Here is a 57,671-nt window from a genome sequence, read left to right as displayed (position 1 = left end):
TTAAACGGGGAACCGAGGAAAACTTAGCAGCATTCATAAATGACTAAATTGCTAATTGCTAATTGCTAATTGCTAATTGCTAATTGGTAATTTTAGATTGTAGATTGAAGTTAAATCTGCAATCTGCAATCTGAAATTACCAATTACTACTAATATTCAACCAGCGTCACGATCGGCACATCGGGAAGTTGTTGGCGTCCGCCCAAATCTCGTAGTTCGATGATAAAGCCAAAACCAACTAGATCGCAGCCAACTTGCTGGACTAGCTTCGCCGTTGCAGCTGCGGTTCCACCCGTGGCAATCAAATCGTCTACAATTAAAACCCGACTGCCTGGGTGCAACGCATCTTGGTGCATTTCCAGCCGATCCGTACCGTACTCCAATTCATACTCAACCGTGTGAACTGCCCCTGGCAACTTGCCCGGTTTGCGGATGGGAATAAAGCCCGCTCCTAGTTGATAGGCGATAGGCGTGCCGAAAATGAAGCCACGGGATTCCATTCCCAGCACGTAATCTACCGTCTGTACTGTTTCCTTGCACTTTTGGGTCAAACTGTCAATCGCGTAACGCAGGCCATCGGGGTTGCTTAAAAGCGTCGTAATATCGCGAAACATAATTCCCGGTTTGGGAAAATCTGGAATATCGCGAATCAGGGATTTTAAATCCATAGGTAATGGTTATTTGAGGTAGTGGTTGGCATTTGAGGACAATTCAAGGACGCCCAGATGGGGAGACGCGGGGACGGAGAGACGAGGATTGAAACCCCGCCTGAACGTGCAACCGGGGAATCTTCGATCGGCGTCGGGGTTTAGGACTCTTGGAACGGAAGGTTCCAGACACGGAGCACCAGACACTTCTTTCGCTTTGCGTCTTTGCGTCTTTGCGTCTTTGCCTCCCCTTGTCATCTTTCAGCGGCATCCCAGAGAGGGGCGCTTTTTGACTAGACTTGGAAAGTAGCCCCACAGATAATTTAGCTAAAGCGGGCGTACAACCAAATAGATGCAAAAGAAATCGTACACTGGAGAGTTACACAGTTTGAAAGGGTTCGTTAATATACAGAACTCGCGAGAGATCGCCAATTTCGCTAAAATCCTGCTGGAAGCTGAGTTGCTAGGTGAGAAATTGGGCGCAATATGTGAATACTAAACGTCAGATACCCTATTATTGCCATCAATTCTAAATTAGTTTTGCCAAAGTTGAGTTTACCCACCCACAAATGCAAGCTGGAATGAAAGTCACCGCAAGCGCGATGCATACAGATAGTTTACCTGCCCAGGTTGTCCCGCTGATACTAAGCAACCTGCCCGATCCGCCGACGATTGACCCGCAGGATTGTCCCCGTCGCGCCAGGCTGCAAATTGATCTGATTCTACTGGCAATTGAAGCTTTGGATCTGGGCGGATCGGAAGCCATCTTGACCACAGCCAAGGATCTGGATCTGCAAGGGATGATTAAAAATCGTGTAGTACTGTGGCGAATGCGTTCTAGCAACCCGCTGCGACGATACACCCAGCGCCGTCTCCTGAGCTTGGTAGAAGCGAAAGCCTTGGTAGTGGTTGGCTGCTATCTAGCACGACGCATGACGGTTTTGATCAGACAACTGCTGCTAGCTTACCAACAACTCAGTGAGAAGCAATTGTCACCAGAACACCATTTTCGCTTATCCGAGTACCTAGAGCGCTTCCGCAAGCATTTCCGCAGCCGCATGAACCCCCGTCGCTCTGCGGTTGTCGCTTACAATTCCGACGAAAAACTGAACGAACTCGCTATTTCGCTGTTGGCAAAATTGCTATTCTGTACCGGAACCTCCGGGATGCAGCGATTTTGGAGTAGTTTGTTTGACGGAGAAGTGGAATAAGTCAAAGGTCAAGGGTCATGTCTCTTGAACAAAATCGCAATGACCAATTAGCAATTAGCAATTAGCAATTAGCAAAGAAAAATGACTATTCAACGCCAGTACAGTCTGCCCAATTGCACGCTGTTTTTGGAGGGGTTGAGCGATGCAACCACGGGAAACGGGCAATTACAGATGCGCCCGGTGATGTCGATTTTGGTGAATGCAGAGTGTCATTTGGCAGGGGGAAAACCAAGCATTAGCGGCGGACGGGAATTTTTTGAAAGCTTGGTTAAAGCAGTCAGTCGCTACGCCCAAGCATTTTTAAGTGGCGTACCCCATCCGGATGAGGACGGACAAGCTTTGCCATTGGTACAGATACAACAAATTGACCGCCATTTGCATCGCTTGATCTTGCAGGATCCGGAATATGTAGCCGTATCCAACGGTGCAACAACTAACTCGAAAGCAACGAAATCTTACCAGATCGATTTGACGACGGTGCAGCTGTTCGATTTAGTCGAGGCGGTGGATCAGTTTTTTGCCGATACTCAAACCTTGCCGGATATATCGGTACCGTTAGTACCCGTCTCCCGGCGATATGCTAAACCTGACGAACCGATAGCTAAAAAAGCCGCCCCAGCTGCGTTGGGAGTGTCTAGTTTAGCATTGGCTGCGATCGCATTCTTCTTAGTACCCGTCCCCGAAGTCCAAAAACCCCAAGACCCCCGCCCTCGATCGGACGCCAACTCCCTCTCTACTACTCCTAACCCAACCGAACCAGCAACTACGGGGGAACCGCCATTAACCCCAACCCCAACAACTGGGGCGCTCCTATCTCCATCCCCAACACCCTTAGAAACCCCCCTGGCGACTCCTCTAGCTTCCCCATCGCCTACAGAAACCCCAGGGGCTACCCCCCTAGTCTCCCCATCGCCCACCGACTCGCTGACCACTGGAGCGCTGATTTCCCCCACACCCACCGCAACACCAGGAACAACTCTCGTCTCCCCCACTCCGACTGAAACGCCAGGGACTACCCTAGTCTCGCCTACACCTACCGACTCGCCGACAACTGGAGCGCTGCTATCCCCCACACCCACCGCAACACCAGGAACAACTCTCATCTCCCCCACACCAGGGGAAACCCCAGGAGCGACTTTAGTCTCCCCCACACCAGGGGAAACCCCAGGAGCGACTTTAGCCTCCCCCATACCAGGGGAAACCCCAGGAGCGACTTTAGCCTCCCCCATACCAGGGGAAACCCCAGGAGCGACTTTAGCCTCCCCCATACCAGGGGAAACCCCAGGAGCGACTTTAGCCTCCCCTACACCGACAAACTCTCCTTTAGCGACCCAGGGAGCAGAAATAACCGATGCTAGCATGCTGCGCCAGTTAAATACGACCCTCTACAACAGCATTCAGCAAAAGGTGGAAGGACGATTAAGGTTTCCAGACAAACTAGAATACCGGGTGGGCGTGCGTGCAGACGGGACGGTAGTAGAATATGAAGCCCGCAACCAAGCTGCGATTGATTATGCTGACCAAACTCCCCTCCCCAAACTCCAGTCTTCTACTACCCCAGTAGCACCCGCTACTGGTAGCAGCGAACCGATTGCTTACTACAGGGTTGTGTTTACCCGCAGAGGCGTCCTACAAGTCAGTCCCTGGCGGGGAATTCCGTAAAAGTCCAGATTACTAACGCAAGTTGCTAGTTATAAGTTGTGAAATTGGTAATTGGTAATTGGTAATTGGATTCATTGGCAGTCTACTCTTGCTAGTTACCCATTACCTATTACCACCGCCCTTGGATGTAATATCGTTTCCGGTTGCATCTAAATGATTAAAATTGGTTGTAGGGAACGGCAGAAAGCCTTCTCGTTAAGGGCAAAGCCTATTGATGTTCCCTACCACAAACGGTATTTTTGCAAAAAGTCTAATGATTCAGATACAACCGGAATCCATATAATATCATGTCCTCTTGCAACGGTTGTGTAACTGCTAATAGCTAATCGCTAATGGCTAAATAAAAAAGAAACAGTCAATAATTACTGAGCAGCTCTGGAGGCAATTGACAAGCGAGCAATTAGCAAGCGAGCAATTAGCAATTAGCTATCCATACACTACCGATGCAAGAGGACATGATATAACTAGCAACTTGAGTTACTAGACCTCTTGCAAAAGTCGCCTTCATCGGATTTAAAGGCAGGCGGGACGCCCACCCCACCAGAATTTTTTTGGTTTTGTGGGTTGGGCATCTTGCGCCCCAAATATTTTTGCCAAAGCGTTTTGTGGGTTGGGCATCTTGCCTGACCCAAATCTTTTTGCCAAAGGTTCACTGACACAAATCAGCGATAATGTCCATGCGAAAATTCTCAACTAAATTGGTTAGATTCTGATAAATATCTGCGGATTCTACGGCAATTTCACCAATTAGTTCGAGACAGCGTTGATCGTCAAGGGAAGATGCAGCTACCTGTAATTCTGTTCTCCAGTCGATTGGCATTGTGGCTAAAGATGATCCCAAGGCTTTTAAAGTTTCTGGATTCAATATATTATCCGAGTTGCTGTTATTTTCTTCTTGGGTTTCTGACTGGGCATAAACATAACGTACCTTGAGATATTGAGCAATTTTGTCCAGGAGTTCTTCTGTGCGGAAAGGTTTCTGCACCCAGTCATCGCAACCGCAGGTTAAAATTGCTTGTTTATCGTCAAAAACACCCGCTGTTAAAGCGATGATGGTTATTCTTTTTCCTTTGGGTGTTGCTTTGATTTGCTTGGTTGCCTCATAGCCATTCATTACCGGCATCCGCATATCCATTAAAATTAAATCCGGATGCCAATTTGACCACAAACTAATTCCTTCTTGACCGTTTTCTGCTTCGCCTACTTCAAAACCGACTGCTGACAGCAATTGCACCAAAAATAAACGATTTTCTAAAATGTCTTCAACGACTAAAATGCGATAATTGGGTTGATTGGGTGCTAAGCAAACAATTTTTTGCTCCGAGGTTGGCGCTGGAATTGCAGATGCTGTGGGGAGCATAAGCGGAAGTGTTACTTTAAAAATACTTCCTTTACCTACTATACTTTTAACTGCTATTTCACCGCCCATTAATTTAGCCAATTGGTAACTGATGGCTAATCCTAATCCGGTGCCTTGTTGAGATTTTCTTCCGGATGAAGTTTGGGCAAATTTTCCAAATAATTGGTTGATTTCTGACGGGGCAATACCGGGACCTGTGTCTTCAATTTCAAATATTATGTATTCTGAATTAGGACTGTAATTTGAATCTATATTCTCCATATCTCTCCTACTCCCCTGCACTCTTACACGTAGTGTCACGCTACCTTGCGAAGTAAATTTGAAGGCATTGCCTAATAAATTAATTAAAATTTGACTTAATTTTCCCTCGTCTGTCTGGATGTATTGGGGTAGGTCTGTACCCAGAGCTAAAACCATTTCCAATTGTTTCGCATTGGCTCGAATTTGGAACATTTCTTGCAGGCTTTTTAGCAGTTTTTCCAAATCTGCGCAGGTCAGATTAAGGTCGGTTTTGCCTGCTTCAATTTTGGCTAATTCTAGCACTTCGTTAATTAAATTCAGCAGGTGGTTGCCGCTGCGGTTGATGATAGCGAGTTGCTCTTTTTGTGGAGGTGGCAGCGGTTGGCTGCTCAGAAGTTGACTAAAGCCTAAAATTGCGTTGAGGGGGGTTCGCAACTCGTGGCTCATGTTAGCGAGAAAGGCACTTTTGGCGCGGTTGGCAGCTTCGGCATCTTGTCTTGCTTGCTCTAATGCTGTGTTTTTTCCCAACAGTTCGGCGGTGCGATCGCGTACTTTTTGTTCTAAAATTTGAGCGTAATCTTCTAATGCTTGGTGCGATTCTTTTAACGCTTGGTGCGAAGCTTTCAGTTTTGTCCACAACAGATGAACGCGACTGACAACACCAGCGCTGACTAAGGCTAAAAATGGTGCAGCAGCAGTTACCCACCAACCGGATAAAAACAACAAGTAAGCGCTACCCACCAAACTAACACCCGCAACGGGAAGCGCCACCACAACCCAACTCTCAGAACCTATCCTCCATGCTAATGCCGCTCCTATGCTTGACCAGAAAAATATCCACACCCAATTCAAATGTTCTGGAATTCCCCGCAGAATTTGCCTGCCTTCTATTGCTGCACTAACGAGTTGACTGGCAAGGTCGGCATGGACTTGAACGCCAGACCAAACTGTGTCAGAGTTGGTGCTGTAGGGGGTTAAAAAGCGATCGCGCGTACTTTCCGCTACCGAACCAATCAGTACGATTCTCCCCCGCATTAAATTCGCCGGAATTTTGTTTGCCAAAACATCTGTTACAGAAATGGTGGGGGTTTTCTGGCGCAGGCGGTGGAAATTCGCCAAAATTTGATAACCGCCGCTATCGGCATCCACATAACCGCCTTCATTTTCTTGCAGCGGCGTCAGTTTGGCTTTGCCTAATTTAAAGCTGCCGTACTGACTTCTTTCCAGGTAAATATTTTCCGCTTCTAAATAAGCTAATGCCAGCTTAGCTCCTAAAGTTGAATAAATTTTTCCCTCGCTGAGGATAGATAATAAATGGCGGCGAATTTTACCATCAGCATCCAGCACCAAGTCGCTGGCAGCAACTTGGTTTTTCTGTGGCAGAACGGGTGGCGGCGGCACAACTGGACCATTCCCATCGCCGATGACTTTTTGAATGCCAATTAAATTGGGTGTGGTAGCAAATATGTTCAGTAATTCTTGATGTCCGGGTTCGACTTTAAGGTTGCGATAAATATCTAACCCAATAACTCGCGGTTGTTGCTGTTTCAGGTTTTGGATGACTTTTGCTAACTTCGCATCTGACATAGGCCAGCTGCCCAAACGCGAGATATCTGGCTCATCAATGGTGACAATAATTACACTGGAAGAGCCTTTTTCTAGGGGACGCCAGCGAAACCATTGGTCTAAAATCGTAGATTCAAGCAACTGCAATGCACCAGACCCTTGCAGCGCCAGAACCGCTCCCGCTACACCGATAGCGGTTATGCCGATACCGCGATGGGGAAGAATGGGATTTGTGAGCTTTTTCCACATAGATGGTTTTTCGCTGCCGCCGTAAGTCTTGCCAGCTGAAGTTTTGTACTTTTCCTATTGTGCGTCGCCAATGTAAAAATTCTGTGAATATGCTTTAATTTTTCTGTTGGGTTAATTGTCAGCAGCTTTTGGGTTAGGTCGCGATTGCATTTTCCACATCAGCTGAAAAGTCAGTATATTGAGAGCTTGCACCAGTCTCATAACCCGCCAGGAAATCAATTTCAAACGCTTACTGTTAATTCCTCTAAAGATGGCTTTCCCTATTAGCCATAAAATTTTTTCTTTGGCGGTTTAATGAGCAAGTGCAAGAGCTTGAGCTACTACAACCTGGTTACTGGTAACTGGTAACTGGTTAGTGCGATCGCCTCTAATCCCACCGATTTTAATACTTCTGCCCAAGAAGCAGCGAGCGCTAAATTCCCAGGTTCTGCCTGTCCCAGTTCCACCAAGGTATTAACCGCATCGTACCAAAATCCCCGTTTGGCATAGAAGGATACGCGATCTAAGCCTCGCAATTTCGCTAATTCTTGCTTTAAACTATCGTTGAGTTCGGTGCGTTCGATCCAACCCCCTACTACCATGTCTTCGGTTCGTTCGTTAGGATTGCAAATCAGGGCAACTGTCCAATAGTAGGGTTTATCCTTGACCAAAGATGGCGCATTTTCTGGTAACTCAATCCTAATTAATCCAGTGCGATTAGCAACGGGAAAGTTCATTTGATAAACGCCGTTCATCTGCTCGTCAAATAAGCTGAATTCCATCGTTTGGGCAGTAGTTTGCGGTACGTAAACCAGGAACTTGGGACGCGAGCTTTGGGTTAAACCTAAGTGACTACCTGGACTCAGAGCGGTTAAAGTAGCGGAGCTGACCGTTCTCTTGGACGGGTCGCAAGCGCTGCTAACAGGACGCGACCCCCCACCCGCCGTACCCCTACGGGGTATGCCCTTCCCTGGTGGCGGTTCAAAACTGGTTGCCCGATTTTGTGACCGCACGCTAGGGGTGAAATTAGGTGCTACCAGGACCCAAAGCGTCAAGAGTGCAGGAATTAGCCTTAGGGTAGATTTACTGGAGGTCATATTCGCTTACCTTTGTATTAAGCATCGATTAAAACCCAGGGTGAAATAAAAAAACTATTATTGTTGGGGAATTCGGCTGCAAAGCCATATCTGCTGTTTACACTCCCAAGTTTAATGGGTTGTATCCGTTAAAATCTTCGCTATGCCCATTGCCTGCTATTTGTCAATAAATTTTGCTGGTTACCAAGAATTATTGCACTTTTTCTGGTTCTGAGCAATTGTTCCAGTTTGCTTTTATCCCGATTTGTAGGTCAAAATTTGGCGATCGCACAGAAACACTCCCCTAAAGCCAATTACCAATCAAAATAAAGGAAGCCCAGAAGTACGGATGGTTAAATTCGGGTTGTTTGAGCATGTGGAGTTGCGCCTGTCTTACCGCTTCGGCTTTGGTCACTCCTGGCTTGAGCAATTCTTGGTAGAACTGTACCATAAACTCTGCCGTGGATTCGTCGCTCACCATCCACAGAGATGCTAAAGTACTGCGAGCGCCGGATCGCACTGCTACCCCTGCTAATCCCAGCGCAGCCCGGTTATCGCCTTTGGCAGTTTGACAAGCACTCAGCACCAGTAACTCAATCGCCGGTGAGTCGGTTAATTCTCGGTTAATCAGCAATGTACTTAACTCTTTAACGTCAATTCTTCCATCCCAAGTGAGGATAAAAGTTTCTTCTGCTTTGGAGCTAAACTGACCGTGAGTTGCTAGGTGCATCACCGAAAATGGCAGGGTTTTGATTCTGGTTTCCAAAGCGTTGGTGGTGAACTGTCGATCGAGGAGAATCGTAGCGGGAACAGTTGCACCAATCTCGGTTACTTCTGCTTTCACTCCTGGTAAGGGCGAAAATTCCCCATTACCTTCTGTCAATCCTCCGAGTAATGCTTTGAGGTGACTTCGGGCGATCGGACGGGGATTGAGTAATAGTAAACCGGGCGCGATCGCTACTTTATATTGTTCGATTAGATACCTCTCCCCATCGTGCAACGCCGCCATTGGTATATTCCGCAAAGATCCATCGAGAACAAACACCAAAGTTTGCATATTGTTTTTAGTTAAATCTGCTACCGCTGGTTTGATTAACCAACCGTAAATTTCCTGAGCCAGACTCAACCGTTCTTGGGGGAAAGCAGTGCGTCGCATCGATTGGCGCATTCGGTTGATGACGATTTCTACTTGCTGTTTTTCCAGTTTTGTGGTATAATGCCGCAAAGGTTGACCGGAAAGCGAGAGGATGACTTCGATGCGATCGCTTAAAATAATCGGATAAATAACAGCAGCCGTGGGATCGATTTGGTCAATTTGTCGGGGTTGAACGTCCAAACAAGCTTCTCGAAAGAAATTAGCAAGTTCGGCTAATTGCAGCGCTTCAATAGTTTCCCTTGCTTGCTGAAGTTGCGGTTGAATGGGATTATTTTGCAGTAATAAATCCACCAATTCCCGATAAACAGGTTCGACACTTTCCCGGAAAGAAAACTGTACTTCTTGGTTAATTGCCGCTAAATCTTGACGTAGCGATTGGAGAGTATTTACTGCGTCAGTATAACTTAAAATAGATTGGCTTTTATCTCCCGTCACCTTCAGCAGTCTCCCAGTTTGCCACTGCCACAAATAAGCAATTTCACCGGCGCGAATTTGCTGGGCTAAGATTAATGCTTGCTGGGTCAAATTTTTAGCCGCATCCCACTGTTGCGTTTGTTCGTAGAGTGCGCCTAAGCGCCCCAAAGCATAAGATTCGGCGCGAGGATTGCCTAAACTTTTAGCTTCATTGGCAGCATTCGCCAGAATTTTAGCAGCAGCATAAACTTCGTTAGGAGAGAGTTTAACCAAACATTCTGCTAAGTTTATTTGAGCGTAAATCTTAGTTTGGCTAGGTGGTAATTTGGCGAGTTGGTTTTGAATTTTGCGAAAAAGTGAAAGTCCATCAGCTAATTGCTTTAATTTGACCAGCAATTCCAGTTGATAAATTTCCGCTTGTAATTGAACCGGGCTATTTTCCCCGCTAGCTTGTTGGTAAAATTGCAGTGCGACTTGGGGTTGTTCTCTAGCTTGGGCAAGATTCCCTAAACTGAATAAAGCAATTTGAATATCGGGGAGAGATTGCAGTTTTTGAGCAATCGCTAAACTCCCTTCCAGAGTTTTTTGGGCGGCGGTAAAATCTCCTAAAACTCGCAGAATATTACCGATATTTAAAAGTGCAGTAACTTGGAGTTGCGAGTCTGGTTGGTTGTTAAGGGATGTTGCGACTTTTTCCAGAATAGTTTTAGCCCGCAGGTAAAAACCCAACGCTTGCAACGCCCTTGCTTGATTGAGTTGCGTGCCGATTTCGCCGATGCGATCGCTTATTTCCCGATAAACTTGTTCGGCTAACTTCCATGTTTCTAAAGCAGCTTCCGCCTGTCCCTGAATCAAATAAAACTGACCTTGATTATTCAAGACTTGGGCAACAATTAATTGAGTATTTTGCTGCCTAGCAATTAAATCCATTGCCTGATTCATTGCCCCAGTTGCTGGCTGGAATTGTCCCAATTGTTGATAAGCGAGGGCAAGATAACTCAAGACCAACGATTGATTTAAACTATCTCCTCTAGAACGATATTCTTCTGCGGCTACTTTCCAAGTATTTATGGCTTCTAAAAATCGACCCGATTGATAAAATTGTTTTCCGGTTTGGAGTAGATTTATTCTGGGAACCTCTGCGGATTGTGGCGAGCGATCGCTAACAGCAGCATCAACGCCTAGAGCCATCATAAATCCCACGCTGCCGATTATTAATAGCAAAAACAGGTTTCGTAACAAGGTTTTGGATATATTTTTAAACGATAATTTCATCGGAATTATGGAAAGATAATTTTCAGGCGATCGCAGTCATTCTGGGATTTTAGATTATAATATTAAACTCTAACAATAAGCGTTGCGATAACATAAACCGTTAAATAAGTAGGTGAATATAAATAAACTCACCACAATCGCGGGCGGGACGCCCACCCCACAAGATGAAGGTTTTGTGGGGTGGGCGTCCCGCCCGCCATAGGTAGAGATAGCTATTTTCACTTTATTTACCTGCACCTACTTAATTTCTTACCAAGACAACAGAATTTAAAGAATGCTTCAGGGCAACAAAATTAAATTTGGCTGACAATTTGGTTGTAACTCGCTATTAAAAGGTGCTGGAGCAGGTGTTTCCGCGACGAGTCTGACAGTACCATCCCCATCGACTACCCAACCCGTCGCCTCAACTAAGGTATTTTGGATTGAAGTTCTCACCTGCTCCTCTGCACCATAGCTCACCTGCTCTCCTGGAATTCGCCAATCAATCCAACCGGGAGGCAGATTCAAAGCTTCTCTAGGAGTAGGTGGTAATCCTCCTCTTCCAGTTACGGTAAAGCTGTTGCGTCTCGTTTGCGGGGAACAAGTTTGAACAATTTGATTAGTCGGGTCGGTTAAATTTGCTGGTAATTCGACTAATCCAGCGGCGGTTTGAACTTCTGGGCTGTTAATTTGTACGATACCGCTAAACTGGGGGCCTAGTTCTGAGGTGGCGGTGATGTCGCTAAAGTCAGTGGTGCGCGATCGCAATTGAGTCCCAAAAATCCCTTGTGTATTAATCGTTACTCGCCCTCCAGCACCTTGTTGGGCGTTGGCGCTGATGTCGCTATTTTCCAAAGGCATCGCCACTAAGGTATGGGTATTGATTGTGATGTTGCCACCATTGGTATTACCCGCATTGGTGTTAATCGAACTGCCACGGCGCAGCTGGATTTGTTGCGCCTGGAGATGAATATTTCCGCCTGCACCAGAGCCAGTAGAAGCATTAATACTACCTTTGTTGTCAAGGTTAATCGCATTGGCTACAACCGTAAGATTTCCAGCATTTCCCGTACCTAAAGCCTGAACATTAACCGTTGCCCCATCCCGCACAATTAATTGATTGACATTCAGATTCAACTCTCCTCCACTTCCCGTAGCCGCAGGATTGGTAAACTGGTTCGCAATACCGACTGATGCCTCAATTTTGCTAATAAATTCATCGTTATTAGCGCTACCAATAACTTCGATTCGATCTGCATTAATCGTAATGTTTCCCGCCGTTCCTGCACCTAAAGAAGCCACAGAAACTACGCCCCCATCTCTTAAAATCAACACAGGCGTAGAAATCCGCATATTACCTCCTGGGGTGTCGCTTAAAGTTTGAGAGCCAAGGTAGCTAGGAGATTGTCCCCCATTTGCCAAAATTTCAGTAATCCCTGCCACCTCTATCGACTCCGTAGCCGTAATAGTTAAATCGCCTCCCGGCCCACCAGCGTTAGCAAACAAAATATTACCAACAATCCCACCATTAGATGAGCTAATCCCCCCTCCTTGAGTAATAGTCAATCGCTTCGTATCAACGGTAATATCCCCTGCCTTTCCAGTACCGCCAATAGAATTTGTGGCAATTGAATTTTGCAGTGCAGCTCCAGCGGGATTGCCTAACAAGTCTATAGATTCAGAAGCTTTGATGCTAATATTCCCCGACGCGCCCTCACTGCGGGTTATGCTAGCCAGAGCAGAGCCATCGCGAAGAGTTAATCGTTCTGTTTCAATCGAGATGTCTCCACCTTTGCCAGTACTTCCCGCCAATGTCCCATTATTGATTCCACCACCAAGGATCTCAACAGTATTGGCACGGATAGTCATGTTGCCGCCATTTCCAGCACCACCTGTTGCAGTACCTGCTGATGCTCCATTGTTCAACAGTAGGCGTCCAGTATCGATTGCAATGTTTCCAGCCACTCCAGAACTAAAAGTGCCAGTTTCCAAAATAATGGTTGGGTCAAAAGGGTTAAGCGTTCCCGATATCAAATAGCTAATTAAAAGCTGTTGATAGCTATCGAATCCAATACCTTTCAGTTCCACTAAGTCAGTAACGCGAATATTGATATCTCCTCCTGCACCTTCTCCCAGAGTCAGCGTAGAAATTTGCGACCCATTTTGTACGAGCAACTGTTGAGCGTTGATATTTATACCCCTGCCGTCAATATTTCCTAAAGTTAATCCATAAATTCGCGAACCGCTGACAGTCACATTTCCACCTCTAATATCTATTTTGCCTCCACCTATTCCGCTAGTATTAATCAGCGCGCCACCAGATATTTCAATGTTGCCAAAATTTTGAATGCTGTCATAGTTCAAACTCCAACCGAATAAGGTAGGCGCAAGGCCAACAAAACCAGAACTCTTGACGCTACCAAGAATAATTTGTCCTCGACTGGCGGTTAAACTACCACCATTAAGTTGAATATCGCCGCCAATTAAGGCTAAAGTTTGACCTGGTTGTACGGCTAAACCAACTTGATTGGCATGAGGAATTGACTGCCCCCGCCGAGAAAAAGTTGGTAAATTGCCTTCTCCCACAGCAGTTGATTGATTGACTATCCTGCCGGGATTCGAGCCAAATTGCAAGCCAATCGGGACGTTAATTGTCAGTAGCGGTGGCGCAGAAGGATTAACGGCGCTAAATTCACTGCCATCGGCAAATCTAATGCTGTTAGCAGTACTGCCAATAAACGAACCGCCGATATTTAATTGGGCGTTTGGAGCAAAAACAATACCGTTGGGATTGAGCAAGAATAAGTTAGCCGTGCCGTTAGCTCGAATTAAGCCATCAATATTAGAGATTTTGCCACCAGTAACCCGCGTCAAAATATTTTGAATCTCTGGGGCGTTGTTGAAGAAAGCTGACCCATTCTTCGGGATAGAAAACTCTTGAAAACTGTGAAATAAATTGCCGCCGTTTCTGGTGCCACCAGAAATTTCAATTAAATTGCCGTTGGGGGTAACGACGCTATTATTTGGTAGGGTTGCATCTGGGATAATTTGTGCTGAAGTTGGGCTATTGGCAGTCAGCCAAAGTAGAGAAATCAGGCCAAGTTGCCAAAGGTCAGAATCTGGTTTCATATTGTTTGAGTTTAATGGGAGCGAAGTCTATTAACCTAAGTTGCTAGTTATAAACAAGGGCGGTGCCAGCTGGCTAATTGCGAGCTTGCTAATATAGGATTTTTACTGACATTAGCCATTAGCCATTAGCCATTAGCTGCTATGGATGAGATAACTAGCAACTTCAGCTATTACATCCCATCCGTCGGTGTATTGCCGCAGCTAGCAGGTTTATACCAGGAATTCGACCGCGTAATACTAGACACATTTGCTACCAACTCCACCTGACCTTTGTCGTTAATCGTCCATCCCGTTGCCTCAACTAAGGGATTTTGAATTGGGGAATTGGGAATGGGTAATTGGTAATTAGAAGTTGTCAACTGTTGAGGAGCAATTCGCCAATCAATCCAAGCGGGGGAAATATTCAAAGCTTCTCTAGGAGTGGGTGGCAATCCTCCTCTTCCAGTTACGGTAAAGCTGTTGCGTCTCGCTTGAGGCGAACAAGTTTGGGCAATTTGATTGATGGGGTTGGTGAAGTTTTCGGGCAATTGGACCAACCCAGCAGTGGGGTTAACCGCAAGACTGTTAATTTGCACAATGCCGTTAAACTGTGCGCCGCGTTCTGAGGTAGCGGTGATGTCGCTAAACTCGGTGGTGCGATCCCGCAACGCCGTGCCAAAAATCCCTTGTGTATTAATTGTTAGTTCCCCACCCTTACCCTGTTGGGCATTGGCGGTGATGTCGCTATTTTGTAGGGCAACTAAGGTGTTGGTATTGATGGTGATATTGCCGCCAGTAGCATTGTTTTGCGCGTTGGTAGTAATTCGGCTGTTGTCGCGCATCAGAATACGATCTGAGTTGATGGTGATATTGCCGCGATCGCCTGCCCTGGTTTCAGCATTAAGAGAACCGCCATTGAACAGCCGAATCGAGTCAGCATTCACCACCAAATTGCCTGCTTTCTCATCCTCAGTCGTCATATTCGCTGCAAGATTACTGACAGTTGCTCTTGCCCCATCCCTGACCGTCAAATTTGGGGTTTCTATTGTCACAGTCCCTGCTTTTCCGCTAGAGTTTGGTCCACCTGTAGCAGACAAGGAACTAACCGCAAGCGGATTCGTCCCCGAAGTGCCAATTACTTCTATAGCATCGCTTGCCCGGACGATGAGATTTCCCCCCCTTCCCACGCCAAAGGTAGAGGTGACTATTTGTCCACCATCTTTGATAGTCAACCGGGCAGTTTCAATCGTCACATTGCCCGCATTCCCCCTTATTCCTCGTCTAAACACAGAACTAGCGATCGTACTACCATTTATGAAGATGGTGTTTGGCAGAGCCGGATTCCTAAATTCGCCGAATCCAATTACTTCCACCGCCTCAGTTGCCCTGATGGTTAAATCTCCGCCATTCCCATCACCCGTAGTTGTCGAGAGAATTCGCGCCCCATCTGTTAAGCGCAAGCGTTGAGTTTCAATCGTTAAATCTCCCGCATTTCCACTGGAATCAACTTGGGCAGCAGTAAATAAGCCACTGGGAAACGCACCGCCGAAACTGCCAAATGCTTCTACGGAATTTGCCTTGACAGTCATATTTCCTGCGTTCCCAGTGCCAAGCGTCCCGGTTAATAGTGTTCCCCCATTGCCAATTACCAAGCTAGGGGTTTCAATCGCCATATCTCCCCCCTTGCCGCTAGAACCGGCTTGGCTGGTGGTATATATACCGCTGGGAAACAGCAAAATCCGGTTGAAACCCAGCACTTCCAATGATTCAGAAGCGCGTACCGTTATCCCTTCCCCATCCCCTCTCCCCAGAGTTGTTGCCAAAATTGCCGCACCATCGCGCAAGGATATCCGCCGCCCTTGTATTTGGATATTTCCACCACCATTACCACTGGCATCTGCCGAAGCTGCACCCGTAAAACGGATATCTCCCAATTGTGTGGCTAACTGTTCATTGCTAATTGCTAATTTGCCGTTAGTATTGGTAATTCCTAATGAGCCATTCGTCACTGCCCAAAGTTCAATTCGCCCGCCTTGTGCGGTGAGGTTTCCTCCTTCTATGGCAATATCACCCCCAACTAAGGCCAGAGTTTGACCGGGAGCAACTTGCATTCCTACAGGTCTGTTATCTCTAAAAATGGCCAAACTTACGGCGTCAGTCCGCAAGTTATTACCGCCACCCTGCACAACTATGCCAGCGGGATTTGGCCCCAATTGCAAGCCAATCGGTACGTTAATTGTCAGTAGCGGTGGCGCAGAAGGATTAACGGCGCTAAATTCACTGCCATCGGCAAATCTAATGCTGTTAGCAGTACTGCCAATAAACGAACCGCCGATATTTAATTGGGCGTTTGGAGCAAAAACAATCCCGTTGGGATTGAGCAAGAATAAGTTAGCCGTGCCGTTAGCTCGAATTAGCCCATCAATATGGGAAATTTTTCCGCCCGTGACACGACTAAAGATATTTTGAATTGTCAGAGCGTTATCAAAATGGGCTGTTTGTCCATTCAGAACAGAAAATTGCTCAAAACTGTGGAATAAATTTGTCCTTGATGGCGTTCCACCCGTAATGGTGAGGGTATTTCCATTTGGGGTGACGATGGAATTGTTGGGTAACGTGGCATCGGGGACAATTTGCGCTTGTGCCGCTTGCTGTAGGGTCAAGCAGCAAGTACACAAGGAGAGAAGGGAAGCGAAGTCTCTCCCACTAAATCCCTCTAATATAGCTGGCATCGGCGTTTTGGTAGCTGAGCGCGATTGTGCTGATGCCCAAATTTTATTCTAAAAGCGGTCTCAAACTTTGAATCATATCGATTCTGGTTACATCTGAATCATTAGACAAAATATCGTTTGTGGTAGGGGCACGGCATCTATAGGCTTTGTCTTTAACTCGAAGGCTTTCTGCTGCCGTGCCCCTACAACCAATTTTAATCATTTAGACGCAATCGGAAACGATATCACTCACCAGCAGCTTGGAGGATAGCTGGGTATAACTGGCTACTGACTCTAAAGTCTACTTGATTAATCAACCGATCGATTACAGGTTTAACGGCTATAATCAAACCGTTTCTCTTTGCTTGTAGTATCACACCCAGTATTCCAGTCACATTTATCCCATAATTTGTAGCGACGGCTCTACCACGACGCTCATCCATTAGAAGTAGGTTCGCTTGCAGTTCTAGTGCGAGGGCGATCGCTTCCGCTTCACCCAAGTCAATATTATTTTGACTGGCTTGTATTTGCGTTACTTGTTGATAATTTGTAACTGCTTGAGTTTGAATCCAGGCTAAGGTTTGTACTTCTATTGCGCCGGGGACAAGTTTATTTACTCCAGCCATTTCGTTGTAGACAGCGGTAGGAATGACCAGATTACCATACAATTCCCGCAGCAAATCTAGCTGACCAATCGCTGCGAGATTGGTAATCGGTGATGTATCGCTAACAACAATCATAGCAATCCCATCGATTGCAATGTTTTAACATCAGTTTGAAAATCTTCGACATCATAATTGATACAAAGTCCTCGTTTAGCTAATTCGTGTTGAAACTCAATGACTGTTACTCCTGTCCATCTACGAGCTTTACCGCTGCTAATTTTTCCCTGTTTGTACAGCATGATAGCTATTTCTAGTTTGAGTTCATCCTCGCTCATTTTTGTCGATTCGAGGATGTCATCTGGAATTACAACACTCATAGCGTTATACCCTATAAAAAAAGGTGGCTCTAATTTTTTTAGGATAGGCGAAAGATCGAGCGATCGCCTATTCCCAATTACCAATTACCCTCGTGACCCAGGCGGTCGCCTGGGAATGCCATTACCTATTAAGAACTTTCCCCATATAATCTCCCCAAACTTGAGCCGCATCGGCACTAGCACCCCTAGTACGCGAGTTATCATCGTTACCTAACCAAACCCCCGTAACGATTTGTCGCTGGCGGATATAGCCAATAAACCACAAATCTACATAGTCGTCGGTGGTGCCGGTTTTACCCGCTTCTCCCAGTCCTATTGCCGCATTCTTGCCGGTTCCTCCAGCAACGACGCCTCGCAGTAAACTGTGCAGCACATCGGCGACGTTTGGGGACAGTACCCGTTGATTGGCTTGGGAGCTTTGTGCTTGCGAGTATATTACGCGACAAGTGTTGATATCGTTAGCATCTTTGCAGTCGCTGCTATCCAAAATTCTGACAATGGCATGGGGACGGTTCCACACGCCGCGATTGGCTACTGCTCCGTAGGCTCCGGTCATTTCCAATACATTTACCACACTTTGTCCCAACACTAACCCCGGTACGGGATCGAGTTTTGAGTTTATCCCCATGCGCTGTGCCAACTCCACTACATCGTCTAACTTTGCATCCTGCGCCACTCGTAGGGCGATGACGTTTTCCGATAGCGCCATCCCGGTATACATATCTACAGTACTGCTACTGGCGCGTTCGCAGCCGCGAAAGCGTTGCCCATTCCAATTCAGGGGGGCGCAGGAATAAGACTTTCCCGGCGAAATACCTTTGGCGATCGCCGCCCCATATCCAAACAGTTTAAATGTCGAACCCGGTTGTCTTTGCGCTTGGGTGGCGCGGTTAAACTGACTCCTTTGATAATTGACCCCGCCCACGAGAGCCATAATCGCTCCCGTCTTAGTGTTCAAAGATACAACCGCACCCTGGTAAAATCGCTTAGCCCCAGCATTGCGGACGGCGTTACGCAAAGAAGTTTCCGCTTGTCGTTGCATTTTGGGATTGAGGGAAGTTTGGATAATAAAATTGCCTTCCCTGGCGATTTCTTCCCCCAATAAAGCGTTGAGTTCTTCAAACACGTAGCTGTAAAAATAGGGGGCGATAGTTCTGGCGCGTTCTTCGCAAACTTTGGGAGAAACTTCGAGGGCGGAACGCCTGCCAGAGTTCGCTTCGTCTTGGCTAATTTTACCTTGCTCCAACATGAGATTAATTACAGTATTGCGGCGCGCGATCGCTCGAGTACGATCGGCGCGATCCCCGCAAGGAGCGAAACTATTGGGAGCGGGTAAAATTGATACCAGCGTGGCGGATTCGGCTAAAGTTAAATCTCTGGCAGACTTATCGAAATAGTAGCGGGCGGCGGACTCGAAACCGTAAGCATCGACACCCAAAAATACGCGATTTAAGTAAATTTCCAGCAACTTATCTTTGCTGTAAACCGATTCTAATTTCAGCGAAACAATCGCTTCGCGGAGTTTGCGCCCTAAAGAATCTGCCCTACCCACGTAGTCGCGAAACAAACTGCGGGCGACTTGCTGGGTGACGGTACTGCCCCCTTGGCGATCGCCGCCTTTACTAATAATCACTGTTGCCCGTAAAATCCCAATTGGGTCAACGCCCAAGTGCCAATAAAAACGTCGGTCTTCCGAGGCGATAACAGCTTTGGGCAGGTAAGGGGAAAATTCCGATAGTTTCAATTCGGCGTGGGATTGACTGCGGGGGGCGCGTAGGGGTGAAACGCCATCGTCGGTGGTGACAATGACGGGTCCACCAATCGCCGGGGGTAAAGGTTTTACCGAGAATTTTTGCCACTCAAAACCTACCCACAAGACCAACAAAGCCGCCATGCCGCCGACGCCGCACATAACTTTTTCCGCAGCATCGACATATTTGGGTGGCGGATCGATAAATTGCAATCTTACAGAAGCTGCTAACTCTGGTGGACCAAGGGTGAGAACTTCATTGTGGTGCAGCTTTTTGGAGGTGACCCGGCGTCTGCCCTTGTAGATGCCGTTGGTGGAGTTTTCATCTTTGATGATAAAAGAATTTTGCCCCCTTCCCGTACGGATTAAAGACAGGTGAATCTGACTGACAACTGGATTGCGGACTACAATATCGCAAGATTTGGAACTGCGACCTAGTAAATAGCGATCGCCGATTAAAGGAAAAACTTCGGCTTTATCCGCATCGGCGTCTTGTACCCAGAGTTCTGGCACTCTGGTATTGGGTTTTAGCACCAACTTGGTGAAATTAACTTTAGCCTGAACTGTCTGAACGGCTTGCGTAATCGCACCCAGAATAGTTTTAGACGGTGGTCGTTGTTGGGGTTGGGGAGGAGTCATATTCAATCAGGGCATGGGGCATGGGGCATGGGGCATGGGGCATTGGGCATGGCGTATCTCTCCCTTGTCTCCCCTTTAGCCCGAATCTTATAGTATTTCTAAAACCGATTGTACAGACTGCAACAGTCTTCAGATCGTCCCCTTGATCGGCGATTATTTGCGATCGCTCTCACCTTTGGAATCAACCTTCTGCAAGCTGGCAATCAACAGGCAGACAATGCCTATGTTAATAAACACATCTGCCAGGTTAAATACCGGAAACTGTATCAGCCGGAAATCCAAAAAATCCACCACACTACCGGCAATAAATCGGTCGATACCGTTTCCCAGCGCCCCCGCTAAGATTAGACCCCAGCCTACCTGTTCCCAACGAGGGAGGCGCGACCCAAACCAAGCATATGCCATCAAGGCGATGCTGACTAGCAGGGAAAGCCAGCGCAACCAAACCGCCCCAGTGAACATACTAAATGCCGCACCCGTATTTCGCACGTAGGTAAAGTGAAACACACCCGACCATAAAGGCCAAGTTTCGTACAGGCGGAAGGTTTGCACGATCCAAAATTTTGTCAGATGGTCTAAGAATAGTCCCAAACTGGCAGCGATCCAGAACAAGCGGTTTTTAGTCATTGGTGATTGGTCGGTTGTCAGTTGCCTATGGTAATGGGTAATGGCGTTCCCAGGCGACCGCCTGGGTCACGAGGGTAATGGGTAATTGTCAAGAGTAGGGGCGGGTTTTACCAACAGAAACCGGGTTTCTGTGCAAAATTGTTGAGCCAGGAAAGAGTTCGTGGTCGAAACCGGGTTTGAGTGTTAAAGTGTGTCCCTACAGCCTGTGAATCTAATTACCAATTACCAATTACCAATTACCGCCCTCACATAGAAACTTGAGTTAATAGAACATTAAGCGTCGCAGAATAAACGATAATACCGTAACCGCGCAGATCAGCGCCAGCTGTCCAGGGAGGGGATAAAATGAATATCTCAATGCAGCTTGCCCGATGGACGTCTCGCTGGTTCCCCACCCGATGTAATGGCTGAAAACTAAACAGACCAAACCGATTAAATGAACCACTACCAAGCCGCAGACACAGCTAAAGGCGAGATTTTCTAGCGTCGGCGGTCTTTTAAACGCTAAAAAGCCACACAACCAAGCACCGGGAACAAATCCCAATAAATATCCAAAGCTAGGCTGTTTGAGATAGGCGAGTCCACCACCCTGGTCAAAAACGGGAAGCCAAGCTAAGCCTAAAGCAAGATACGCGATTTGGGACATAGCACCGGCATTTTTGCCCCCCAGACATCCAACGAGTAACACGGCGCCGATCTGGTAGGTGACGCCCAAAGAGTGCGTTGGAATGCCAGACTGACTCCAATGCCACGGAAAATCAGTCACGGACGCTTCTAGAAAGGTGCCGCCAATCGTGAGGATTAGCCCAATTAGAGCCCACAAGTATTCGGTGGGAGAAAACATTCACAACAAGAGCAGAAATGAGAGATGAGAAAGATTTATTATCTTATCAACGAATTGACTGACAGCGAGCGATCGCTTGCTGCCCTCACGGGCGATTCTCCTACACCAGATGGGAGGCTTGCGCCTTTCGTTGACGTACTCCCCCGCTTAAAAGACGGGGGATTCTCAAAGGATGTTACGAGGCAGGCTGAAGCCGTGCCTCGTAACCCTTCTTCCTGCTTCGCTGACTCTTAACTAGACTGCTGCCAGTCCCCGTCAGACCGTCTCCACAGGCATTTTCTTCCACGCTGCGTCCCAGCGCAGTCACCCCTCTATTCCGGATCACTTGTGCGGCTGCTACATCCCGATGGGTCGTGTAACCGCAGTTGTGACAAACATGAAGCCTATCCTTTAATTCTTTTTTCCCAGTGTGTGTATCGCATTGTGGACACACCTGCGAGGTGTAATCCTTGTTCACCTTGGCAAAGTACACACCCCGCTTCCAGCACACCCATTGCAGAACTGAGACAAACTGTCCAAATCCAGCATCTAGTGTGTGTTTACCGAGCATTCCTTTCGCCCATGTGCCGAAATCGATATCCTCAACAAAAATCATTCCTGCATCGTCACAAAGCTTGTGAGCGAGTTTGAAATGCCAGTCTTTGCGAGTATCCGCAATGCGTTGATGTAACCGTGCAATTTTCCGATTCAGCTTATGACGATTGTTCGATCCTTTCTCTTTGTGCTTCAGTCTGCGTTGCAGCAATTTCAGCTTGCGGTGCAGTGAATCTAAAAATCGAGGACGTTCAATTAACTCCCCATCAGACGTTGCCGCGAATTTATCAAGTCCCAAATCAATCCCGCGTGGATGACCTGCAAGAACCGGGTCAGGCACATTCACATCACATTCAAGGGTGAACATGAGGAAGTATCCCGAAGCTTTACGAACCACTCGAACTTGCTTCACCACGAAACCGTCAGGGATTTCGCGAGACTTGATATATTCCATCCACCCCAACTGAGGCAGCTTGATTTGATTTCCTTTCAAGAATTGAGACTTGCCCCATTGCGGATACACAAATGAGCGCATCCGATAACGGTTCTTGAATCGGGGAAACCCCATACCTTTGCGCTTCATATCGACAAAGGCGGTTTCCAGCTTTCTTAAAACCTGTTGCAGCACTTGAGCGTTAACTGTCTTGAGTTCTGGAAATTCAACCTTGGCACGAGTCAGAGAGTTTGCTTGCTCGTAGTAGTTGGGATACGGCGCATCTGCTGGAATGATGTACTCGGAGATAATTGAGCAAGCATTCACCGGACACTTACGATAATTCAGCCAGTCTTTACGCTCACGCAGGGCAAAGTTCCAAACTTTTCGGCACACTGTTAAGGTGTGTTCGATGATTTTGATCTGCTCATTTGTGGGCACTGCTTTGTACTCGTAAGTTAGGGTTAACACTATTCTATCAACTCCGTTTTGTAGGATTTTTTCAAGAAAGCGCATAAATCTTGCATAACCCGGACACACAGAGGGCTAAAGCCCTGGGTTAGCTTTCATCCCCCGGTTAAAACGCGGGGGTTCTCAGCATGTCATGTGATAGATGAATTATGGCATTGCTTGTTTGGCGCGTCACAAATACTGCTATTCTCTAAAAAAGACTTATTGTAGTTTTATTCTGCCCAAAACTTGGATTTAGTTAATTTTACCCAATTATATCATCCCACAACTGGGGAATGCAGCCAAAAGTTTGACATTTAATTAAGTCAAGCGGCTAATTTTGGGGTTTGTTAACCTTTTCTTTACCATTAGGCGATATATTTTAAGGGTTTCTCCGTACAAAAAGCCTTTCGTTAAAAACAATGGTTTTCCGTATTGTTGCGATCGCTCCCCATCGTCTGGCTGCCAAAATTTCTGGTGTAGCCTTGACATTGGGTTTAGCAGCTTGCGCTCAACAGCAAACCCCAACAAGTACCGCAACACCTGGTGCAGGTACGACAGCTACGGGGACAACAGCGACAACCCCTGTAGCGGCTGCACCCAGCAGGCTGAATCTAGCTGGGCCAGTATCCCTAACCGGCGCGGGTGCTTCTTTCCCCGCCCCTTTGTACCAGCGTTGGTTCGCGGATTTTAACAAGGTAAATCCCAACGTACAGATTAACTATCAATCAATTGGTAGCGGCGCGGGAGTTGAGCAATTTACCGCTGGTACTGTAGACTTTGGCGCCAGCGACGTTGCCATGAAGGATGAAGAGATTGCCAAGGTTAAACAAGGCGTGATGTTGCTACCGATGACCGCAGGTAGCATCGTAGTGGCGTACAATTTACCAGATGTAGCTGAACTCAAGCTACCACGGGATGTTTACGTCGATATCTTCCAGGGTAAAATTACCAAGTGGAACGACCCCAAAATTGCCGCGGCAAATCCAGATGCTAAGCTTCCAGATCTGCCAATTACCGTTGTGCATCGTTCGGATGGCAGCGGTACTACGGGGGTTTTCACCAAACATTTAAGTGCCGTTAGCCCTGAGTGGAAAACCAAAATAGGGGAAGGCAAAACTGTCAGTTGGCCCACAGGTTCAACGTTTGTAGGTGCCAAAGGAAATGAAGGCGTCACCGCCCAAGTTGTACAAACAACTGGTGCAATTGGTTACATTGAATACGGTTACGCCAAGCTGAATAATGTCAAGTTTGCGGCATTGCAAAACAAAGCAGGCAACTTTGTCGTACCGACTGAACAGTCAGCCGCACAAACCTTGGCTTCGGTGACGTTACCAGCAAATCTGCGTGCGTTTATTGAAGATCCCGATGGCGCCCAATCTTATCCCATCGTCACCTACACTTGGTTGATGGCTTATAAGCAATATCCCAATGCAGCCAAAGCCCAAGCGGTGGAAGCGATGATTGAGTATGGTTTGACTGAAGGGCAAAAGGTTGCTGCTGAGTTAGGTTACGTTCCCCTACCTGCGAATGTATTGCAACAAGTAGCAGCTGCTGCTGATGCCATCAGCCCAGAATACAAAATAGCTGTTGCCGCTGCTACGCCAACAACTTTACCGGGTACGACAACAACCCCAGGCGCTGCGCCGACCAGCCCAACGGGTACGACAGCAACTCCAGGTGCTACCCTGACCAGCCCAGGCGCTACCCCATAACAGAAGCGAGATGGGAATTAGGCTTAAAGGTTACGGTTAGTACCGCGTTACCTTAGCCAAAGGCTGAGTTAGGTTTGCTCCCACATTTTTTGCAGTCTTGGGAAGTTAATCATGCGTCCACAAGCGAACAACATTCCATCCGTAATTCAACCCCGGTCTGAAGCCGATAGGGTGTTAGATCGGGGCTTTATCTGGTTAACTCGGCTGTTTGCCCTAGCGATCGCTTTCATCTTACTTTGGATAGCATTCCAGGTGACCTCTAGTGCCATCCCCGCTATCCTGGCGTTTGGCCCTGGCTTTTTATTTCAAAGCGCTTGGAACCCGGTAACAAGTCAGTACGGCGTGTTACCTCAAGTATATGGAACTATCGTCAGTGCTTTGATTGCGCTTTTATTAGCCGTTCCCATCGGGGTTGGTACTGCTGTCTTATTGAGCGAGAACTTTTTACCGTCAGCGATTCGCACGGTACTGGTATTTCTGGTAGAACTTTTAGCAGCAATTCCCAGCGTTGTTTACGGTTTGTGGGGCATTTTTGTCGTGATTCCCATCCTCAGACCAATCGGAGGATGGCTCAATTCTACCTTTGGTTGGCTGCCAATTTTTAGCACGCCACTAACCGGGCCGGGAATGTTACCGGCTGGGATAATATTAACGATTATGATTTTGCCAATCATTACGGCAATTTCTCGCGATGCGCTGATTTCTTTGCCCCCCGATTTACGACAAGCTGCGGTAGGATTGGGAGCAACGCGGTGGGAAACAATCTTTCAAGTTTTGGTACCTTCTGCTTTTTCTGGAATTGTTGGCGCGGTGATGTTGGCATTAGGTCGCGCGATGGGAGAAACGATGGCAGTCACTATGCTAATCGGTAACTCCAACAACGTAAACCTATCAATATTAGCCCCCGCTAACACGATTTCTTCCCTGCTGGCAAATCAATTCGCCGAAGCCAGCGGATTGCAAGTTTCAGCGCTAATGTATGCAGCGTTGATTTTGTTCTTGTTAACGCTTTTAGTCAATATTTTGGCTGAGCTAGTTGTTCGGCGAGTGAAGCGACTATAAGATTAATTTGAGATTTAAGATTTAAGATTTAAGATTTAATCTAAAATCGGAAATATAAAATCTGAAATTAAATTTACCAATGGCGATATTGAGTGTTAAGTTATGACCTATGATTTCCAGGCTAAGAATAATTCTGGATTTGCTGCGGGAAGTCTGAAGCGATCGAACTTTTCTCCCCGGACGCTGTTTAATACGGCGATGACATGGGTGGCATTTATTTGCGGTGCTTTGGCGCTCATCCCTTTGTTAGCGGTACTGAGTTACGTAACCATCCAAGGATTCAAGCGTCTGAATTTAAGCGCGTTCACAGAACTACCGCCGCCGCCTTTAGTACCGGGAGGAGGCTTTGGTAATGCAATTATAGGCACGTTAATTACTGTGGGAATTGGTGCGTTAATCAGCGTGCCAATTGGGATATTTGCGGCGATTTATCTGACAGAATTTAGTTCGGGTAAGCTGGCTCGTTGGATTCGCTTTGCTACCAATATCCTCAGCGGAATTCCCTCTATTATTGCGGGGGTATTTGCCTATGGGATTGTAGTTGTGACAACGGGTACGTTTTCAGCGGTAGCTGGCGGGGCAGCGTTAGCAGTTCTAATGTTGCCAATTATTGTACGAACGACTGACGAAGCATTGCAATTGGTATCAAAAGATTTGCGACAAGCGGCTTTTGGACTGGGTGCAACGAACTATCAAACTGTTTTGGGTGTGGTGTTGCCAGCAGCTTTACCGGCAATTATAACTGGGGTAACGCTAGCGATCGCCCGCGCCTCCGGCGAAACTGCACCTCTACTGTTTACCGCCCTATTTTCCCAATTTTGGCCTAACAATATTATGGCCCCCACTCCTTCGCTGGCGGTGTTAGTGTTCAACTTCGCCATTGTGCCTTTCAAAAATCAGCAAGAATTAGCTTGGGCGGCTTCGCTGATTCTCATATTCATGGTATTAATTACCAGTATTATCGCCCGCTTGGCAACTCGTCGGAAAGCTTATCGATGAATAGGCTAATGGCTAATGGCTAATGGCTAATGGGATACTAAAGAAACAACGCCCTGATTTAGATTCCCTTTTCCTCTTAGCAATTAGCAATCACCAATTACCAACTCTAAACTTTTATGCGTTACCATCCTGAAAATATCAATCAAACCGAAACCGTTTTACGGACAGAACACGTCAACGTCTACTACGGCACTTTCTTAGCCGTGCGGGATATTACAATGAATATCCCGAAAAATCGCATCACCGCTTTTATTGGACCTTCGGGTTGCGGTAAAAGTACCTTGCTGCGCTGCTTTAACCGTCTGAACGATTTAATTGAGACTTTTCGGGCAGAAGGTAAAATTTATTACCAAAAACAAGACCTGTACGCCGCGGACGTCGATCCGGTAGAAGTGCGGCGTCGGATTGGCATGGTGTTTCAAAAGCCAAACCCGTTCCCCAAATCAATTTATGACAACATCGCCTTTGGAGCGCGTATCAATGGATACAAAGGGGATATGGATGAATTGGTAGAGCGCTCGCTCAAAGGTGCCGCTTTATGGGATGAAGTGAAAGATAAACTCAAGCAAAGCGGGTTATCGTTATCGGGGGGACAACAGCAAAGGTTGTGCATTGCGCGAGCGATCGCAGTTCAACCCGATGTAATCCTAATGGACGAACCTTGCTCGGCACTAGACCCGATCTCGACGCTGCGGGTGGAAGACTTGCTCCACGAACTCAAAGAACAATACACCATCGTCATCGTCACCCACAACATGCAGCAAGCTTCCCGCGTGTCCGACATGACGGCATTTTTTAATGTGGAACCCACAGACAAAGGCGGTCGCATCGGATACCTCGTAGAGTACGATCGCACAGAGGTAATTTTCCAAAGTCCTAAAGAAGAATCTACCCGCGAGTATGTCAGCGGCAGATTTGGTTGATCAATAGACCTGTGGCAAAATTACCAGGGGCAGGCAGGATGCCTAGCCCACAAAACTGGAAAAATGCTTGTGGGGTGGGGGTCTGGTGCAGGCAGGATGCCTAGCCCACAAAACTAGAAAAATGCTTCTGGGGTGGGGTCTTGCCTGCCCTTGGGATGGTTTGAAAAGGACTTTTGCCAGAAAAATCTAATCGAGGAGAGAAGCGAGAGGAAGAACAAGGGCGCGCTGATTTCCATTATTGGCAATATCAGTCGTAATAGCGATCCCCGCGATACCAATCCAGGATAGGATTAACTTTATCTTGTGTTTTATTTGAGTCTTATGAAGCGCTATTTGTCCCGTCTGCTTGCCCTGGTTTTGGTTGTGGCGATTGGGTTGGTGGGTTGCTCTAACAATCCATCGGGTTTAACTGGTAATTATAGCCAAGACACTTTGGCTGTGGTGAATACCCTGAAAACTGCGATTGAGTTGCCAAATGATGCGCCAGATAAAGCGGCGGTGCAAGCAGAAGCACGGCAAAAAATCAATGATTTTTTTGCTCGCTACCGGCGGGATAGCTCGCTGAAAACTCTCCGGTCTTTTACTACAATGCAAACAGCATTGAATGGTTTAGCCGCTCATTACAGTTCCTATCCAAATCGTCCGATTCCTGAGAAATTGAAACAGCGATTAAAGCTGGAATTCAATCAGGTAGAATCTGCCATTAGGCAAGGTGCTTAATTGGTAATTGGTAATGGGTAATTGGTAATGGGTAATTGGTAATGGGTCATTGGCTTTTGTTGTAACCATGACCCATTATTGATCTCGCTTTGTTACTAGCCCAAATTGCTAGTTATATCGTTGACCGTTGCATCGGAATTACGACCTGTATAAGCAATGAGCAATGAGCAATTAGCAATTAGCAATTACCAATTACCAATTACCACCGCCAATCTCTAATTTTGCGTCACAAATTCCCGCGTACCGGGATAGCCATCGCCAGTTTTGGTTGGTGCTTCCTGATACAATCCGCTTAACAGGGAAGCAGGTGGTTGTTGGTAAGGCCAAGCAAAGGCATGGCGGAAAGAAGCTTCCTGACAGGCTTGCAATTGGCGAAAATCAATTACATCCTGGGTTAGTAAATTTTCGTACTCGAACGGCAGGCGCACGTTATGTAACCCGGCGTTATCGGTACAGATGGCGATGTCTACACCTGCGTCAAAACAGCGGTCAAAAACAAGTTTGAGTTGACGAATATCGTCGAGGGTGCCGGTTTTGAGGTAGGTGGTGGGACAAACTTCCAGACACTGACGCCTTGCTGCTAATTCGGGCAATAATTCGGGATGTTTGAGGGGAATTTGGATGCCGTGACCGATTCGCATTAAATAGGGTAACAGTTCTGGGTAACAGCCATCGACGGTTTCGTAAAGGTGTCCGGTGGTGTTGAGGTTGAGCTTACGCGCATAAGCATATAATTCCACAAATTCATCCAACCGCTCGGCGTAATGGGCATCCCCGCCTGCCACATCCACCCCACAGACATACTCCCGCTTTTGGGCAGCCAAGTCAACAATCGCCCGATTCACCTCATAAGGTAACCGGGAGTGCGTACACAAAATTTGGCTGGTGACGATGGGATATTCTGTCAGAGAACTTGCTTTGCCGACAATTTCGACAATTTCCGCCATGCAGTCGATGCGCTGCGACTGAGTTAAATGTTCGGGTGTCCGCAGATAAGGCGTGTACCGTAATTCTAAATAAGCCAAATTCTCAAAAATATAAGCACCTCGAATTAACCGATAGATAAAGTAAGGCAGCGTTTGGGACGTTTGCACGCTTTCTACCAGGGTGTGCAATTCCAGATATTCATCTAGGGTATTGCGGGGACGGGTATAAAAATCCTCAAACTCTGCGTATTCTGGGAAGCGTTGCGCCTTCTGGGAGTCGTTTCGTTGGAAATATCTCCACAGAATCCGGGGTACGACGGAACCACCGAGATGGCGGTGTAATTCAGCATACAAAGACACGGTAACCTCTTGATGTTGAGAGGGATATTTATAAATTATGAACAATTATTACAATAACGGTTAGGAACAAATGCGATGTTTTTGCGTAGGGACACGGCATCCGAAATATTCTATCACAAGCGAACATTTTATGATTGCCTTGTCCCTACCGGGTTTTTGCGTAGGGATACGGCATCCGAAATATTTTATACATTTATGATTGCCGTGTCCCTACAACATTCCCGACAATTTTTCGCGGTAAACCCAGCAGATAAACCGGGTTTCTCTGAAAAATTCCCCCAAGAAACAAAGGTGATGGCCTGTATTTTTTGCATCAATATTTTTAATAATAATTACTCACAGCACCCAACCCAAGGTGAGAGGCTAAACTAGCCGTGACGCCCTACACTTCCCTGGGGGTAGGTTTTGGCTGACAAGACTTTCGCTGTTGGAACTGCCTACCCTTCGGGTTTTGCGTCAGCGGTACGCGGTACTCGTGTTCTTTCCCGCAAAAGCCATTTATAGTCAGGTTCGCCCAGGGTCCGACTGGAATAGCTAAAAAACCATTCGTCAATCGTTCCATGAAGATTTTACCCACAAGTGGCAGCGAGATATACGACACACTTGCTTGTGTCACCCCCTATCTTCAGTTATCAAGGTACTGTTCGGTGACCAGCATTTTCGGCTATTGCCACCTGATAGAATCATAGCAGCTATTCGCTGTATGTCGTCATATGGATACCAGAAAATTAACGATCGTGCTTCCCGTGATAGAGTTCAACGCATTAGAAGAGTACTGTCGCAAAAAAGGCAGAAATAAGACCGATGTACTGAGAGAATTTATTCGCAGTTTACCACCCGCAAGTAGATCCGAAATTGGCAATTAAGGCGCTGTCCCCACTCCTTTTTCCTGCTACGCCTTGAAAAAGGAGTGGGGACGCGCCTTAATTGCAGAGATCCCCCCTACCCCCCTTAAGAAGGGGGGCGCGTCAGACTTGGGGCTTCTGGCGGGCTAAGCTAAACTAGCTTCTGACAACCTCTGCCTTGTTGAATCCTCTGTTGCTCAAGCCATCTTTGATTACACGTTATTTTTATCGAAATTTATGGATGGGGTTATTGACAAATATCATTTTAAGTGTATTGGGTGCTAGCCAACCGAGTCAGGCAGCTAACCCTATCCCTTGTCAACTAACAGCGCAAGCCATCCAACAGAAAGAAAACCTGCGTCAGGCGGCAATCGGAGGTAACAGAGCCGCTCAAAACCGCTACCGGGCAGTTTTATCTCAACACGCGGGGCAACTGGCAGCTTGTCGCCAACGCAACTGGCCTCGCAATCAGGCGATTTGGCTGCGCCTGTATCCCTGCGATATCCGACCGGGATCCCTAGAGCGGATTATGGATCGGATTGTGAATAAAGGCTACAACCAAGTTTACGTAGAAGTCTTTTACGCCTCCCAAGTGTTGCTACCTCAGGCAGATAATCCTACACCTTGGCAATCGGTGGTGAAAGTACGAGGAGCGCAACGGGTTGATTTATTGGCGCAAGCAATCCAAAAAGGGCGACAAAGGGGTCTAAAAGTCTACGCTTGGCTATACGCGATGAATTTTGGCTCTGCCTACGCTCAACGACCAGACCGACGAGGGACAGTAGCTCGCAACGGTTTCGGACAAGATAATTTATCAGCTTTGTATGATGTAGCGGTTGATGAGGATTTGGTCAGAAGGGAGAATGGGAAAGCATTTATTGACCCTTACAACGCACAAGCACGGCAAGATTATCGCCAGCTTGTGCAAGCAGTCGTAAAACGCAGACCAGACGGGGTGTTATTTGACTATGTGCGATATCCGCGCAGTGGGGGAGGAGCTTCCGTCGCGACTAGGGTGCAAGATTTGTGGATTTATGGCGATGCTTCCCTGCGCGCTTTGTATCAACGCGCCTTCAACAACAAAGGACAGGCATTAATCTACCAATTCTTAAGTCAGGGATATATTACTGCTGGGGATATTGCTGAGATTGATGCGCTCAATCCTGAAGAAGGAGAACCGCTTTGGCAGGGTCGCAATCCCAATTCAACCAAATATTTGCCCCTGCCAGAACAGCGTCAGCCAATTTTGCAACAACAGTTGTGGCTATTAACCGTCACTCATGCAGTTCAGGGTATTTTAGACTTTCTGCAAGCGGCAATTAGACCTGTGCAGCAACAAAGGATACGCGCGGGAGCGGTATTTTTTCCCAGTGGAAATCGAGCTATTGGTCAAGGATACGACTCCCGGATTCAGCCTTGGGATCAGTTTCCCAGTTCGATCGAGTGGCATCCAATGCTTTACAAGGCTTGCGGCAATACCAGTTGCATTGTAGGAGAGATGCGAGAAGTTCTGAGTTTTGCTCAAGGTCGGACTGAAATTAAACCTGCTTTAGCAGGAGTTTGGGGTAAATCTATCAGGAACCGTCCGTCGTTGGAATTGCAAATGCGGGCGATTCGTCAATTTGCGCCGCGAATTGCTACGGTGAGCCACTTCGCATTTTCCTGGCAAGAACCTGCACTCGATCGGGAGCGGAAATTTTGTCGTTTGTAGTAGCAGGGCTTTCCCAGCAGGGGAAAGAACGAGATTTGAGACCAATTGGTCTCAAATCTCGGAGAAAGAAAAAATGGAGGCCAATTCCAGGGATAGGAAAATATTTGTGTACCATTGTTACAGAAAATGCGGCGAGACAATTTTTGGAACCAATTGGTTCCAAAACGCAGCCAGAGAAAAATTTTGTCTGCGATTGAGGGCCTGGTCTAGGAGAGACAACATATGAGACCCATGGGTCTCATATGTTGTCCGCCTAATTACCCTGAATAAAAATCTCGACCCGTCACCGTGTCACCGTTCTCCCAAGTCATTCCTAACTATGGGTGAAGAACCGGACATGATATCAAATCCTGGAGCCACAAATTTTGTCTACCAATGGTAGACAAAACTGGGAGAAAGAAAAACAGTTGTCTCTAATTGGAGACAAAAAGCGGGGAGAGAAAAATTTTTGGTACCAATTGGTGTCAAATCCTGAAGAAAGGAAAATATTGGCGTAGCAATCGTAGACAAAAGGCAGCGAGAGAAAAACAAACCAGCAGCGGACAGGTACTTTGCAACTATTCCCCGATGGGATAAACTAGCGTGAACTACCCCAACTAACCGCTTGCGGTATAGTTGGGGCTTGTAATTTCATGGGCGATTGCGTCTAAAAGACAAGAAACCTGGCCCCGTAGCCGTCTTACATCCCCGACCTTAGGTGTGTCGCTAGTTCCTAACGACAATATCCGCAAGGCTTCATTGTTTATATTTATCGCTGCATTGACATCGCGGTCATGGTTAGTTTGACAATGCTCACAAGTCCACTGTCTTATACTCGCCATCTCGCAATCTGGCAGGCCAAAGCCTTCGATGGATTAATGCGCCTGCGTCCCGCCGAAAAGCCAGTGACAAACAAAGCTTGATTATGCCGTGCCCCTACCCCTTTGCAGCCATTTGAAAACTGCTGTAAGAGTACCCTCAAGGGTACTGTGAGACTTAATTTAAGCTTGCGATTATAGATTTGTAGACGAAAGGAGGTTAACACTATGACTACCGAAAACAGCTATTATCCCAAGTCCTGCCAATTCACGGTTCCCATTACGCTTAAGGTTCCTATCTACCTGGAATTAGAAGTAGTTGGTAAGCCCACAGTTTGCCGGAACAATGGTCATAAAACTGATGACAGCGAACCAGTACTGGAAAAGGTAGAGTCGTAATATTAGGGAATTTTGAATCATTCACGTTCAATTCCTGCCGAAACCACTCATGTCTTTTTTCAACATGGGTGGGTTTGTGTAAAATTTCGATAAATAACGCAAGTTTATCATCGCTAATTCTGTGTGATCTTAGATTTTTAGGTTGGGTTGAACGAGGGTGAAACCCAACGCGAAATTGAAGCGTATCTTGGGTTTCATTCTCAGGAAAATTGAAAAAATATGACCATTTATTACAACCCAGCCTCCGAGCAAAAAGGATGCGAAATCATCGTTGACATCACAATAAAAGTGCCAATATTGCTGGAAATAGAAATATTGGGAATGCCACCAACTTGTCAGCCACAAGAGCAGATACCAGAGCCATATAATGTAAACTTAGAGGAGCCAGATCCCAATAGCCGAGAATTTCTCTATGAAGTAGTGGGAATGCATCATAATGGAGAAAATTATCCAATGCATTCCCCCATTCGTCACAGTGGTATGATGTGGATTTCTGTTCCGTTTAACCGCATGATGCAAGAAATGCAGCGGATTGTGCGCTTGGGGGGAAAAATTATCAGTGTCAAGCCGAAACAGCACTTCTGTCCTTGGCGAACGCTTGGATTATTCCTGATATTTTGCCTTATACTGTAGCGATGAAAAACAAAAAAAGGTGAGCCATGCCCACGGTTTGTTTTGCATAGAATTAATCGGCGATGATGAGTTTTACGGGATTTGATCGAGTACCCCCTATTGTGGGTTTGGTCACCGATTGAAAGGTAATATTCTGAAAACTTGACAGATGGATAACTAATTGATTGTCTGCCATGCTTTGACTTGAATCTGGGTATTTTTGCCCGTTTATCAAAGAAGTTTTTGTCAGCTGTTGATAAATTCAAAGCCACAACCTGCAAGCATTGATAATAGGCATCGGTTAGCCAAGGATATTCTTTTTTGATTCCTGGTAATAATCCTTGAATATATTTCCTGGCTCGTCCTTTTCCCGTTGCTTTATAAGTTTCTTGGCATAAATGAGCGTGAATAGTGCCAATACCATCGACAGCACCCAAAGCTTTTAGCTAGGACTACCTGTTGCTCGTTATTTGGATATATTCTGAACTTATAGGCTTTGTACATTATCGAGTTGATAAGTTGAGGATAATATCATACCACAGAGCTAGAAAATGTGGTGCTATGCCTAACGGCACGCACTCGCGTTCGCGGTTTATTTGTTGGTCCCAATTCATCCCTACCTAAAATGTGGGTATTTTTGCAGAATTTTTAGGTAGGGACTTCTTCCGACATTTTTGTTAAACTTTTTGAAGCTAGCGCTTGAGAAGTCCGTCTTGTTGAACCCGATCTTGAAACTGAAGCAATATTTCCCAACCTTTACGCGACGCCGGGGTTATTTCTGTCGCTTTTTTTTGGTTGGAGTCTTGACAAATAGCTTGGTAAGTGGAACGATTGCCAGCCAACCACTGCCGCCTTGGACCCAGATGGCTTGCCAATTATCCCCTGAAGCAAGTCAACAGAAAGAAAGCTGGCGAATAGCAGCATTAAACGGCGATCGAAAAGCCCAGAAACGCTATAAATCCCTTATAGCCGAAAATGCACGGCAATTGCAGGAATGTCGCTCACAAAATTGGCCTCGCAATCAAGCGATATGGCTGCGTTTGTATCCCTGCGACCTCCGACCGGGAGGGCTAGATGAGATTATGGATCGGATTGTTAATAAAGGCTATAACCAAGTTTACGTTGAAGTCTTTTATGACTCTCAAGTCCTATTGCCCCAAGCAGAAAATAATACCCCGTGGCAATCGGTGGTAAAATCGCCAGGATTAGAACGGGCAGACTTATTGGCGCAAGCGATTCAAACAGGGCGCGATCGCGGGTTAAAAGTCTACGCTTGGTTGTTTACAATGAACTTTGGCTACGCCTACGCACAGCGACCAGACCGACAATCGGTATTAGCCCGCAACGGTTTGGGACAAGATAATTTAGCAGCTTTGTACAATGGGACGGCGGAGGAAGAAGTACCCAAGGGAGATAGTGGGAAAGCGTTCATCGATCCTTACAACCTGCAAGCGCGGGAAGATTATAACAAGCTGGTGCAGGCGGTGGTGAAACGCAAGCCAGATGGGCTGTTATTTGATTATGTGCGATATCCCCGCAGTACGGGGGAAGCTTCTGTGGCAACCAAAGTGCAGGAATTATGGCTTTATAGCGAAGCGACGCAACAAGTTTTATATCAACGCGCCATGAACAATAAGGGATTGGCATTAATCCGCCGATTCTTGAATCAGGGATATATTACCGTTGCAGATCTTGCCCAAGTTGACGAGATGTATCCAGAGGAAGGAGAACCGCTTTGGCAAGGGCGCAATCTGGATCTGACCAAGAATTTGCTATCACCACAAGAGCGCCAACCGATTTTACAACAAGAGTTGTGGGAGTTGAGCGTCGCTCATGCAGCGCAAGGCGTGTTAGATTTTTTGGCAAGTGCGAAGTCTCCCGCACAGCAACAAGGAATTCCCACAGGTGCAGTCTTTTTCCCCGGTGGAAATCGCGCCATCGGACAAGGAGGATACGACTCTCGAATTCAACCTTGGGATAGATTTCCTGCTGCGATGGAATGGCATCCAATGGTTTACAAAGCTTGCAACGATACCAGCTGTATTTTAGAAGACTTGCAACGAGTTATTAGCCTCGCACCATCGGGAACGCAAATTAACCCGGCATTAGCCGGAGATTGGGGTATATCTGTGAGCAATCGTCCGCCGTTGGAACTGCAAATGCAAGCAATTAGGCAATTTGCGCCGCAAATTGATACGGTAAGCCATTTTGCATTTTCTTGGCAAGAACCCGAACTCGATCGAGAGCGGAAATTCTGTCAAATCAATTAAAAAAGGGGTCAGGATTTATACCAATTTCCTTTGATAATGCTACACATCAACATGTACCGATTGTAGGGGCGGGTTTTACCAATAATCTTTGGGGAAAACAAACAATTGAAGTAAACCCGCGAAGCCCCAAGTGTTTTGCAATAGACTTCTCCAATAATTCTTGTGGGATAGGCGTCTCGCCTGTCTTTGGGTTTGTTTTTTGGAGAGGTCTAATGTATTATATGATGTCCGGTAGCATCGGTAGCGTAAGCAAAGGAAGGGTTTAACTTGCATATCTCGTGGTTGCACAGAATGATATCATGTCCGGTTGATTACCCGTACTTAGAACTGACGCCCAGACACGGGGACGCTCCCGACGCGGAGAATTTTAATTAAGCGTGAAAAGCCTGACATGATATTATATGATGTCCGGTCGATTACCCGTAATCAGAAGCCGGGACACGGCATTATTAACGTTATTTGTTTGTTCGAGAAATCTATGATGCCGTGTCCCTACGCAACGACTCTGTGAGGTTTTTTTATTATGGGCAATTTAACGAATATCATATGATATGATGTCCGCTAGCAACGGTAGTGTATAGTTTTTGACGGGAGTAGGGGCGGGTTTTACCAGCCATTCTGGAAAATAACGAGAAATTTTTTAAACCCGCTCCGGCTTACGGTACCGATGCTACCGGACATGATATGATTGGTAAAACCCGCCTCTACAGTATCAAAAACACTTGCACTACCTTTGCTCTTGGACATGATATTACGCAAAGATCAACTTTTTTTGAATAAAATAGATTGGAGTAAATCTATTAGCTGTTTGGTGCGATAGCGCACTCCTTTATCGTTCATGTGATAGCTTGTATCATAGAACATAGATTTATCGTACATAAAATCTCGATAATTCCCTAAAAGAGGCACTTTAATCGTTTGATAAAAATCATTGATGCTTTGAAAAAACTCTTTAGCCTGCGGTTCCTGATAAGCTTCAAACCAGAAGGTATTGGGCCACGTTGCTATTACGTTAATATTATTTTTTAGACTCCAATCTACGAAATTTTTGATAGCTTTCATGCCATAACTTGACTTGATATAGCCTTCGAGTTCCTTTGGTTGTAACTCCTCAAGCGCCTTAAATTCTTTTTGCGTCATAGTTGATGCACGATTTCCAGTGTCATCGCCATATTGATTCAGGTTTTCGGATTTATAATGAGACTTCCATTGCTTAGGAGTTCCCAATTTAGCTAAGATACCATCTTGCACGCGAGTCATAGAGACGCCAGTGATGAAACGAATTTGATCTATCCAATTAAGGGATTTTAAATACTCCAAGTCTCTGGCTAACACATAGTCAATTAACGCGCCATTTAATTTACCATCGTCTGTGTAAAATTCATATTCGAGCGGGAGGAGAACTGTATCTCCAGGCTGAATTAAGGAACGAGAGCGATTTAAGATGTAATCAATACCTAATCCAGCATAAGTTGCTGCATTAACGCAGGGAAAATTTGCTTCTTCGCGGACGATCTTACAGCTAATACCAAATAGAGCATTTGAGCCAGCCACCACGACTAACTTTGGTGTTTTGCTCGAGTCAGCAATTCTAGTTTTAATCGTATACAGCTCGTAAGTCCAACGGGAACTCTCAGTTGGCGCGCCGATTTGGTAGAAAACTGCTAGGAGGAAAATCAGAATGCTCAATAATATTCCAGATAAAATTGAGGATAAATATTTAGATGTTTTCATATGCTCAAAAGTCAAAGTACAAAAACTTCGTTTCTGGTGCTTCTAAGACAATTTTGACGCAAATAAACATCAAAATCCCAAATAGAATGCCGAGCAATTGGTTGGGTTGCCATTGGAACTTTTGCCAAAGGCGATCGCTCCAATTTGAAGCCGTTTGTTTTGTCGGTTTGTCCAGCATAAATGGTTCGTATTTACTCAACCATTGTTTAGTATTCGGCAACAACCAAACAGCCAGGAGTAACAATAAAAATAGTCTTTTTCTTTCTGGCACAACCGAAGCTGACAATGATAAGCCATTAACTCCAAACATTGTTTTCAATATTGCCAGAGCAGATCCCATGTTCTCAGCCCGAAAGAAAACCCACCCGACTACCACCGCGATAAAAGTGACAAAACAACTTAATGCTACACTCCACCAGTGACTTTTTTTCAGGTCGTGTCCTAAAAATTTACGCAACTCACGCCATTGATGATTAACTATTAGGTATAATCCGTGCAATCCGCCCCATAAAACAAATGTCCAACCCGCTCCATGCCAAAGACCACCTAACAGCATGGTAGTCATTAAATTGACATTGCGCCGAAATTCACCTTGACGATTACCACCCATAGGAATGTAGATATAATCCCTTAAAAAGTTAGAAAGCGTGATGTGCCAACGACGCCAAAAGTCACTGATATTGACAGCTTTGTAAGGCGAGTCAAAGTTGAGCGGTAGCTTAATGCCGAACATTCTGGCTGTGCCAATTGCCATTTCAGAGTAGCCGCAAAAATCGAAGTAAAGCTGAAACGTGTAAGCTAAGGCTCCACTCCAAGCATCATAAAATGTCAGAGGTGTTCCTTGCAGTGCAGCACTAAACACTGGGTAAGCATAGGCAAACATCTGATCGGCAATCAAAACTTTTTTGGATAAACCTATAATAAAAATCGTTAACCCCACTGCTAAATCTTCTTGGTTAAGTCGATAAATCGATGGATTGGCTAGCTGAGGCATCATTTCTTGGTAACGTACAATTGGCCCAGCAAAAATTTTGGGGAAAAAGCTAACGAATAAACAGTAGTCGAGAAAGTTATTTTCTGGTATCTTTCCTTGGAAAGCATCGACTAGATAAGTAATTTGCTGAAAAGTAAAAAATGATATACCTAATGGTAATATAATTTTAGTTAAATTAAAATTCGTTCCTGCCAAATCGTTAAGAGTAGAAATAAAGAAGTTAGCATATTTAAAATAACCGAGTAGAGCTAAATTGACAGTAATACCTAGAATTAACAGCAACTTTTTACTAACGGGTATCCGGAGAGTTTTACTTAAGCCATAGCCCAACAAGTAGTTAAATATAATCGAGAAAATTAACAGTAATAATAGTAAGGGGTTCCACCAACTGTAGAAAAAAAACGAAGCAGCCACTAAAGCAGCGATCGCTAGACGATGATATCCTAGCCTACCAAGGGTAAAAAAGATTGCCAGAGTAACCGGCAGAAACATGAAAATAAATTCTGGCGAATTAAACAGCATATTAATATGTCCGCTAAGACTAAACTCTAGAAAAACTGATGAGATATTTTTGCTCGCTCTAATAGATGTACTCAAGGCATCATTTACAGTCAAACTCTGCCTTGGCGAACAATTATAGCAAATAAAAAAAGAACTGCAACAGGTGAATGAGTTAAAAAACTATTAGGCTATGGTATGACCTCGTGGAAAACAGAGTCACAATGAAGTTGAGTGATATGCCTCGGGCACGCACTCGCGATCGCACCCTTGCACAAACCCAAACACCATCCCCATCCCTACCATCCACTAACATAGAAACATCCCCAATGGCTCCCCAGTAGGTAAAAAGCCATGTCAGAAACCACCATAACTGCACCAGATATCCAACTCCCGCCCACCCAGGCAGAACTTCCCTATGATGATGGTGTGCCGATGGAAAGCGCAAGACATAAAGCACAAATGGATTTGCTGGTTGATGCCTTAATCCCTTGGTTAGAACAAAGGGAGGATGGGTATGTAGGCGGCAATATGTTCGTCTACTACAGTCTGGCACAAGTGCGAAACAAAGACTTTAAAGGGCCAGATTTTTTTGCAGTATTGGGAGTTCCCAAAGGCGAACGCAGAAGTTGGGTGGTGTGGGAAGAAGGTAAAGCACCGGATGTAGTCATTGAGTTGCTTTCTGAGAGTACAGCCCCAGCCGACAAAAATGAGAAAAAACTGATTTATCAAAATCAAATGCGCGTGCCAGAATATTTCTGGTATGACCCCTTTAACCCAGATGATTGGGCGGGTTTTTCGCTTCAACAAAGCGCTTACCAACGCTTGATTCCCAACGAAGGGAATCAATTGATTAGTCAATCTTTAGGACTAGCATTGCAGCTTTGGCAAGGAAACTATAAAGGCATTGATGCGACTTGGTTACGCTGGGCGACTTTAGAGGGAGAATTACTACCAACGCCTGAAGAACAACAACGACAACGAGCAGAGCAGGCAGAATCGCAGTTGCGACAAACTGCACGCAACTTACTTGAGGTAGGGATGACAGTAGAGCAGATAGCTACGATAACAGGTATGGATGCATCTGAAATAGAACAATGGATGCAAAATTCTGAATCGTGATAACTTCTCGGCGATCGTAAGCGATATGCCTCCCTTCCGCTGCGCGATCGCATCCCTCAAAAGCTGATATGCGATCGCGAAAAATAGGCTCAGCTTGACGTTAATCTGTGGCGACAACCCCGTCGTTAGTATCGATTTACCCGTTGTTACTCCACCAGAAGCTGTCGTTACTAACGTTGAAGCTGTCGTTACCAACGTTGAAGCTGTCGTTACCAACGTTGAAGCTGTCGTTACCAACGTTGAAGCTGTCGTTACTAACGTTGAAGCTGTCGTTACTAACGTTGAAGCTGTCGTTACCAACGCTTAAACTGTCGTTACCAACGCTTAAACTTTCGTTACGATCGGAGCCATTGTCGCGGAATGCAGCCCTATGAGGTACACCTTCGAATGCAATAGCGGCTGCCATTTTTGCTGCCGCTATTGCATTCAAGCCAAAAGGCTGTACCTGACTCACTGGCAATCCGGTGTATCGCGATCGCATCTATCCAGTAGAGACACTTAAGCGGAATCACCAGGGTTACGCGAAAATCTTAGCCAAAAAAAGACAATTATTTGCGAATTCTGCCGATCCAGAAACTCACTTCAGTAAGCCAAGCTAGCTTTAGAATCTTTTGAAAATCTTACATCTATGGCTCGTAAAAAACGTACATCTCGCGTTTTAGAAAAAGCTGAGTTAAGATCTGCTGGACTGAAGGCGATCGATCCAACTCTGGATTTTGGGGATGCTCGCACCCTGAACAACTTGACACAACTAATCGAACAGTTACGCACCAAGATTGATGCCTATAACACGGCTTTATCCGTGATTGATTCTTCCCAAACCGAAATAGAAGAATTAGAAAAAAGCTTAGGCGCTCTGTCTGAAAAGATGCTGATTGGGGTGGCTTTTAAGTACGGCAAAGACAGCCGCGAATATGAGATGGCGGGGGGTGTTCGCAAAAGCGATCGCATTCGCAGAAGCCGGATGAGTCGCTTAAAAGCTGGCGCCCTTGAACCATCCGGTGAGAAAGTTAAAACCGCGTAGGAGCATCAATCCTAGAGAATTCGCCTGGATAACATCGAAATATCCGCTGCGGGTTACCCAACCAATGAAAAGCCATCTTTTAGCGGAAATTGGGTAATATTCGGTTCCACTAATTGGTGAGCAACATAGTCCATCACCACAGGCTGCATGAAGAAAAGTGCAGCCTTTTTTTCAATTAAAGAGCGCTCTTGGAGAGATTCCAGCCCCTCTAATAGTTTTTGGGGTGACATCGACGGCGATATCCGATCTCGCAGTTCTGAAAATGAAACTGGTTTGCGATTAAGTGCCAGCAATTTAATAATTTCCTTTTCTCCATCTTACAACCGCTTAAATTGCCGATCTAAAATCTGCCTAATTTCGCCAAAAACAGCGATATTTTGGTTGATAAATTCATAAATACTCCCATCAAACAATTTTTTAATCGTGTTATAAACTATCTTTAATGCCAATGGATTGCCTGCATAAAAATCAACGAGCTTGCTCGACTCAGTTGACTCACCAAAGATTTGTCGTACTTCTGTTACCTGCAAGCCTTTCAATTGCCAGACGCGAACGGGTGATGTTTCTCCTTCTAGTAGCGCAATATCTTTAGGTTTCTCCCGACTGGTAATTATTAAGCAGCTTTGATGAATCGTTTCTCCCACTTGTCTGAGGAGTTGACCGTAACCTTCATATCTTTGGCGATAATACCCGACACCATAGTCGCACTCTTGCAGAATTGTCTCGAAATTATCTAATACTAGCAGACACCGAGAACTTCGTAAATAATGCATGAGTCGCGCAATTTTACCCTCTATAGTTTCTGGTAAATTAATTTTCGTATCCGCAGCTAAAAATTGGAGCAATTCCGCTAGCATATCTTGGACAGGAGGAGCATTGCCTAGACTTCGCCAGATCGCAAAATCGAATTGCTCCTGTATCTGTTCTGCAAGCTTCACCGACAGACAAGTTTTTCCCATTCCACCCATACCTAATAGCGTCACCAGTCGGCAGCGTTCTTCGAGTATCCAGTGCTTCAAATTTGCCAATTCTTCAGTGCGTCCGTAGAAAACAGAAATATCAGGAGTCTCGTGCCAATCAATGCGATCCCCCCTATTCCCCCCTTGATAAGGGGGATTCATATTCCCCCCTTGATAAGGGGGGCTAGGGGGGATCGCATTTTGGATTGGGTGCTGATAATCATTTGGCTCCAATTGAAGCTTAAAAGCCCGGAAGCAGCGATTGAGAGTTTGCTTATCAACTCTAATTTTGCAACTAAATACCTTCATCAAGGTATCTGGATCTAAACCAGTGCGATAACTTAAAGCTTCCAGGGTATAACGTTTGTCACAGTTTTCGCAACTTTCGGCTTCGTATTTGGCTGCCATGAGTTTATCAAATCCTTGAGTTGTCAGAATTACACCGCGCTTGCGTGTTTGTTTTTGTGACTTCATCAAAAGTATCTCAGTTTAGTAAATATATTTGCCCACCAGGTAAAATTAGCTGCCTATAATGTGTAGGACATATGCACGCCCGACTCCATAGACTACTTGCAAAAGTTATTAGTAACTCAAGTTGCTAGTTATCTCTCTGGGAGCGGCTAATGTCAGTAAAAATCCTATATTAGCAATTAGCAACGCCCTTGTTTATAACTAGCAACTTACGTTAGTAGATATCTTTAGAGGCCAAGCGTATAAGCATAATTACAGCTAAACAAAATTTTTATAGCGATCGCTTCACCCATTATCGGTATTTTTTGCCATAAATCTCAAGTGGATTTGCGTTATCGCTCTCGCAGCTACAATCAACCTTAAGTAGAAACAGATATGACTTACCCATGACGAGCCTAGAAATCGAGTTTCTGCCTATATCTCTAGTTTTCTTTCCCAAGGATTTTTCAGATAAACCCGGAGCGGTGAGCTGTAGGGGCGGGTAATACCTGCTCTGGGGGTTTTTGATATTAAACCCACTTCAACAAAACTTATAAGCTGAAGGTCGTTTTGCAGATGCCGCCGCTGATTATTTTTACCTATCCTATTATATTCACAAGCAATATCTTTGATTCCGGATGCGATCCCAAATATTGATGATTTTTTTATTCCCAATTCTTTGGTTGCCGACCCTGAGGAATTTTTCCGATTTTAAGCAAACTTATCCCGCGTCCTCCCTCAAGTTTTTATTGGCTGAAATACTGATGGTTAATTGCTTGACAATAAATTATTAAGTTCGTTCTTAAGTTACTAAACTTCGGTGGTTTAGACCAAGGGTGAAGAGACAAACTATAAGACATGTGCAGCAAGCACATTAACAAACCTTAGATTTGGAGAAAAGACAATGACTATTACTACCTACAAAGAAGACATTCTTCCCGAAATCAAGTACGAGGTTGAATTAGCGCAATTAGCGCAATTGGGGCAATCGCCGATGGAAATGGCGATGGACATGGAGGTTCATGAAGCCGAAGCAGCCGCTGCTGTAGATGTGGCTGGATGTCTTTCATTAATTGGTCCTATTCAGCTGTGCTATGACGTCAATGTCAGCGTGCCAAAAGCTTTCGTCGCTCTCAAGGTTTTTGGCGCTACAGTCTTATCAGGTGAGATCAGCCCAGCGAAACCATGTATTTCATTCAAAGGAAGCGCCGGTGTTGCCAAGTTTGATTTAGCTGTATGTTTGAAGCTGGCTCAGAAGAAAATTACGTTGTCAGGCAAAGCTTGCGTAGTCTTTGGCGGCTGCAAGAGCTTTAATATCACGATCTTCTCCTGGTAATAACTCAAGTTGCTAGTTATCTCTCTGGGAGCGGCTAATGTCAGTAAAAATCCTATATTAGCAATTAGCAATTAGCAATTAGCAACGCCCTTGTTTATAACTAGCAACTTGCGTTAATAGCACGCTGCAGGCTTTGCACTGGTGAGTGTAAAACCGGATGAGTCAAGAGCGCGATCGCCACCATTAGCTACTCGGTTTTGGGATTGGCTCAAGAGCGCTCTCTGTGCGTAGCAGGTACCGCGATCGCTTGTCTGAACTCAAATTCTCTTGCAGAGTGCGAGAGCTTCGCTAAGGGTGTGCATATCGCTCCCCTCCCCTCTTCCTTCGCGCCCTACTCTTCGAGAAGACGCGCTGCGCGAATCGCTTCGCTAACGGTGAGAAACCGGGTTTCTTTAAGAAACCCGGTTTCTCATGTCATTTTCAACTATCTGAATATATTCTTCCCAATTTGCTTTTACCCAGCTATCTGTAGGAATTTTACTTTGTAAGTTAATCATTGTTCTTCACCTCTATTTAATAAAAAATGGCTAATAGCCTTTCTAAAATTAGCTATTAGCCATTAGCAATTAGCAATTAGCCAACAACAAAATTCACCAATTTCCCCGGTACAACAATCGCTTTTTTAACTGTTTTACCCTCAAGATTGCGTTGCGCGGGTTCAGATTCGCGGGCGTATTTTTCCAACCCATCTTTATCCAAACTTGCTGGCGCTTGAATCGTACCGCGAGTTTTGCCGTTAATTTGAATCACCAACGTAATTTCATCCACAACTAAAGCAGATTCATCACATTGAGGCCAAGGTTGTTTGTGAACCGATTCGCTATTCCCAATCCTTTGCCACAATTCCTCGGCAATATGAGGCGCAAAAGGCGACAACATAATAACCAAAGTGTTGATTCCTTCTACATAAACTGGCGAATATTTACAAGTTGCATCGGTGATAGCGTTGCTCAATTTCATCAATTCCGATACAGCAGTATTGAATTGATATTCGCCTTCCAAATCTTCTGTCACCGCTTTAATGGCGCTATGAATTGCCCGCCGCAAGTCTTTTTCATCTTTGGTCAATTGTGCTTGACTGCTGACGACTGAAGACTCGCGAGAAGCGAACTCTGTCACCAAACGCCAGACGCGATTTAAGAAGCGGAATTGCCCTTCAACATCCGCATCATCCCATTCCAAATCTTTTTCCGGGGGTGCTTTAAAGAGGATGAACATCCGCGCCGTATCAGCACCATATTTCCCAATCACATCTCCCGGTGCAACCCCGTTATATTTGGATTTGGACATCTTTTCGTACACCACTTCCAAAGTATCTCCAGTTTCCGGATCTACGGGGTTAGCTGGATCTGCAACTTGCGTGGGAATGACGTATTTCCCGGTGCGACGGTTTTTGTATGTTTTCCCCTGTACCATCCCTTGAGTTAAGAGACGGGAGAAAGGTTCATCGAAGTCGATCAGATTTCTGTCGCGCAATACTTTGGTAAAGAATCGAGAATAAAGCAAGTGCAAAATTGCATGTTCGATTCCACCTACATATTGATCCACAGGCATCCAATCATTTGTTTTAGCAGAATCGAACACCTGTTGCTCGTTCTTCGCATCCGGATAGCGCAAGAAATACCACGATGAATCGATAAACGTATCCATCGTATCGGTTTCTCGTTTCCCAGGCGTGCCGCAAGTTGGACAAGGCACATTTATCCAATCTTCCAACTTAGCCAACGGCGATGCACCGCGACCGCTAAATTCGACATTTTCCGGCAATACAACTGGCAAATCTGCTTCCGGTACTGGCACTATGCCGCAATTAGGACAGTGAATAACTGGAATAGGCGCACCCCAATAACGCTGACGAGAAATCAACCAATCTCGCAGGCGATATTGGATGCGCGCTTTGCCATATCCTTGCTTTTCGGCATATTCAATAATCGCCTGTTTTCCTTCAGTCGAATTCATGCCATCAAAGCTACCGGAATTAATCATAATTCCCGGTTCTGTATACGCCTCTTTCAACTCTTGTTCTTGTGGTGTAGGCGTCCCGCCTGCAACTGGGGGATAAATTACCACTTGAATTGGCAATTGCTTTTCCTTGGCAAATTTGAAATCTCGCGCGTCGTGTGCAGGGACACCCATTACCGCACCCGTACCATATTCGTACAAGACATAATCGGCAATCCAAATCGGCACTTCTTCCCCAGTAAACGGATTAATTGCCTTTCCGCCTGTGGGGATACCGCGTTTGGGTTTATCTTCCGCCGTCCGTTCTAATTCGCTTTGGTTGGATACTTCTTTAATGAAACTTTCAACCGCTGCTTTTTGTTCCGATGCGGTAACGTTTGGCGTCAAAGGATGTTCTGGCGCGAGTACCACATAGGTAACGCCATAAACCGTATCGGGACGGGTGGTAAATACGGCAATTTTTTCATCCATCCCGACGATGGGAAATTCCAAATATGCGCCGACAGATTTTCCGATCCAGTTAGCCTGCATTAACTTTACTCGTTCGGGCCAACCTGTCAACTTATCCAAATCGTTGAGCAATTCTTCGGCATATTCGGTAATTTTGAAGAACCATTGTTTGAGCAATTTACGCTCAACTATTGCCCCGGATCGCCAAGAACGACCTTCGCTATCGACTTGTTCGTTTGCTAATACGGTTTGGTCGATGGGGTCCCAATTAACCGCAGCTTCTTTTTGATAAGCTAATCCTGCTTGGAGGAATTGCAAAAATATCCACTGCGTCCATTTGTAATAATCTGGCGAACAGGTAGCAACTTCCTTGTTCCAATCGTAGGAAAGACCCAATTGTTGCAATTGCGATCGCATCTGGTCGATATTGCTATATGTCCACTTCGCCGGGTGTATTCCCCTCTCAATCGCGGCGTTTTCGGCGGGAAGTCCAAACGCATCCCATCCCATCGGGTGAAGTACCCGATATCCCTGCATCCGCTTGACTCTAGCGATTACATCCGTAATCGTATAGTTGCGGACATGTCCCATGTGCAGGTTTCCCGATGGATAGGGGAACATCGACAGCGCGTAGAATTTGGGCTTGTCGCTCTCTGTAGGGGTCTGATCTATACTTTGTTTGGCCCAAGTTTTTTGCCAATGCGCCTCTATCTCGGCGGGGTTGTAACGGGACTCCACGGCTATACTCATATTGGTTTCGGTATCGGATCGCGTCTGTTTGTGTATTTTGACATATCCGGTGGGCTTGGGATGTTGGGCGGATCGTTGGCGTATGTGCGATCGCCTCTATACTACTTATTGTATTATGATGAGATGCGAGCGCCACCGATAGCAAAGGTTAAACTTTTTTCCCAACGAACAGATCGACTCGTTTTTTCCCGACTGTAGCTTACTTGGTTTCTTTTTTAATCTTTTAAAAAAATCAATATATATTTAAAATTTTATCAAAATTTCACCGAAGAATCATCGTTAAATCGTTAAAAAGACTGCTTTTATTAAGTTGAGAGTGCTGATATATACGACCGCCTTTGCCAGAACAACCTCGACGTTGTGCGATTGCGCCAGAAAATAAAGAGCCTGCTTTCCATCAGGTTTTTCAGCTACTTTGCCCTCTGGATCGCCTTTCAAGGTGTAGGGGCGGGTTTTGCATGTTCTCCTGCATAGTAGACAACTACTTTGAACTGCTCCTCGTGAGGAACGTAAAATACCCTGTCTCCTTTTGTTACTTCATATTCCCATGCCCCTTTGTAAACTTTTCCCCTTAAAGGGAAAACACGACCTGGCTGTCTGGTTGTAGGGGCGGTAGATAAATCTTCGTAGCAACGACGACAGTTTTCAGGACAGCGCAACACCAGAGCTTCCCAATCACGGTTGACCCTACGATTTTTGGCTACTACTAGCCAGGTGGTTGTGATATCAGATACGCATGGAGCCGTCAGTTTTACTTCTGGCGGCTCCACATATCCTGCGATTGAGTCGTTTGGGCAATTCTCTGACATATCAAGGCTCAGCAGCACTTACAGCATCTGGTTGAGTCAATGGTACTTCATCAAACCGATCGCTAAAGGCTGCTGCAATTTCAGAGCTAACGAGCGCTATAGCACTCTCATGCCACTCATGGATGATATCGTCGAGTTGATCCCATATAAGATTAGAGGAATCAGCCAAGCGATAAGCCTCGCTAACCTCTGCGATCAAGTCTTGAAGCTCATCAGAGTCAAATACTCTAAGCCATCCATAAGGATGCTCAGAGCCGATCTTCTGCCCAAGTAACAAACGAAAAGCGACGTTTAATACCTCAAAAACAGTTCTACTCTGTCTTGCTGCCTTAACGAGAAAAGTCACTTCCTCACGGCGCAGCAAAGCGAACGATTGATCGTTGCGAGTAATTGTGACTGGATGCTCTAAAGCTTTGTCTAGAACTCGTCCAGGCTGCCGATTCAACTCAGTAGCTGTAATTAGCTCATCTGAGTAGGCATTATTCCAAGTGGCATACATAGGTTCTGCGTTTCTTGGAAACGCCAAATCAATAATATGAATAATGTAACTACGTACTATTATACGTAATTTATTTGAGATGTCAATAGGACAGGACTTACGCGCATATTCCCGGTTTCTAGGAAAAATCATTGGTTTTGCAACCAGAGATCGAGGTCGAAACCGGGTTTCTGTGAATCTTCGACTTGCAGCTAGAGATCGCAGCTTGAAACCCGGTGTCTAGGTCTTCGTTAAGGCTGAGTCTGGTAACGAGGAATGCTCACCCGATAACTATGCTGGCTGACTGCTGCGATCGCTCAGTCATAATTCATCGGACTTACGCAACAACACTAAATATGGTGTAATGGTGCGTTAGCGATCGGGTAACGCACCCTACATATAGAAAATTTGCGTAAGCCCTAATTCATCCAAGACTTTACACACCTTTCCAATTTACTTTCTAGTTTTAGTCCCCTTACGGGTAATTCTGAATAGAAATCTTCGAGGACTGCCATTTCCTCTAGGTCATCTTTATAAGTTTCCATCCCCGTGAGGGGAAGATTTAGAAGCAGATTCGGATATTGGAAATATCTGAAACGGTCACTTTTTTTGTTAATAAGTTTCCATCCCCTTACGGGGAATAAGCAATTATAAGTCTGCTTTTTTAACACCGTTCGCAGCCGGATTCAGAGGGAAATATCTGAAACGGTCGCTTTTTTTGTTAATAAAGTCAGAGTTAATTTCTGAACTCTATTAATTTCAAACGCTTACGTTGTAAGCTGTCTGAGGTGGTTAGCAAATTTGTGCAATTTGCCAGATTATAGCAACCGCTTCAGATATATTAATTAAAATTGTACTGGAGATGGCTGAAATCGTCTAGCTAACAAATGTTCAAAGTTTTTGTTTACGGCACTCTCAAACCTGGGGAAATAAATTATCAACGGTTTTGTGCGGGTAAAGTCGTGGAGGAGAAAAGAGCGATCGCCCAAGGTCATCTATTTGCTTTACCATTCGGCTACCCGGCGATGACCCCAGGCGATGGACGAGTTCAAGGATATGTGCTGACTTTTGCTGACCCAGAAGTTCTAGACGCCCTCGATCGGTTAGAAGATTACCATCGGGAGCGTCCCCCGGAACAGAATGAGTATAATCGGCAACTTATAGAAACATTTAACTTATCTGACGAACCCTTAGAAACCGCTTGGGTTTACTTAATGAGTCCCCATCTGGTTCGCAGCTATGGAGGTATATTTTTACCCTCTGGATGGTGGAGTAATTGCGGAGATTCTGCTTAGTGTAGCTCCTGATTGTGGCTGGGATGGGTGCTGGTATGAGGCAAAGACTTGACGGGGGAGGCAACCGCAGCTTTGGGAATATAGACCAGCGGTTCGTTCAAAGCGACCATCAGGGGTTCGGAAGTTGGGGTGGGAGATTGGGCTAGCTGGGGCGAGAATGAATTGCGACCGGGTAAAACAGTTGCCAAAGCGCCGACGAACAGGGCAGCGATCGCGACTCCACCCCATCGCAACGCGCGGGTTGGACGGCGGCGGTCAAGTTTAGCAAACACTGCATCTACCGTTTGTTGGACAGGCACTGCTGACGGCGCTGACATTGTGGTTAGCCCTTGGCGCAATTTCAGCAGCCGATTATACAGGTGCTGTACTTGCGGGTCGGTATCGAGCCATTCCTGGACTTGGCGGCGTTCTGCGGCTGTTACCTCGCCATCCAGGTAGGCACTGAGTAACTCAAAGCGATCGCGTTTTTGCATATCCAGGGTTCCTAAAGGGGAATTTTCCACCTTTGGAGATGGTAAATCTTCAAAAGAATGGGATGACAGATTTTGGTGGTAGTCAAACTCAGGGGTCATTTTAAATCACTTCCAAGTCAGACAAATAAAACACAGCGGTTGCCTGCGCTCTAGTCTACTACGGATCTTAAAATTCTACTACCGATCTTAGGTAACAAGAAAGTCCTTTGCTTCTAGCAGTTGACAGATTTCCATCAGGCAGTTGCCAAAATGGATGTCAAGAGAATTTTAACGATCGTCCAGATATTTTTGCAACTGGGACTGGAGTCTAGACCTTGCTCTAGCGATTCTAGATTTAACCGTTCCCAAGGAAACGCCGGTAATTTCGGCAATTTCCTCGTAGGCCATGCCTTCGATTTCCCTTAATACAATTGTAGTGCGAAACGCTTCGGGCAACTCGGCGATCGCTTGGTGCAATTGCTCGTAGAACTCGCGGGTGGTCAGGTCATCAAAGGGTCCGGGATCGTCCGTAGCAATTTCCCAGTCCATATCGCCATCCTCTAGGGTTCTGCGGGCATCTAACGACAGGGGTGGAGACACGCGCTTGCGCTTGCGTAACTCATCGTAGAACAAATTCGTCGCGATGCGGCCCAGCCAACCCCGGAACTTGACCGGCTCTTGCAAGCGTTTGATATTGCGATACACTCGAATCCACACTTCTTGGGCTAGATCGGCGCGGTCTTGCCAATCGGGGGCCAAGTGATACAATAGGCGGTCAACGTGGGACCCATAGCGACGCATCAGTTCGGCAAAAGCCATGCGATCGGGACGCAGTCCAGATTGACAGCGTAAAACTAAATCGTGGTTGGGGAGGTTTTCAGGTGTGGGCACTTGCCTGTTATGAACCCTTACCTCAACGGTAGAGCAGGATATAGGAATTGACTGAGTCATGGGCAACTATTGGCTCTACAAGTTTCATTGCCAATGACGCTGCCCCATTTTGAGAAGTTCCCCTAATTTGTCTTACGAGTCAAGCCTCGTAGGGTAGGGAACCCGCTGGTTACTACAGGAGCGAGGGGACATTTCCGGAAACAGCGACCAAAAATCCGCCAAAATTCGGAATAATTGCTCAATCTTGTGGTTTTACAATCCCTAACACACCCAAAAAAATATCGCAGGTAACGGCTATGTTAAAAAATGACTTTCTCCGCCGCAGCTTGGTGCTGTTCTGTGCTGGTGCTGGTATTCTCTTAATTTTGGCGCAGTGGCGGACGGTTGCTTCCACGACTGCAACTGCTGTTGATTCATTGTTAGCGCCGTCACTTGCGCCTGTTCCCCCGCCTGCTAGAGTGAATGGGTTGCATTTGAGGGTGGATTTAAGCTTACGGCGCGTCTCTCTATATCGAAGCGATCGCAAGTTAGCCAGCTACCCCATAGCAGTTGGTCAGCGGGGATGGGAAACGCCTCTCGGTGCTTACCAAGTGATTGAAATGCAAAGATACCCGGTTTGGCGTCATCCCCTTACCAACGAGATCGTACCCCAAGGACGAGATAATCCTTTAGGCAGTCGCTGGATCGGTTTTTGGGATGACGGACGCCATCACATCGGGTTTCACGGTACTCCTGAAGCTAATTTAGTCGGGCAACCTGTTTCCCACGGTTGTTTGAGAATGCGAAATTCAGATATCCAAGCGTTATACGAGCAAGTTTCTCCTGGTACGCCAGTCATTGTCGAGGACTAGGCTACCGTTGAGCCAATCCGCTTCAGTATCACCAAAGTTATATCATCAAACACCTTTTGTTCTCCAATAAATTGCCGCAAGTCAGAGATCGCTGCTTGCTTGATTTCTTCAGCCGATAAATGCCAATTCATAGAAACCACATCAGTGAGTCTTTCCAACCCATAGAATTTTTTATTGATGTCTTCGGCTTCAGGTATGCCATCGGTGTAAAGCACGACCCCATCCCCCGGTGCTAACTCGACTATTTTATGGCTAATAAAATCATAAATTTCTGACTCCAACCCGATGGGAAACCCTAAATCCATCGTTTCAATCCGCTCTATTTTACCACCAGATCTGACTACAATAATTTCTTCGTGCTGACCGCTGATGCTTATTTTACCATCGGCATAATTGAGGATAGCCAGGGTTAAGTTTTTACCCGAATTCATCCGCTGGATATTTTTGTAAATGGTGCGGTTAAGGGTATCTAAAAATAGCACCGGGTCGGATTCTCGAATTTCTTTGAGAGTGCGGACGGCGGTTTGAGTCATCACCATCAAAATGCCGCTTTCGAGTCCGTGTCCGGTGACATCGCCAATGCCGATAGTCACAACTCCATCGGTGTTAAGGACATCATAATAATCACCGCCGACTTCATCGGCAGGTTCCATAAATCCGGCAATTTCTAACCCAACAATTGCGGCTAATTCCTCTGGTTTAGGCAGCACCATTTGTTGTAGTCGCTTGGCGACATCTAGTTCCGCAGAAAGGCGGATATTTTCCGAGCGAAGTTGGCGCAGATTGAGGTGGGTTCTGATGCGCGCGAGGAGTTCATCTTTAGCTATCGGTTTGGTGAGATAATCATTAGCACCAACATTTAATCCTTCCACGAGATCGCTGACTTGTGTTTTAGCCGTTAACAGCAGGATGGGCAGATCCGTGGCAGGGAAGCGATCGCGCAATTTTTGCGTCACTTCATACCCACTCATTCTTGGCATCATTACGTCAAGTACGATTATATCTGGTTGGAAACCATTTTCAATTATTTCCAAAGCTTCTTCCCCATTTGTCGCTTGGGTAATCGCATAATTTTGCAAGTATAAATGGTTGGCAAGCACTTGAAGATTAACGGGTTCATCATCAACAATCATAATTTTAAATTCACCCGGAATTGGGTTGAGATTTTTCTTCCTAGCTTTAAAATTATTTGGCTGCGTTACAGTCCCAAAAATAACTGGTTGAATTCGGCTTTTTACTTCGGCTTTAATAATCGGAATTGATGACGATATTTCAACATTGCTTTGCCAGACTGGCAAGGTAAAAGTAAACTGGGAACCGACACCAACAGTGGAAGCAACTGTTATCTCTCCACCGTGCAATTCGACTAGCTTTTTAGTAACTGCTAAACCTAAACCAGAACCCCCATATTCCCGACCTGTGGAACCATCAGCTTGTTCAAAGGATTCAAATATTCTGTCGAATTTATCGGCAGGGATACCAATTCCTGTATCGGAAATGGTGATGGCTAATTGGGAATTGGGAATTGGTAATTGTTGGTTTCCCATTACCAATTCTGCCGAGACTTCTATTGTGCCGATCTTGGTAAATTTAATCGCATTGCCAACTAAGTTGTACATAATTTGTTGCACGCGATTTTCATCGGCGTTAGCTGGGGGCAGTACTGGGATGGTGTTAATTAGCTGCAAATTTTTGTGACCAATCAAAGGGCGACTGAGGGTAAGGACTATCTCGGCGATTTCTCGCATTCCTACTGGTTTCAGTTGCAGTTCAATATTGGTGTGTCTGAGTTTGGAGAAGTCGAGAATATCGTTAACCAGGTTGGACAACCTTCTCCCACTGGAAACAATCATTGATAAATTAGAAATTGTTGCTGGGGGAAGTTGTCCGGTAACGCCGTCGATCAAAGATTCAGCAATGCCAATGATGCCATTAAGAGGTGTGCGGAGTTCGTGGGAAGTATTGGCTAAAAATTCATCTTTGAGTTGGTCTAGGTGTTTGAGGTCTTCGTTTTGCTTCTCCAATGTGGCAAAGGATTCTTGGAGTTGCCTTGCCATGCTATTGAAAGAATTTGCTAGCTTGTCGATTTCGATGATGTTGCTTTCTGCAACGCGCCGGTCTAACGATCCTACTGCAATTTCTTCAGAAGCTTGAGAAATCTTCAGGATGGGGCGGGTAATTCGACCAGAGGTGAAAATTCCAATTGCTGTTGCCGCAATAAATGCGATCGCGCACAACAAAATTGTAGTCTGATTATTCCGATTGATTTGAGCCATGAAGTCAGATTCTGGCACAACAACTACCACTAACCAATCCAAACCAAATTCGTCGCGCCAAGGTTCTGCATACACAAGCTGGCGTCCGCCTTCCAGCTGAAAGTCAAATTTTTGAGTGTTTTTAATTTGCTTAAAGTTGCCAAAATTTTTCTGCAAATGCTGAGCTGTAGCTTTAATTAAGGGGTCGCGACTATTGACAACATTGAGTCTTTGTGCTACACCTTTCGCTAGGGTGAAGGGTGTTTCGCTGCTGGAATTAGCTACTAGCAATCCATCGCGCTCTATAATAAAAATTCTGCCTGAGGGGCTAACTTTTAAGTTGTGCAGAAAATCACTGATCTGCGATAGGGTCAAATCGATACCTAAAACTCCTACAAGCTTCTTGTTATCATCGTAAACTGGATAGCTAGAAGAGATAGATAAAATCTCTTGATTGTCTCCTCCCCCTGTCCAGCGATAAATTTTACTCCACAGGGGTTTACCTGCTTTAACTGCATCTGCATACCAGGGTTCTAGGGTAAAATCATATTCCCCAGTAAAAAGCAAGTTCGTGCGGTTTCCCTTATCGTCAGTAGCATACCTGGAAAGCTTGTTACTCTGAGAGCGGTTAAAAACCTCAACTACTACCTGATTCCGGTTTTTAGAGTCAAAGGTGACTCCAATAAATTCACCTTTCTGATTTGCATAGTTAATATAGCCTACCTGAAAAACCTGGAGTTGTTTTCTGAAAACCCGCTCCATAGTGCGAAAGTCTTCTAGTTTAATTAAACCTGAATTAAGCGCATCCAAATTGATTTGATTGATCTGATGCGGAGTTTTGAGGTAATTGTTAAGGTACTGGTGAACGCGGGTTGAAGCTTCAGATTGAAGTTGGTTAACTAGCTGCTGAATTCCTCGCTGTCCGTTGCGAAAGGAAAACCAGCCCACCAGTCCGGTCGAAGCCACAATCGGAATAATGAAAGTAATAACCAAGACACTACTCAGGCGAAATTTTTCCCTAAACTTGCCTTTATTCTGGCTCGCTACTTCTTCAGACATTGTGTTTTGACTATTACTTTAGTTCATAGCCTAACACTTAGATCCGGTAATTGGTGGCTTTAGCGGAATTGAAATATTACTAATGTTTAAGGTTGTCACTGCCTTTTCCATATCAAGCAATAGTTTATTTAATGCAAGTTGCTAGTTATAAAATTGGGCGTTGCTAATGGCTAATTGCCAGCTGGCTAATTGCTAAGGGAGCATTTTTCCCGAGGGAGCCATTAGCCATTAGCCATTAGCCGCTCCCAGAGAGATAACTAGCAACTTGGGTTATTTAGTTTGTCATTATAAACCACCTGTTGCACAACAATGAGAAGAACCTGAGTGCCATTTTGAGGTAAATTTAGAATATATAGCCATTTTAAGTCGCATCAACAGGGGGTAGGGACAAGGCAGGAGAAAAACTTTGAGTTAACGACAAAATTTACTGATGCCGTGTCCCTACAATGTTATGCTGCACCCAATTGAAAACCGCTGTATATCCTTTTTGGATGTATTGCGATCGCGCGGCTCAAGTTTATCTGCAACGCTGCCAACAGACAAAAAAAATAAGTTATTAGTTATTAGTTGATCGCGAAAACTAATAACTAATAACTAACAACCGATAGCTAATAGGGAATCAGAGATCGCTGGAAGAACTCACATCGGGTTTAGCTTCAAAATTAGGGGCGTAAGCTTGAAGCAGCGAACTCACCTGTTGGATCATATCCCTTGGCATACTCTTACCAATCGGTTGACGTTCTGGGAAAATATCGGGGCGATCGAGATTGCGAGCCAGCGCCTCGCTGACTTGGTGAGCTATTAAATCAAGTAGCTCTTCTTTGGCTCGCTTGCGCTGGTAAGCTGCGCCTTCTTCCGTCGTAGCATAGAGCGGGGGAAGCCGATTGAGGGCATAAGCCGCGATGTCGCCCACATCGAGAACGTGTTCGGTGGTGGCTTCAATTTCCGCTACCCTTGCGATCGCCTCTGTCAACACCAATTCTTCCATCACGTTGATAAACTGCTTGCGCGGAACTGCGACCACTTCCCCAGTTAACAAAGCACCCATCAGCCGATCCAGAGCCATATACTCTTCAATCGAAAGCTCGCTCGCCGTGTCGCAGATCCGCGCCACCTCGGCTTCCATCGCTGGGGTGAGATAACCATCTTGCAACGCCTGTTCCACAATGTTTTCAATACTCATAATGCCTCAACCACTTCCAGACTTTGTTGCGCGAGCAACATCGCTCTGATTTTTGCTTACTTTTTGACATTCCCCGCTCTCAAGATACGGGGATTCTTAGAGAGCAGACTCACCTAAGAGCAGCAGGGTAGTCCCAAGTGCCCAAGAGGGTAAGTCTCGAAGGCAGTCGCCCATGGGGGAGACCCCCTCTGGCGGCGCTGCTTCCCAAGTTTAGGGTCCCGTGTGCCCCACGGTACGCAGTCCTAATCTAAGGATATTGACACTGGCGTTTACCTGGATAAAGACGGGAGCATGAAAGCCACCGTCTTTTAAGCGGTGGATGAAATGCGACTTTTGCAGTTTTAACTGCCGTTAGTTTTATGCTAGAATAGTTTACTTCAAGTGTAACGACGTAACGATGTTGGTATTTGAGGCAAAACTTGAGGGATTTAAAGAGCAGTATGAAAAGCTTGATGAGGCGATTCGTACTGCTCGTTTCGTTCGTAATTCTTGCCTGAGATACTGGATGGAGAACCGCGACATCGGACGTTATGAGTTGAGTGCATATTGTGCTGTCTTGGGGAAAGAATTTGCCTGGGCAGGGAAACTTAACTCTATGGCTCGTCAAGCGTCTGCTGAGAGAGCTTGGTCTGCTATTGCTCGTTTCTTTGATAACTGCAAGAAAAATAAGCCTGGGAAGAAAGGATATCCACGCTTTAAGAAAGAGCAAACACATGGTTCTGTCGAGTACAAAACCAGTGGGTGGAAGCTTTCTTCTTGTCGTAGATACATCACTTTCAGCGATGGGTTTGATGCGGGAACCTTTAAAATGTGGGTCACCCGCGACTTGCATTTCTATCAATTGAAGCAATACAAACGAGTGCGAGTAGTACGGAGATCCGATGGCTA

49 protein-coding genes (1 of these 49 running past the window's edge) are annotated in these 57,671 nt (G+C 45.8%); 18 read left to right on the top strand and 31 right to left on the bottom strand.

The genetic code is table 11. From position 1 onward, the window contains the following. Both ACE1CM_RS47450 and ACE1CM_RS47445 read right to left on the bottom strand, forming a co-directional pair. A protein-coding gene (locus ACE1CM_RS47450) for an ABC transporter permease (protein ID WP_374886605.1) crosses the window boundary here: on the bottom strand, positions 1-37 show its start. It extends 1,001 nt beyond the left edge of the window; only the first 37 of its 1,038 coding nucleotides appear in the window; its start codon is at positions 35-37; the stop codon falls past the left edge of the window. Between the two features lie 112 nt (positions 38-149). Then, positions 150-668, bottom strand: coding sequence for an adenine phosphoribosyltransferase (locus ACE1CM_RS47445; protein ID WP_374886604.1), 519 nt, complete (start codon positions 666-668; stop codon positions 150-152). A 560-nt stretch (positions 669-1,228) separates the two neighbouring features. On the opposite strand from ACE1CM_RS47445, the gene ACE1CM_RS47440 reads away from it, so the two are divergent. Beyond that, positions 1,229-1,858 (top strand): DUF3038 domain-containing protein, encoded by a 630-nt coding sequence (locus tag ACE1CM_RS47440; RefSeq protein WP_374886603.1) that lies wholly within the window; start codon positions 1,229-1,231, stop codon positions 1,856-1,858. Positions 1,859-1,939: 81 nt separating this feature from the next. Further along, positions 1,940-3,520, top strand: a complete 1,581-nt coding sequence (locus ACE1CM_RS47435; RefSeq protein ID WP_374886602.1) for a DUF4335 domain-containing protein — start codon at positions 1,940-1,942, stop codon at positions 3,518-3,520. A gap of 649 nt (positions 3,521-4,169) precedes the next feature. Here ACE1CM_RS47435 and ACE1CM_RS47430 read toward each other — a convergent pair. From ACE1CM_RS47430 to ACE1CM_RS47375, 12 genes are all read right to left on the bottom strand, one after another. Then, entirely contained in the window at positions 4,170-6,935 is a 2,766-nt protein-coding gene (locus ACE1CM_RS47430) for a CHASE2 domain-containing protein (protein WP_374886601.1), read from the bottom strand. 320 nt (positions 6,936-7,255) lie between these two features. Next, positions 7,256-8,011: a DUF928 domain-containing protein gene (locus tag ACE1CM_RS47425; RefSeq protein ID WP_374886600.1), complete on the bottom strand. Its 756-nt coding sequence runs from the start codon at positions 8,009-8,011 to the stop codon at positions 7,256-7,258. Between the two features lie 283 nt (positions 8,012-8,294). After that, the gene (locus ACE1CM_RS47420) at positions 8,295-10,835 is read right to left on the bottom strand and encodes a CHAT domain-containing protein (protein ID WP_374886599.1); all 2,541 of its coding nucleotides are present in this window, start codon (positions 10,833-10,835) and stop codon (positions 8,295-8,297) included. Positions 10,836-10,904: 69 nt separating this feature from the next. Beyond that, positions 10,905-11,057, bottom strand: coding sequence for a hypothetical protein (locus ACE1CM_RS47415; RefSeq protein ID WP_374886598.1), 153 nt, complete (start codon positions 11,055-11,057; stop codon positions 10,905-10,907). Between the two features lie 57 nt (positions 11,058-11,114). Next, positions 11,115-13,943 carry a filamentous hemagglutinin N-terminal domain-containing protein gene (locus ACE1CM_RS47410; protein ID WP_374886597.1) on the bottom strand — a complete coding sequence of 943 codons (2,829 nt, stop codon included), beginning with the start codon at positions 13,941-13,943 and terminating at the stop codon, positions 11,115-11,117. 170 nt (positions 13,944-14,113) lie between these two features. Beyond that, entirely contained in the window at positions 14,114-16,654 is a 2,541-nt protein-coding gene (locus tag ACE1CM_RS47405; protein WP_374886596.1) for a filamentous hemagglutinin N-terminal domain-containing protein, read from the bottom strand. A gap of 224 nt (positions 16,655-16,878) precedes the next feature. Then, positions 16,879-17,373: a DUF3368 domain-containing protein gene (locus tag ACE1CM_RS47400; protein WP_374886595.1), complete on the bottom strand. Its 495-nt coding sequence runs from the start codon at positions 17,371-17,373 to the stop codon at positions 16,879-16,881. Continuing rightward, on the bottom strand, positions 17,370-17,615 hold the full coding sequence (locus tag ACE1CM_RS47395) for a UPF0175 family protein (RefSeq protein WP_374886594.1): 246 nt from the start codon (positions 17,613-17,615) through the stop codon (positions 17,370-17,372). The genes ACE1CM_RS47400 and ACE1CM_RS47395 overlap by 4 nt, the downstream gene beginning before the upstream one ends. 121 nt (positions 17,616-17,736) lie before the next feature. Continuing rightward, positions 17,737-20,004 (bottom strand): transglycosylase domain-containing protein, encoded by a 2,268-nt coding sequence (locus ACE1CM_RS47390; protein ID WP_374886593.1) that lies wholly within the window; start codon positions 20,002-20,004, stop codon positions 17,737-17,739. Positions 20,005-20,157: 153 nt separating this feature from the next. Next, positions 20,158-20,631 (bottom strand): signal peptidase II, encoded by a 474-nt coding sequence (gene lspA / locus ACE1CM_RS47385; protein ID WP_374886592.1) that lies wholly within the window; start codon positions 20,629-20,631, stop codon positions 20,158-20,160. Positions 20,632-20,893: 262 nt separating this feature from the next. Continuing rightward, positions 20,894-21,475, bottom strand: coding sequence for a biotin transporter BioY (locus ACE1CM_RS47380; RefSeq protein ID WP_374886591.1), 582 nt, complete (start codon positions 21,473-21,475; stop codon positions 20,894-20,896). 175 nt (positions 21,476-21,650) lie between these two features. Further along, positions 21,651-22,913, bottom strand: coding sequence for an RNA-guided endonuclease InsQ/TnpB family protein (locus tag ACE1CM_RS47375; RefSeq protein WP_374886590.1), 1,263 nt, complete (start codon positions 22,911-22,913; stop codon positions 21,651-21,653). 401 nt (positions 22,914-23,314) lie between these two features. Here ACE1CM_RS47375 and pstS point away from each other — a divergent pair, with 401 nt between their 5' ends. From pstS to psb27, 5 genes are all read left to right on the top strand, one after another. Continuing rightward, positions 23,315-24,607: a phosphate ABC transporter substrate-binding protein PstS gene (gene pstS / locus ACE1CM_RS47370; RefSeq protein WP_374886589.1), complete on the top strand. Its 1,293-nt coding sequence runs from the start codon at positions 23,315-23,317 to the stop codon at positions 24,605-24,607. A gap of 111 nt (positions 24,608-24,718) precedes the next feature. Next, entirely contained in the window at positions 24,719-25,669 is a 951-nt protein-coding gene (pstC, locus tag ACE1CM_RS47365) for a phosphate ABC transporter permease subunit PstC (RefSeq protein WP_374886588.1), read from the top strand. A gap of 102 nt (positions 25,670-25,771) precedes the next feature. Further along, on the top strand, positions 25,772-26,668 hold the full coding sequence (gene pstA, locus ACE1CM_RS47360) for a phosphate ABC transporter permease PstA (protein WP_374886587.1): 897 nt from the start codon (positions 25,772-25,774) through the stop codon (positions 26,666-26,668). A 116-nt stretch (positions 26,669-26,784) separates the two neighbouring features. Continuing rightward, on the top strand, positions 26,785-27,591 hold the full coding sequence (gene pstB / locus ACE1CM_RS47355) for a phosphate ABC transporter ATP-binding protein PstB (protein WP_374886586.1): 807 nt from the start codon (positions 26,785-26,787) through the stop codon (positions 27,589-27,591). A gap of 321 nt (positions 27,592-27,912) precedes the next feature. Then, positions 27,913-28,311, top strand: a complete 399-nt coding sequence (psb27, locus tag ACE1CM_RS47350) for a photosystem II protein Psb27 (protein ID WP_374886585.1) — start codon at positions 27,913-27,915, stop codon at positions 28,309-28,311. A gap of 215 nt (positions 28,312-28,526) precedes the next feature. On the opposite strand, the gene ACE1CM_RS47345 is transcribed toward psb27, so the two are convergent. After that, positions 28,527-29,597, bottom strand: coding sequence for an adenosine deaminase (locus ACE1CM_RS47345; protein WP_374886584.1), 1,071 nt, complete (start codon positions 29,595-29,597; stop codon positions 28,527-28,529). A 382-nt stretch (positions 29,598-29,979) separates the two neighbouring features. After that, entirely contained in the window at positions 29,980-30,213 is a 234-nt protein-coding gene (locus ACE1CM_RS47340) for a hypothetical protein (RefSeq protein ID WP_374886583.1), read from the bottom strand. 470 nt (positions 30,214-30,683) lie between these two features. On the opposite strand from ACE1CM_RS47340, the gene ACE1CM_RS47335 reads away from it, so the two are divergent. Next, entirely contained in the window at positions 30,684-32,153 is a 1,470-nt protein-coding gene (locus tag ACE1CM_RS47335; protein WP_374886582.1) for a hypothetical protein, read from the top strand. Positions 32,154-32,749: 596 nt separating this feature from the next. Here ACE1CM_RS47335 and ACE1CM_RS47330 read toward each other — a convergent pair. After that, the gene (locus tag ACE1CM_RS47330) at positions 32,750-32,974 is read right to left on the bottom strand and encodes a zinc ribbon domain-containing protein (protein ID WP_374886581.1); all 225 of its coding nucleotides are present in this window, start codon (positions 32,972-32,974) and stop codon (positions 32,750-32,752) included. A 204-nt stretch (positions 32,975-33,178) separates the two neighbouring features. On the opposite strand from ACE1CM_RS47330, the gene ACE1CM_RS47325 reads away from it, so the two are divergent. Together ACE1CM_RS47325 and ACE1CM_RS47320 are read left to right on the top strand one after the other, a co-directional pair. Next, a complete protein-coding gene (locus ACE1CM_RS47325; protein ID WP_374886580.1) occupies positions 33,179-33,349 on the top strand; it encodes a hypothetical protein in 171 nt (56 codons plus the stop codon). Between the two features lie 219 nt (positions 33,350-33,568). After that, entirely contained in the window at positions 33,569-33,982 is a 414-nt protein-coding gene (locus ACE1CM_RS47320) for a phycobilisome linker polypeptide (RefSeq protein WP_374886579.1), read from the top strand. A 357-nt stretch (positions 33,983-34,339) separates the two neighbouring features. Here ACE1CM_RS47320 and ACE1CM_RS47315 read toward each other — a convergent pair whose 3' ends face one another. After that, positions 34,340-34,465, bottom strand: a complete 126-nt coding sequence (locus tag ACE1CM_RS47315; RefSeq protein ID WP_374886578.1) for a helix-turn-helix domain-containing protein — start codon at positions 34,463-34,465, stop codon at positions 34,340-34,342. A gap of 299 nt (positions 34,466-34,764) precedes the next feature. Here ACE1CM_RS47315 and ACE1CM_RS47310 point away from each other — a divergent pair, with 299 nt between their 5' ends. Further along, on the top strand, positions 34,765-36,231 hold the full coding sequence (locus tag ACE1CM_RS47310; protein ID WP_374886577.1) for a hypothetical protein: 1,467 nt from the start codon (positions 34,765-34,767) through the stop codon (positions 36,229-36,231). 762 nt (positions 36,232-36,993) lie between these two features. On the opposite strand, the gene ACE1CM_RS47305 is transcribed toward ACE1CM_RS47310, so the two are convergent. Both ACE1CM_RS47305 and ACE1CM_RS47300 read right to left on the bottom strand, forming a co-directional pair. Continuing rightward, the gene (locus tag ACE1CM_RS47305; RefSeq protein ID WP_374886576.1) at positions 36,994-37,965 is read right to left on the bottom strand and encodes a hypothetical protein; all 972 of its coding nucleotides are present in this window, start codon (positions 37,963-37,965) and stop codon (positions 36,994-36,996) included. Positions 37,966-37,969: 4 nt separating this feature from the next. Then, positions 37,970-39,574 carry an MBOAT family O-acyltransferase gene (locus ACE1CM_RS47300; protein WP_374886575.1) on the bottom strand — a complete coding sequence of 535 codons (1,605 nt, stop codon included), beginning with the start codon at positions 39,572-39,574 and terminating at the stop codon, positions 37,970-37,972. A 237-nt stretch (positions 39,575-39,811) separates the two neighbouring features. On the opposite strand from ACE1CM_RS47300, the gene ACE1CM_RS47295 reads away from it, so the two are divergent. The 3 genes from ACE1CM_RS47295 to ACE1CM_RS47285 all read left to right on the top strand — a co-directional run bounded on the left by ACE1CM_RS47295 (position 39,812) and on the right by ACE1CM_RS47285 (position 41,603). Beyond that, on the top strand, positions 39,812-40,579 hold the full coding sequence (locus ACE1CM_RS47295) for a Uma2 family endonuclease (RefSeq protein ID WP_374886574.1): 768 nt from the start codon (positions 39,812-39,814) through the stop codon (positions 40,577-40,579). Between the two features lie 94 nt (positions 40,580-40,673). Then, positions 40,674-40,886: a hypothetical protein gene (locus ACE1CM_RS47290; protein ID WP_374886573.1), complete on the top strand. Its 213-nt coding sequence runs from the start codon at positions 40,674-40,676 to the stop codon at positions 40,884-40,886. 321 nt (positions 40,887-41,207) lie between these two features. Next, positions 41,208-41,603 carry a hypothetical protein gene (locus ACE1CM_RS47285; RefSeq protein WP_374886572.1) on the top strand — a complete coding sequence of 132 codons (396 nt, stop codon included), beginning with the start codon at positions 41,208-41,210 and terminating at the stop codon, positions 41,601-41,603. Between the two features lie 53 nt (positions 41,604-41,656). Here the strand turns inward: ACE1CM_RS47285 and ACE1CM_RS47280 are convergent, their stop codons facing one another. The 3 genes from ACE1CM_RS47280 to ACE1CM_RS47270 form a co-directional block, all read right to left on the bottom strand. Continuing rightward, complete coding sequence (locus ACE1CM_RS47280) at positions 41,657-41,896, bottom strand: hypothetical protein (RefSeq protein WP_374886571.1); 240 nt, start codon at positions 41,894-41,896, stop codon at positions 41,657-41,659. A 24-nt stretch (positions 41,897-41,920) separates the two neighbouring features. Continuing rightward, positions 41,921-43,036 (bottom strand): NB-ARC domain-containing protein, encoded by a 1,116-nt coding sequence (locus tag ACE1CM_RS47275; protein ID WP_374886570.1) that lies wholly within the window; start codon positions 43,034-43,036, stop codon positions 41,921-41,923. 411 nt (positions 43,037-43,447) lie between these two features. Continuing rightward, positions 43,448-43,687, bottom strand: coding sequence for a hypothetical protein (locus ACE1CM_RS47270; protein WP_374886569.1), 240 nt, complete (start codon positions 43,685-43,687; stop codon positions 43,448-43,450). A gap of 229 nt (positions 43,688-43,916) precedes the next feature. Here ACE1CM_RS47270 and ACE1CM_RS47265 point away from each other — a divergent pair, with 229 nt between their 5' ends. After that, the gene (locus tag ACE1CM_RS47265; RefSeq protein ID WP_374886568.1) at positions 43,917-44,348 is read left to right on the top strand and encodes a hypothetical protein; all 432 of its coding nucleotides are present in this window, start codon (positions 43,917-43,919) and stop codon (positions 44,346-44,348) included. 573 nt (positions 44,349-44,921) lie between these two features. On the opposite strand, the gene leuS is transcribed toward ACE1CM_RS47265, so the two are convergent. The 4 genes from leuS to ACE1CM_RS47245 form a co-directional block, all read right to left on the bottom strand. Beyond that, entirely contained in the window at positions 44,922-47,498 is a 2,577-nt protein-coding gene (gene leuS, locus ACE1CM_RS47260; RefSeq protein WP_374886609.1) for a leucine--tRNA ligase, read from the bottom strand. A 291-nt stretch (positions 47,499-47,789) separates the two neighbouring features. Continuing rightward, a complete protein-coding gene (locus ACE1CM_RS47255; protein WP_374886567.1) occupies positions 47,790-47,948 on the bottom strand; it encodes a hypothetical protein in 159 nt (52 codons plus the stop codon). Continuing rightward, positions 47,945-48,319 (bottom strand): hypothetical protein, encoded by a 375-nt coding sequence (locus tag ACE1CM_RS47250; protein ID WP_374886566.1) that lies wholly within the window; start codon positions 48,317-48,319, stop codon positions 47,945-47,947. Before ACE1CM_RS47250 ends, ACE1CM_RS47255 begins: the two co-directional genes overlap by 4 nt. 1 nt (position 48,320) lies before the next feature. Further along, entirely contained in the window at positions 48,321-48,818 is a 498-nt protein-coding gene (locus tag ACE1CM_RS47245; RefSeq protein ID WP_374886565.1) for a hypothetical protein, read from the bottom strand. Between the two features lie 866 nt (positions 48,819-49,684). Here ACE1CM_RS47245 and ACE1CM_RS47240 point away from each other — a divergent pair. After that, on the top strand, positions 49,685-50,092 hold the full coding sequence (locus ACE1CM_RS47240; RefSeq protein WP_374886564.1) for a gamma-glutamylcyclotransferase: 408 nt from the start codon (positions 49,685-49,687) through the stop codon (positions 50,090-50,092). On the opposite strand, the gene ACE1CM_RS47235 is transcribed toward ACE1CM_RS47240, so the two are convergent. Both ACE1CM_RS47235 and ACE1CM_RS47230 read right to left on the bottom strand, forming a co-directional pair. Then, positions 50,089-50,664 carry an anti-sigma factor family protein gene (locus ACE1CM_RS47235; RefSeq protein ID WP_374886563.1) on the bottom strand — a complete coding sequence of 192 codons (576 nt, stop codon included), beginning with the start codon at positions 50,662-50,664 and terminating at the stop codon, positions 50,089-50,091. The two genes, ACE1CM_RS47240 and ACE1CM_RS47235, sit on opposite strands and share 4 nt — an antisense overlap. A 168-nt stretch (positions 50,665-50,832) precedes the next feature. After that, positions 50,833-51,495, bottom strand: a complete 663-nt coding sequence (locus ACE1CM_RS47230; protein ID WP_374886562.1) for a sigma-70 family RNA polymerase sigma factor — start codon at positions 51,493-51,495, stop codon at positions 50,833-50,835. 236 nt (positions 51,496-51,731) lie between these two features. Between ACE1CM_RS47230 and ACE1CM_RS47225 the strand changes: the two genes are divergently transcribed. Further along, positions 51,732-52,286 carry a L,D-transpeptidase gene (locus ACE1CM_RS47225; protein ID WP_374886561.1) on the top strand — a complete coding sequence of 185 codons (555 nt, stop codon included), beginning with the start codon at positions 51,732-51,734 and terminating at the stop codon, positions 52,284-52,286. On the opposite strand, the gene ACE1CM_RS47220 is transcribed toward ACE1CM_RS47225, so the two are convergent. Together ACE1CM_RS47220 and ACE1CM_RS47215 are read right to left on the bottom strand one after the other, a co-directional pair. Further along, complete coding sequence (locus tag ACE1CM_RS47220) at positions 52,283-55,600, bottom strand: SpoIIE family protein phosphatase (RefSeq protein ID WP_374886560.1); 3,318 nt, start codon at positions 55,598-55,600, stop codon at positions 52,283-52,285. The genes ACE1CM_RS47225 and ACE1CM_RS47220 overlap by 4 nt on opposite strands. Before the next feature lie 619 nt (positions 55,601-56,219). After that, positions 56,220-56,783 carry a late competence development ComFB family protein gene (locus ACE1CM_RS47215; RefSeq protein WP_374886559.1) on the bottom strand — a complete coding sequence of 188 codons (564 nt, stop codon included), beginning with the start codon at positions 56,781-56,783 and terminating at the stop codon, positions 56,220-56,222. Positions 56,784-57,180: 397 nt separating this feature from the next. On the opposite strand from ACE1CM_RS47215, the gene ACE1CM_RS47210 reads away from it, so the two are divergent. Then, positions 57,181-57,671 (top strand): RNA-guided endonuclease InsQ/TnpB family protein (locus ACE1CM_RS47210; RefSeq protein WP_374886558.1); only part of this gene is annotated, 491 nt, incomplete at its 3' end.

This window comes from Microseira sp. BLCC-F43, from assembly GCF_041929235.1.
GTDB lineage: Bacteria > Cyanobacteriota > Cyanobacteriia > Cyanobacteriales > Aerosakkonemataceae > Microseira.
Note: the sequence above shows the minus strand (reverse complement) of the source record. Positions and strands in the feature narration are given on the sequence as shown.

Coding starts and splice junctions, on each gene's coding strand:
- ACE1CM_RS47445 (WP_374886604.1), bottom strand. CDS start 668: ATGGATTTAAAATCCCTGATTCGCGATATTCCAGATTTTCCCAAACCG.
- ACE1CM_RS47440 (WP_374886603.1), top strand. CDS start 1,229: ATGAAAGTCACCGCAAGCGCGATGCATACAGATAGTTTACCTGCCCAG.
- ACE1CM_RS47435 (WP_374886602.1), top strand. CDS start 1,940: ATGACTATTCAACGCCAGTACAGTCTGCCCAATTGCACGCTGTTTTTG.
- ACE1CM_RS47430 (WP_374886601.1), bottom strand. CDS start 6,935: ATGTGGAAAAAGCTCACAAATCCCATTCTTCCCCATCGCGGTATCGGC.
- ACE1CM_RS47425 (WP_374886600.1), bottom strand. CDS start 8,011: ATGACCTCCAGTAAATCTACCCTAAGGCTAATTCCTGCACTCTTGACG.
- ACE1CM_RS47420 (WP_374886599.1), bottom strand. CDS start 10,835: ATGAAATTATCGTTTAAAAATATATCCAAAACCTTGTTACGAAACCTG.
- ACE1CM_RS47410 (WP_374886597.1), bottom strand. CDS start 13,943: ATGAAACCAGATTCTGACCTTTGGCAACTTGGCCTGATTTCTCTACTT.
- ACE1CM_RS47405 (WP_374886596.1), bottom strand. CDS start 16,654: ATGCCAGCTATATTAGAGGGATTTAGTGGGAGAGACTTCGCTTCCCTT.
- ACE1CM_RS47400 (WP_374886595.1), bottom strand. CDS start 17,373: ATGATTGTTGTTAGCGATACATCACCGATTACCAATCTCGCAGCGATT.
- ACE1CM_RS47395 (WP_374886594.1), bottom strand. CDS start 17,615: ATGAGTGTTGTAATTCCAGATGACATCCTCGAATCGACAAAAATGAGC.
- ACE1CM_RS47390 (WP_374886593.1), bottom strand. CDS start 20,004: ATGACTCCTCCCCAACCCCAACAACGACCACCGTCTAAAACTATTCTG.
- lspA (WP_374886592.1), bottom strand. CDS start 20,631: ATGACTAAAAACCGCTTGTTCTGGATCGCTGCCAGTTTGGGACTATTC.
- ACE1CM_RS47380 (WP_374886591.1), bottom strand. CDS start 21,475: ATGTTTTCTCCCACCGAATACTTGTGGGCTCTAATTGGGCTAATCCTC.
- pstS (WP_374886589.1), top strand. CDS start 23,315: ATGGTTTTCCGTATTGTTGCGATCGCTCCCCATCGTCTGGCTGCCAAA.
- pstC (WP_374886588.1), top strand. CDS start 24,719: ATGCGTCCACAAGCGAACAACATTCCATCCGTAATTCAACCCCGGTCT.
- pstA (WP_374886587.1), top strand. CDS start 25,772: ATGACCTATGATTTCCAGGCTAAGAATAATTCTGGATTTGCTGCGGGA.
- pstB (WP_374886586.1), top strand. CDS start 26,785: ATGCGTTACCATCCTGAAAATATCAATCAAACCGAAACCGTTTTACGG.
- psb27 (WP_374886585.1), top strand. CDS start 27,913: ATGAAGCGCTATTTGTCCCGTCTGCTTGCCCTGGTTTTGGTTGTGGCG.
- ACE1CM_RS47335 (WP_374886582.1), top strand. CDS start 30,684: ATGGGGTTATTGACAAATATCATTTTAAGTGTATTGGGTGCTAGCCAA.
- ACE1CM_RS47330 (WP_374886581.1), bottom strand. CDS start 32,974: ATGGCGAGTATAAGACAGTGGACTTGTGAGCATTGTCAAACTAACCAT.
- ACE1CM_RS47325 (WP_374886580.1), top strand. CDS start 33,179: ATGACTACCGAAAACAGCTATTATCCCAAGTCCTGCCAATTCACGGTT.
- ACE1CM_RS47320 (WP_374886579.1), top strand. CDS start 33,569: ATGACCATTTATTACAACCCAGCCTCCGAGCAAAAAGGATGCGAAATC.
- ACE1CM_RS47315 (WP_374886578.1), bottom strand. CDS start 34,465: ATGTACAAAGCCTATAAGTTCAGAATATATCCAAATAACGAGCAACAG.
- ACE1CM_RS47305 (WP_374886576.1), bottom strand. CDS start 37,965: ATGAAAACATCTAAATATTTATCCTCAATTTTATCTGGAATATTATTG.
- ACE1CM_RS47295 (WP_374886574.1), top strand. CDS start 39,812: ATGTCAGAAACCACCATAACTGCACCAGATATCCAACTCCCGCCCACC.
- ACE1CM_RS47285 (WP_374886572.1), top strand. CDS start 41,208: ATGGCTCGTAAAAAACGTACATCTCGCGTTTTAGAAAAAGCTGAGTTA.
- ACE1CM_RS47275 (WP_374886570.1), bottom strand. CDS start 43,036: ATGAAGTCACAAAAACAAACACGCAAGCGCGGTGTAATTCTGACAACT.
- ACE1CM_RS47265 (WP_374886568.1), top strand. CDS start 43,917: ATGACTATTACTACCTACAAAGAAGACATTCTTCCCGAAATCAAGTAC.
- ACE1CM_RS47250 (WP_374886566.1), bottom strand. CDS start 48,319: ATGTCAGAGAATTGCCCAAACGACTCAATCGCAGGATATGTGGAGCCG.
- ACE1CM_RS47245 (WP_374886565.1), bottom strand. CDS start 48,818: ATGTATGCCACTTGGAATAATGCCTACTCAGATGAGCTAATTACAGCT.
- ACE1CM_RS47240 (WP_374886564.1), top strand. CDS start 49,685: ATGTTCAAAGTTTTTGTTTACGGCACTCTCAAACCTGGGGAAATAAAT.
- ACE1CM_RS47235 (WP_374886563.1), bottom strand. CDS start 50,664: ATGACCCCTGAGTTTGACTACCACCAAAATCTGTCATCCCATTCTTTT.
- ACE1CM_RS47230 (WP_374886562.1), bottom strand. CDS start 51,495: ATGACTCAGTCAATTCCTATATCCTGCTCTACCGTTGAGGTAAGGGTT.
- ACE1CM_RS47225 (WP_374886561.1), top strand. CDS start 51,732: ATGTTAAAAAATGACTTTCTCCGCCGCAGCTTGGTGCTGTTCTGTGCT.
- ACE1CM_RS47220 (WP_374886560.1), bottom strand. CDS start 55,600: ATGTCTGAAGAAGTAGCGAGCCAGAATAAAGGCAAGTTTAGGGAAAAA.
- ACE1CM_RS47215 (WP_374886559.1), bottom strand. CDS start 56,783: ATGAGTATTGAAAACATTGTGGAACAGGCGTTGCAAGATGGTTATCTC.